This window comes from Enterococcus sp. DIV2453a (assembly GCF_050533535.1).
In the GTDB taxonomy this organism is placed as follows: Bacteria; Bacillota; Bacilli; order Lactobacillales; family Enterococcaceae; genus Enterococcus; species Enterococcus faecalis.
Genome location: NZ_CP172899.1, coordinates 967,672 through 1,025,342 on the forward strand (window position 1 = coordinate 967,672; position 57,671 = coordinate 1,025,342).

Genomic DNA, 57,671 nt, shown 5'->3' on the forward strand with positions numbered 1-57,671 from the left:
GGAAGAGCAAGAAGATGTCGCTACGATGGAAGAAGAGTCAAATGCGATTCGTCAATCGCTTCAACGGCTGTTACCTAGTTACTTTCAAGCAATGATAAGTGCCAAAACTGGTTTGGAAGCAGCGACCGTCTTCTATCACTTTTTACTGCAAAGTGGTGTGGCAACACAATTAAAAATGTGGCGCTTACAAGCTATCGAAGCAGGTCAACTAGAAACAGCTCGTAACCATGAACAGACTTGGGATGCATTGATGTCGTTACTAGATGAATACGTCACTGTTTACGGAGAAAGTTCGTTTGATTTTACAACGTTTCAAGAAATATTTGTTAGTGGCTTGGAAGGTTTGCACTATAGTAAAGTGCCGACAGCGATTGACCAAGTACAAGTTCGCGCAATGGATTTAACTCGACCTGGCGCTGCCAAGGTTACTTTTGCTATTGGGATGACGGAAGAAATTTTTCCACAAAAGATTGAAAATAAAACACTGTTGTCTGATGAAGAACGTCAGACAATCAATGATACGTTAACGGAAAACCAATATTTACGTGGGACAACCGGACGCAAAATTGCGCAAGAACCTTATGTTGCGTATCTTGTCTTTTCTTCAGCGCGAGAACGGTTATATTTAACCTATCCAAGTGTTAAAGACACCGCTCAAGAAGTCAAACCGTCTCCTTATTTTAAAAATATCCAAAAAGATTTAAACTTGCCCGTTTTTGAAAAAAATGAAACAACCATTTTCGATGATGAAACGACCAGTTTAGCCCATATTAGTACGTATCGGACGTTAATCGGTGAATTAACGCGTTTGAAAAGACAACGGAAAGAAACACAAGAAGGATTGTTGCCTTTCTGGTTAAATATGGAAAAAGCGCTAATGAACCAATCAATTGCGCCGCTAGCCAAGCAAGTTTTCGAAAGTTTAACGCATCAAAATATTCCTGAAAAGATTGATGAGGTCTTAGCAGAACCTTTATATGGTAAAGATATTTATACATCCGTTTCTCGGATGGAGAGTTTTTATCGGTGTCAATATCAATACTTTTCTCGCTATGGCTTACGTTTGAAAGAAAGAGATGTCTTTGGGCTTTCGCCAGCAGCTACAGGGGAATTTTTCCATGAAGCATTGGATCAGTTCTTTAAATTATTGATTATGAATCAACGGAACTTATCTGAATTAACCGATCAGGAAGTCAATTTATTGGCGGAGGAAGTACTAAATAGTATTTTAGGGGATGCGCGTTTTTCTGTATTAACGACCTCTAGTCGCATGAACTATATTCGCTATCAATTGAGTCAAACAATTAAAAAAGTCAGTTGGGCGCTGAAACGTCAAAGCCAACGAAGTGGCATGACGACTGTTCAAACGGAAGTGTTATTTGGCCAAATTGCCGCTAAAAAAGGAATTTCTGGTTTGGAATTACCATTAAAAAATCAAGGGAAGATTCATGTTCGGGGAAAAATCGACCGGATTGATCAATTGGTTACCCCCGAATCAACCTATTTAGGTGTGATTGATTATAAATCGAGTCACCGTAAATTTAATATGACAGAAGCGTATTACGGCTTAGCCATGCAAATGCTGACGTACTTGGATGTGGCTTTAATGGATGCTGTGCAATTAGTTGGTCAAGAAGCTAAACCTGCTGGCTCACTTTATCTGCATGTACACAATCCTACGTTATCTTATGAAGGCAAAGACGACATTGAACAACAAATGCTTAAAAAATATCAGTTTGATGGTCTTTTGATGAAAGACCCAGATTTATTGGATCATTTAGACACGAGTCTGCAAGCTAAACAAAGTTCGTTGCTGTTTCCAATTGAAGAATCCGCCAAAGAACAAATTAAACCTGGTCGTCGCCAAGAAGATAAATTTGTGACAGAACCAGAATTAGGCGCGTTGCTTTCCCATAACCGAAATAAATTTATTGAAGCGGGAAATCAAATTATTGGCGGCGAAGTTCAACTTAATCCCGCTTATCAAGGCAAGGAACGGATTGCTTGTCGCTATTGTCCGTTTCGAAGTGTCTGTGATTTTGATGTGATGTTAAAAGAAAATAATTATCATCGTATTGAGAATTTATCCAAAGAGGAAATTATGGCGCGCTTGTTAAACAAAGATGAGGAAGGAGCAACCGAAGATGAGTAAAACAATTCCACTACGTCCAGCCAATGAGCAATTCACCGACAGTCAATGGCAAGCGGTGTTTGATGGCGATGAAAATATCTTAGTTTCTGCTTCGGCTGGCTCAGGAAAAACCACTGTTTTAGTCCGCCGTGTCATTGAAAAAGTCAAAAGCGGCGTCGATATCGATCGTCTCTTGATTGTGACGTACACTGAAGCCGCCGCCCGTGAGATGAAAGAACGTATCCAAGTGGCTTTACAAAAGGCAATGAATGAAGAACAAGATCCAGAAAGAAGACGGCATTTTTCTCGTCAAATTGCTCTTTTGCCAACAGCCAATATCAGCACGTTACATGCCTTTTGTTTAACTGTTATTCGTCGTTTTTATTATTTAATTGACATAGATCCAGTTTTTCGGATGTTAACAGATGAAACAGAAACATTGTTATTAAAAGAAGATGTTTGGGATGCATTACGTGAACAATTTTATGCGGAAAATCAAGAAGAATTTTACCAATTAACAGCGAATTTTTCCAATGACCATAGTGATGACGGACTCACTAACTTAATTTTTTCTTTTTATGAATTTGCCAAAGCCAATCCTGATCCAGAGGCGTGGATTAATGGCTTAACACAAGCCTACGAAGTAGGGAATCAGCTAGGCGAATCAACGTTATTTCAGACGTATTTAAAACCGCTAGCCGTTGAGACGTTACAACGAACTCTTCAGCGTTACGAAGAAATGGTGACCTTAACAGAGGGCGAAGAGAAACTTCAAAAGATTTGGTATTTAGCTCAAAATGAAAAGGAACAAACAAAACAATTTTTACAATTTTTAGAGAGAAATGATTTAGAAAGCGCCTATAATTTGACTGAATTGTTGAGCTTTGACCGCTACCCAACGGTTCGTGCCGAAGAGTTGAAACCAACCGCGGAACAAGCCAAACAGTTACGAGAACAAAATAAAAAAGCGTTAAATGATTTGAAAAAGCAACTGTTTACACTTTCTCCAGATGCCATGAAACAAGTCTTGAAAGAGGCCACACCCATTGTTCAAGAAATGGCTCACGTGGGGAAACAATTTATGGAGGCCTATGGCGCAGAAAAACGGCTTAAAAATTTAGTGGATTTTAACGATTTAGAACATTATACGTTAGCTATTTTAGCGAAAAATCAGGCAGATGGCTGGCAAGCATCAGAAGCCTCTCTTTACTATCGCGAAAAATTTGATGAAGTGTTAGTCGATGAATACCAAGATATCAATCAATTACAAGAATCTATTTTGTATTGGTTGCGCCGTCCGCTTAGCACAGAAGGAAACCTTTTTATGGTAGGGGATGTGAAACAGTCTATTTATTCTTTCCGCTTGGCAGATCCTACATTGTTTATTGAAAAATACAATCAGTATGGGCAAGGCGAAGAGGGTAAACGAATTATTCTAGCTGAAAATTTTCGTTCCCGCAAAGACGTTTTAGACTTTACGAATTTAGTATTTAGTCAATTAATGGATGAGCGAGTGGGCCAAATTGCTTACGATGAGTCAGCCGCTTTGGTTCATGGCTTTGATCAATTTTCGGAGGCGGCTGATTATTCAACTGAATTGCTAATTTATGAAAAAAAAGCAACAGAATCAGTTGAATTTCCAGAATTACAATCCCCTGAGTTGTTGATTGAAGATAAGACAGAAGGGGAACTTTACGTTACTGCTTTGAAAATTCGTGAATTAATTGACCAAAATTTCTTAATTTATGATAAAAAGCTGAAAACGGATCGACCGATTACTTATCAAGATATTGTCTTATTAACGCCTACGAAGAAAAATAATTTAACTATTTTAGATGTTTTTAAATCATTAGAAATTCCAGTTCAAGTCAATGATGCTCAAAATTATTTCCAAGCAACGGAAATTCGTACAATGATTGCCTTGCTTCAATTGATTGATAATCCCTATCAAGACATTCCTTTGGCAGCTGTGTTACGTTCACCAATTGTTGGATTAAAAGAAAACGAATTAGTGCTTATTCGTTTGGCTAATAAGGAAACCAGTTACTACGAAGCATTTTTAACGTTTAATCAAAAGATGGAACCAACCATGGAGGAAGCAGTTGTTCAGGAAAAAACTATACGTTTTGCTGAATCATTAGAAAAATGGCGGGAACAGGCTCGACGCAACCAGATTAGCAACTTGCTGTGGACGATTTATCGTGAAACGGCCTATCTTGATTATGTTGGCGGGTTGCCTGTTGGCAAACAACGCCAAGCCAATTTATATGCGTTGGTGGATCGGGCCGCGGCGTATGAAAAAACAACCTTCCGCGGATTATTTCAATTTGTTCGCTTCATCGAAAAAATGCAAGAAAAAGACAAAGATTTAGCAGAACCAGTCGTTTTAAGTGAAGAGAATGCCGTACGCGTCATGACGATTCACGCTAGTAAAGGGTTAGAATTTCCGGTGGTATTCGTTTTAGATATGACCAAAGAATTTAATGTCAGTGATTTGAATGAACGCTATATCTTTGAAGAAAATTTAGGGGTAGGCATTCGTTATTTACAACCTGAAGAACGAGTTATGTACGATACTTTACCATTTTTGGCGATTAAACAAGTACGATTGAGAAAATTACTATCCGAAGAAATGCGGAAGTTATATGTGGCGTTGACACGTGCAGAACAGAAACTTTTTCTGGTAGGCTCCTATAAAGACCAAGCGGCAATGTGGAAAGAGTGGCTGAAAGTTGGCGATGTAGAAACACTGGTGCTACCAGCTGAAAATCGCTTGCAAAGTAAAAGTAGTTTAATGAATTGGGTTGGGATGACATTGGTACGTCATCAAAAAGCCGCTGAATATCAGCAAGAAGTAGTAGTAAGTAACGTTCCGCAAGTCAAGAAGCACCCAGCTAACTTTCATATTCAGTGGTTCAACCAAGAACAACTACGAGCAGCCATTCAGCAATTACAATTGCCAGAAAGACAAGCAGAGGATTTAGCCGAAAAAGCGCAATTATCTGCTGACAAAATCAATCGTGGTCTTGCACGGTTAAGTTTCAATTATCCGTTTGAAGTGGCTACTCGGACCACCAGTTATCAGTCTGTTTCTGAAATCAAGCGAGTATTTGATGACCCCGATAACAAAGAAATTGGTAAAATTGAGGTTCGGGAAGACAATACTATTCAAGCGCAACCGTTGATTGTCAATCGAATGATTGAAGGAGATTTAAGTAAGCCTAAATTTTTAGATACGGTTCAAGCGCCCTCAGCAGCTGAAATTGGGACAGCAACTCATTATTTATTACAACTAATTGATTTAAGTAAGCAACCTTCTTACGAGGAAGTGCGAGCTGTTCAAGAACGCTTAGTGGAAAATAAATTGATTTTACCAGCAATTGCTGAAAAAATGAATCTGGAACAAATCGTGGCCTTCTTTGACACCGCCTTAGGAAAACAATTGATTCAACACCATCAAACCGTTAGAAGGGAACAACCTTTTTCTATGCTGATTGAAGCAGAAGAGCTCATTCAAAATTATCCAGAAACGACACAAGATGATTTATTAATTCATGGGATTATTGATGGCTATATCGAATTAGACAATCAATGCATTTTGTATGACTATAAAACCGATCATGTAAAAGGCACCTCTCCCCAAGCGATTTCTGAAATTGTCGAACGGTATCGCGGACAGATGAATCTTTATCGTAGAGCGCTACAAGAGGCGACGCATAAAGAGGTGTCGCACGTCTATTTAATTTTATTAAATGGAGGAGTAATTATTGACATGCAGACAGGAAATGTTGTAGATTTTATAAAGTAGAAAAAATTAGAAGCAGAAACACTTACATTTTGTAAGGAATGTGCTATACTCATTGAAGAGGTGAGGAAGATGGAAAAAGTAAAAACAGAATCGTTTGTACTTTGTCCCAAATTTGAAAAATCATTTTCAATACTTGGTAAAAAATGGAATGGTTTAATTATTGATGTTTTATTAGAACGAGGTCCTCAACGTTTTGGCGAATTAAAAGAAAAAATTCCAATGTTAAGTGATCGTGTCTTAGTAGAGCGATTGAAGGAACTAGAAGCTGAAGGAATTATCACCAAAGCTGTTCGTTGCGGTGAAGGAAATCGCTTAGAATATTTCCTGACCGAAAAAGGCGAAGACTTGCAATTAGCAATGGAACAAATTCAACATTGGGCAGAAAAATGGGTAAAAGACGAAGAATGCAGTTGACCGCAAGCAAAACTTCTTGTAAACTAAACGTAATTAAATAACTAAAAAAACAGTGATGGAAACAAGTAGTTTGAATTGACGTGTTTTAGGGAGAGTCAGCCAGAGACTGGAAGCTGATTTACACAGTCACCAAGCGAAATTCACTTCCTGAGTTTGTTTGTTTTCAAGAAGAAAGCAAACCGGTAATTGCCGTTAAATGAAATGAGTGCATGACAACAATTTGTTATGAATTAGGATGGTAACACGATAGCTCGTTCCTTTGAAAGGAATGGGTTATCGTTTTTTTTAGTTTAAATAAAAGATAGAGGGGAACGCATAATGACATTACAAGCGCAATTAGAAGCTCTTAGAGACAATACGCTCAAAGAAATCGCACAAGTTGCTACTTTAAAAGAATTAAACCAAATTCGCGTAGAAACATTAGGAAAAAAAGGGCCAATCACCGAAGTATTAAGAGGCATGAAAAACCTTTCACCAGAAGAACGACCAGTGGTGGGGGGCTTTGCAAATGAAATTCGTGATTTATTAACAGAAGCAATTGAAGCGCGCAAAGTTGTTTTAGAAAACGAAGCGTTAAATGCGGCACTAAAAGAAGAAAGTTTAGATGTAACTTTACCTGGGAAACAAATGCCTCAAGGCACACGTCATATTTTGACACAAGTTATGGAAGAGATTGAAGATATTTTCTTAGGCATGGGTTATCAAGTAGTGGAAGGATACGAAGTAGAATCCGATCATTATAATTTCGAACGCATGAATCTACCAAAAGATCATCCGGCACGCGACATGCAAGATACGTTTTATATTTCAGATGAGATGTTAATTCGTACGCATACTTCACCAGTTCAAGCTCGAACAATGGAAAAACACGATTTTTCAAAAGGTGCATTACGAATGATTTCTCCTGGGAAAGTATTCCGTCGTGATACAGATGATGCGACACATAGTCACCAATTCCATCAGATTGAAGGCCTTGTTGTCGATAAAAATGTCACAATGGGTGATTTAAAAGGGACGTTAGAAGTCATGATGAAAAAAATGTTTGGTGAAGATCGTAAAATTCGTTTACGTCCTAGCTATTTCCCTTTTACAGAACCTTCAGTTGAAGTAGATGTCAGCTGTTTTAAATGTGGCGGCGCAGGTTGTAACGTCTGCAAACATACAGGTTGGATTGAAATTTTAGGTGCGGGGATGGTTCATCCAGATGTGTTACAAATGTCAGGGATTGATCCAACAGAGTACTCAGGCTTTGCCTTTGGCTTAGGACCAGATCGCGTTGCTATGTTACGTTATGGTGTAAATGATATCCGTAATTTTTATCAAAATGATTTACGTTTCTTAAATCAATTCAAGGTAAAGGAGTAGTTGAAAAATGTTAGTTTCTTATAAATGGTTAAATGAATATGTTAATCTTTCAAACGTTACTCCGCAAGAATTAGCGGACAAAATGTCTGTGACAGGTATCGAAGTTGAGGGCGTTGCTGTACCTGAAGAAGGATTAAAGAAAATTGTTGTCGGTGAAGTAAAAGAATGTGTTCCTCACCCAAACTCTGACCACTTATCAATTTGCCAAGTAGACATCGGTGAAGAAGAATTGTCACAAATTGTTTGTGGAGCACCAAATGTAAAAGCAGGAATTAAAGTCATCGTAGCGTTACCTGGTTCAAGAATTGCAGGAAATCAAAAAATTAAAAAAGGTAAAATGCGTGGCGAAGTCTCTAACGGAATGATTTGTTCGTTAGAAGAGCTAGGATATTCAGATAATGTCGTACCAAAAGCCTACGCTGAAGGGATTTATTATTTACCTCAAGAAGCAGTGAATGGAACACCTGTTTTCCCTTATTTAGACATGGATGATGCGATTATTGAATTATCAATTACACCAAACCGTGCAGATGCATTAAGTATGAGAGGGGTAGCCTATGAAGTTGGCGCAATTTATCGTCAAACGCCTCAGTTTAATGATCCCGAACTCAAAGAAGATGCTTCAGATAACGTGGGAAATTACGTAACAGTGACTGTTGAAGATTCACAAGATGCGCCAGCGTATCAAATTCGTGTTATTAAAGATGTGACGATTGCAGAAAGTCCTCAGTGGTTGCAAAATCGATTGATGAATGAAGGAATCCGTCCGATTAACAATGTGGTGGACGTGACAAATTATATTTTATTATTATTTGGTCAACCATTGCATGCATTTGATTACCAAAAATTAGATAGTAAAGAAATCTTGGTTCGTCGAGCAACAGCAGCAGAAGAACTAATTACATTAGATGGTGAAACACGTCAATTAACAGAAGAAAATATCGTCATTACGAATGGAAAAACGCCTGTCGGCTTAGCCGGTGTAATGGGTGGGGCTAATTCTGAAATCAGTCAAGAAACAACAACTGTGGCTTTAGAAGCGGCATTGTTCAATCCATTGTCTATTCGCAAAACGTCTAAACAATTCAATTTACGGAGTGAATCTTCAAGTAGATTTGAAAAAGGTATCAACCAAGCGACAGTTGGGCTAGCTTGTGATGTGGCAGCCGCGATGATTGCAGAGTTAGCCAACGGAACAGTGGTCTCAGGCACTGCAGTTGGTTCTGAAGTGGCCGTTAAAGAAGCACAGGTAGCTGTGACTTTAGAACGAATCAACCAATATTTAGGCACTGCATTAGATGAAGCAACGGTGAATGAAATTTTTGAAGCACTCGGTTTTGCTTATGAAGTAAATCAAGGCGCCTATGAAATTACGATTCCACCAAGACGTTGGGATATTGCGATTGAAGCAGATATTATTGAAGAAGTGGCGCGCATTTATGGATATGATCATTTACCTTCAACATTGCCAAGTGGAGAAACAGTTGCTGGAAGTCTAACCAAAGCACAACATGTTACGCGCCAATTAAAGAGCTTACTGGAAGGTCATGGTACGAGTGAAGCCATCAGCTATGCGTTGACAACAGAAGAAAAATCCCGTCAATTTATGATGAAAGAAAGTCAAACAACACGTTTGCAATGGCCAATGAGTGAAGAGCGTTCTGTGTTACGTATGAACTTAATTTCTGGTTTATTAGATGATGTCGCATACAATGTGGCACGTAAAAATAATAATATCGCCTTCTACGAAGTAGGACGCGTTTTCTACCAAACAGAAGATCCAACAAAAAATTTACCTACAGAAGAAAATCACTTAGCACTTGCTTTAACTGGTAATACAATGGTTAAAGATTGGCAAACAAAAGCAACAGCCGTTGATTTTTATACAGTAAAAGGCTTAGTGGAAAGTATTGTAGCTGTTTTAGGATTAACAGAAAAAATCAGTTATCAAGCGACAACGGCGATTCCAGAAATGCATCCAGGCCGGACAGCATGGATTTATTTAGAAGATGAAGTGGTTGGTTTTGTCGGACAAGTTCACCCAACGACAGCAAAAGCGTACGATATTCCTGAAACATATGTTGCTGAATTAAACTTGCAACAATTAGTAGCTACAGAAGCAGGCGGGGTTACTTATGAAGCAGTGTCTAAATTCCCAGCAGTTTCTCGAGATATTGCTTTATTAGTCGATGAAACAGTTACCAATCAAGAACTAGTTAAAACTATTTCAGATAACGCAGGTAAATATTTGAAAGAGATTCATTTATTTGATGTATATCAAGGTGAAAAACTAGGCGCTGGCAAAAAATCAATGGCATATAGTTTAACTTTCGTTAATGCAGAAGCGACATTAGTGGATGAAGAAATTAACCGTTCAATGGAAAAAGTTGAAAAAGCGCTAATTGAAAAACATCAAGTAGAAGTAAGATAAAATAAAAACAGGAAAGTGGGGCATAAGTCGAAATGACTTATGCCCCACTTTCTAAATCTTAAGATAATCAGCTGAACAAAAGCAGCTCCTTCGGAAATAAGCCGAAATTATCCAAAAATTAAAGAACAATTTTCGGAAATTCCTTCTTATTTCTTGGAGCTAAACACTTTTGTCTCAGCCTCCTGTTTTTAACTACATTAATAACTTTTCGCCCAATTTCGTGAAAGCCAACGTGAAAATTGTGAGATACTAAAGTTAATAATGAAATAAATAAGGGCGACGATTCCGTAAATAGTGAATACTTGTCCTGTTTGTGCGTAGCGCCCCATTAAGATATAAGATTTGCCAAAGAGTTCTTGTAAAGCAATTACGGAATACAAGAAACTTGTATCCTTGATGACAGTAACAAACTGAGAAACGATCGCTGGTAAAACATTGCGAATGGCTTGAGGCAAAACAATATGATAAAGAATTTGCCAATTTGAAAAACCTTGAGAACGCGCCGCTTCAATTTGGCCTTTATCGACCCCATTTAAACCACCACGAATAATTTCCGCTAAAGCAGCGGTAGTAAACACAGTAAAACTCACAATTCCAGCAGGTGTAGATTTGATTTTGAAAATCAAAAAAATAACATAAATCCACAATAAGTTTGGAATATTACGCACCACTTCTACATAAATACTGGCAAGTAACTTCAGTGGTCCATGGGTTTGATTTCGCAAAACGGCTAGAATGGTGCCAAAAATCGTACTCAAAATAATTGAGACGAAGGAAATATAGAGCGTCAATTTTAAGCCGTTAAATAGAAATTGAAAATTATTTGCTGTCAGTAATTGACGCATTTCTTCTGAAAAAGGCATCTGTTTTCCTCCTATCTACTATATGCTTTCTTATTTTTTTCTTCCATTTGTCTAGCCAAATTCGCTAATGGGAAGCAAAGAATGAAATATAAGAAACCAGCAAGCGCAAAGGCGGGAATATAGTTCAAGTTGACAGACGACCAACTATTGGCAGCAAACATTACGTCAGCGCCAGAAATAATGGCAACTGTTGACGTATTTTTAATTAGGTTCACTACTTGATTGGTTAAAGGCGGTAACATAATCCGCCATGCTTGTGGTAAAATCACATACCGCATCGTTTGACCATACGTTAATCCTTGGGAGTAAGCCGCTTCAAATTGCCCTCTTGGGACAGCTCCGATTCCTGAGCGAACCACTTCAGAAATGTAGGCGCCATGATAGAGGCCTACACACAGAATGGCAATCGTAGTAATAGAAAATGAAAGCAGCGGGCTTAGCAGAGGAAAGCCATAATAGACTACGATAAATTGAATCAACAAAGGTGTGTTTTGAAAAAATTCTACATAGACACGACTAATTGCGTGTAAAAGTTTACTTTTGGTCGCTGATAAACTGCCAAAGAAAATGCCTAAAGCAAAGGCAACTAAGATCGCTCCTAAAGAAAGCAGAATAGTATAGAGAAATGCCTGACCAAAAATTCGCCAATCTTGAAATAAAGCTTCCCAACGATATAAGGCAAATGGCCCTTCTTCAAGCCAGGAAATATTGGCTAACAAAAACATAAAAATCCCTCCTAAAATTTTTGATTCTTCAAGTCTTAGGAATGATTAATTTTTTAAGCCCCAGTCTTGATAAATTTTTTCTAGTGTGCCGTCTTTTTCCCATTTTTCAATTAAACCATTTAGATAATCATTTAATTCAGTATTTGCTTTCTTTGTGGTAATTCCATATTCTTGTGGCGAAAAACCATCTTTTAAAATTTCTGTCTTGCCATCCACATAGCCAGATAGGATTGATTTATCCACTGAAAATGCATCAATTCGTTTAGAAGTTAACGCTGTTTTTAATTCTGGATAGGAACCTAATTCTTGATAAGTAAATTTGATTCCTTCCTCTTGCGCTTTTTTCTCTAAGTTTTCTTTTGTCGTAGCAGATTGTGCAACGCCGATTGTTTTTCCGTCTAAATCTTTCATACTGGAGAAGTTATCCTCTTTGCGCACAAGGAAACCAATCTCATCTGTATAATAGGGAGTTGTAAAATTATAAGTCTTTTTACGTTCATCAGTAATTGTAAATGTAGCAATTACCATATCTAGTTCACCATTGTCTAAAAGGGGACCGCGCGTTTTCGCTGTCACGCCCACAAATTCCACATTCTCTTCGCTGCCGGTAATTTCTTTCGCAATCAAGCGTGCAATATCTGGTTCCATCCCTTCATTTTTGTTTGTATCAGGATTCATATAGCCAAAATTAGGAATGTCTTCTTTGACACCTACTTTAATTTTCCCCGCTTTTTTTAATTGTTCTACTGTGACCGTTTTGTTTGATGAAGCACTTTTGGAAGTTGAGTCATTGTTGCCGCTACCACAGCCAACAATGATGCCTGCTAATACAAGTAAGGAGAGTCCAGCTAGCCATTTATTTTGTTTTTTCATTGTTCATTCCTCCAATTTTTTGTTTTTTTATTCATTACCCGTTATGAATAATTTTGCTTAGAAATTCTTTTGCACGAGGGTTTTCAGTGCTTGTAAAGAAATGTTCAGGTGTTCCTTGTTCAATAATCTGTCCTTGGTCCATGAAGATTACACGGTCAGCCACTTGACGAGCAAAGCCCATCTCATGTGTGACACAAACCATGGTAATATTTTGTTTGGAAAGATCGACCATTACATCTAAAACTTCTTGAATCATTTCTGGATCAAGTGCCGAAGTCGGTTCATCAAAAAGGATAATCTCAGGATGCATATTTAAGGCACGAGCAATAGCGACCCGTTGTTGCTGCCCGCCAGAAAGCTGCGAAGGATAAGCAGAAGCTTTATCAGCTAAGCCGACTCGTTCTAAATACTCCATGCCAGTACGAACCGCTTCGTCTTTGGAAACGCCCATCACTTTAATCGGTGCTAACGTTAAATTATCAATAATCGTTTTGTGAGCATATAAGTTAAAATTTTGAAAGACCATGGCAACTTTCTGGCGAACCTTTTGAATCGGTGCCTTCGGTTTGGTGATGTCGATGTTATCAATTACGACGGAACCATCATTGACTTTTTCCAATTGGTTCATACACCGAATTAATGTACTTTTGCCAGAGCCAGAGGGTCCGATAATGACAATTTTTTCTCCTTGTTCTACATTTAAAGTAATATCTTTTAAAACGTGATGCTCCCCAAAATACTTATTTACATGTTCTAAAGAAATCATAGGCAGTCTCCTTTGCAATCATTTGGTAGAAAAGATAACAGAGGATTCGGTGAGAAACGTGTTATTTAAATTAAATTAACCAAATGTATTTCTAATTGTATTCTCAATGTTAGGAATTATAACATACAAAAAAATGAATTACTAGTTTTTTAATCGAAAAAGATTTCCTTCAAAAAAAGAAATAAATGAGAGCAAAACAGGAAAAATTGACAATAGTCCTTAAAAAGTAGAAAATAAAGGCAGTGAATAAAAGGCAAAGGTAGGATGAGAATGAGCAATCAAGAAGCCATTGGATTAATTGATTCTGGCGTTGGTGGATTAACTGTTTTAAAGGAAGCGCTAAAACAATTACCAAATGAACGATTAATTTATTTAGGAGATACAGCCCGTTGCCCATATGGCCCACGACCAGCCGAACAAGTCGTTCAGTTTACTTGGGAAATGGCCGATTTTTTATTGAAAAAACGAATAAAAATGCTAGTAATCGCATGTAATACCGCGACGGCTGTCGCATTAGAAGAAATTAAAGCTGCCTTGCCAATTCCAGTTGTCGGTGTTATTTTACCTGGCGCACGAGCAGCCGTTAAAGTCACAAAAAATAACAAAATTGGTGTCATAGGTACCTTAGGGACAATCAAAAGTGCTTCCTATGAAATCGCCATTAAAAGTAAGGCACCAGCAATTGAGGTGACTAGTTTAGCTTGCCCTAAATTTGTCCCCATTGTTGAAAGTAATCAATATCGTTCTTCCGTAGCAAAAAAAATTGTGGCAGAAACACTTCAAGCATTACAATTAAAAGGACTTGATACGTTGATTTTAGGTTGTACCCATTACCCGTTGTTACGTCCGGTGATTCAAAATGTGATGGGAAGTCATGTGACATTAATTGACTCAGGAGCCGAAACAGTTGGCGAAGTTAGCATGCTTCTCGATTATTTTGACATTGCCCACACGCCTGAAGCGCCTACACAGCCCCATGAATTTTATACAACTGGTTCTGCAAAAATGTTTGAAGAGATTGCAAGCAGTTGGCTTGGTATAGAGAACTTAAAAGCACAACAGATTCACTTAGGAGGAAACGAAAATGATTAGACATGATAGTCGTGCACCAAAAGAATTGCGAAAGATCACTATTGAAACCAATGTTTTTAAACATCCAGAAGGTTCGGTGGTTATTTCGTTTGGCGATACAAAAGTAATTTGCTCAGCCACTGTCGAAGAAAAGGTTCCCCCATTTTTACGAGGCGGGGGAACAGGTTGGGTAGCAGCTGAATATAGCATGCTCCCTCGCGCGACGAACACAAGAAATATTCGGGAAAGTGCGAAAGGAAAATTAACAGGGCGAACAATGGAGATTCAACGTTTGATTGGGCGGTCATTGCGAGCTGTTGTTGACTTAGAAAAGTTAGGGGAACGGAGCATTGTTGTCGATTGTGATGTGATTCAAGCAGATGGTGGAACCCGTACTGCTAGTATTACAGGCGCTTTTGTTGCTCTACGCTTAGCAGTTAATCATTTATTGATGACTGGTGCGCTAGCGGAAGACCCAATTAAAGAGCATTTAGCTGCTGTCAGCGTGGGTATTTTACCCGATGGTTATTGTGTGCTGGACTTAGATTACGCAGAGGACTCGAATGCTGCAGTGGATATGAACATCGTGATGACCGAGTCTGGTGAATTTGTGGAAATTCAAGGAACGGGTGAAGAAGCTACCTTCTCAGGAGATGAGTTAAATGCCATGCTCTTTTATGGAAAAACAGGGATTGAGGAATTAATTGCGTATCAGAAAGAAGCGCTTTATGCTTTAGCCTCTGAAGAAGTCCCTTCGCAAGATTCAGAAGAGAAAGTGATTGTCATTGCAACTAGAAATCCTGGTAAAGCGAAAGAGTTTAGTTCAATTTTTGGTGAAAAAGGATATACAGTTAAGACGTTATTAGATTATCCGAATTTGCCAGATGTAGAAGAAACTGGTCGAACATTTGAAGAAAATGCTCGTCTAAAAGCTGAAACAATTGCAGAAATTTTACAGAAACCAGTATTAGCAGATGATTCAGGATTAATTGTTGATGCGTTAGGGGGAATGCCAGGAATCTATTCTGCTCGTTTTGCTGGTGAACCAACTAACGATGCTTCAAATAATGCGAAACTATTGCATGAGTTAACGGGCGTGCCAAAAGAAAAAAGACAAGCGCGTTTCCATTGTACATTGGTTTTTGCTGAACCAAAGAAAGAAAGTCTGGTGGTCGAAGCTGAATGGCCCGGAGAAGTCGGCACGATTCCTCGTGGTGAAGGAGGCTTTGGGTACGATTCACTTTTCTATGTCCCAGAGCTTGGTAAAACGGCAGCTGAATTGTCTGGAGAAGAGAAAAATAAAGTTAGTCATCGTGGACAAGCAGTGGCAAAATTAAAAGAACAATGGGAAGAATGGCTAAAAAAATAGGAGTTGAAACGTATGAAAATCTTGGTAGTAAGCGATAATCATGGCGACCGTGACTGTTTAGTTGACTTAGTGAATCATTATGAAGGACAAGTCGATGCACTCTTTCACTGTGGTGATTCTGAATTAGAACCGACAGATGAACTTTGGCAGAAATTAATTGTAGTCCAAGGAAATTGTGATTTTTATGATGAATTTCCCAAAACTGTGACTAAAAAAGTGGGAGATCAAGTTATTTATATGACACATGGTCATTTGGCCAATGTTAGAATGGGGCTCACGACACTTGCTTTACAAGCGGAAGAAGCAGGAGCGACAATTGCCTTATTTGGTCACACTCATGTACTCGGCGCAGAGCGACACAATAACATTCTCTTTGTTAATCCGGGAAGTATTCGTTTACCTCGTGGACCAGTTCAAGAGAAAACATATGCCATAATTGAAAGTACACCTGAACAATATCTCGTTCAGTACTATAACAAAGAGCACCAACCGTTGGAACGATTAAAGGCAACGTTTACGAAGTAAAAAAGTCGATTTTTTACCTGATAGTAGAACATAAGCCAGCGAGGGAATGTTCTACTATCAATTTTTTATTTTTTAAGAAAGCGTTCTCTTTTTTTGGGGAGAATAGAACAAAACGTTAATTTTCGTTTGTTAAGTTATGAAGAATTTGCGAATTCCAAGACTTTTTTCGCAGAATTAGGTACAATAAGTTACGTGTTAAAGAATTAGAAATGGAGGCAACCCAATCATGATAGGGACTGCTGTAAAAGAATTATTATTAGAAAAACAAGAAACGTTTTTAGTACCTGCCGAAAATGTCGCCAATGTAATGTGTTTAAATCCTTTAAGTCACGCGGCATTAGTCTTATCGCAAGTTCGCTATTCCAAGATTCCTGTGTTAGATAAGGGAGATCGCTTTGTTGGCTTAATCGGCTTGACAGACGTTGTAGATAAAATGTTTGATTTGACTTCAGTGGATTTTGAAAAATTGAATGAATTTACTGTGGCCGATGTAATGGAAGTCAATGTTCCTGTAATTGGTGAATCGTGGGATTTAGAAGAAGTGTTACATTTATTAGTAGATGCTTCTTTTTTACCAGTGGTTGATGATAATCAACGCTTTAAAGGTATCATTACACGCAAAGAAATTTTAAAAGCGGTCAATCATATGGCGCATGAGTTAGAAAAACATCATCTTGTTCTGCCTAAATCAGAAGAAGAAATGAAAGTAATTTAAATAAAACGCAAGAAACTCTTTACTTTTTTCTCATAAATGCGTTATTCTGTATGATAACACGAAGTAAAGGAGTGCTGTGATTGGACGCATATGAGATTATTCAGTATATTGGCGATGCCAAAAAGCAAACGCCTGTTAAAGTAACACTGAAAGGGCAATTAAAAGAAGTCACGTTTCCGGAAACAATTAAGGTCTTTAATAATTGTAAAACTGGGACACTGTTTGGCGATTGGGCTGACGTAAAACCTTTTTTAGAAGCAAACAAAGAAAAAATTGAGGATTATGTTGTAGAAAACGATGCACGTAACTCTGCAATTCCTTTTCTTGATCTGAAAGACATTAATGCTCGGATTGAACCAGGTGCTTTGATTCGCGAAAAAGTTGAAATTGGCGATCAAGCGGTGATTATGATGGGGGCTATTCTAAATATTGGCGCCGTCGTTGGTGCAGGGACTATGATTGATATGGGCGCTGTTTTAGGCGGTCGTGCAACTGTAGGGAAGCATTGTCATATTGGCGCAGGAACGGTTTTAGCTGGTGTCATTGAACCACCAAGTGCCGCACCTGTGGTTATTGAAAACGAGGTTGTCATTGGAGCGAATGCGGTCGTACTAGAAGGGGTTCGTGTTGGTGAAGGTGCCGTTGTGGCTGCTGGGGCAGTAGTTGTGGAAGACGTTCCAGCGCATACCGTTGTCGCAGGCGTGCCAGCAAAAGTAATTAAACAAATTGATGATAAAACCAAGAGTAAAACAGAGATTTTAGAAGAATTACGTAAACTCTAAAAATAAATTAGTCAGTCGCGATGAAGAAACTTCTTCATGGCGGCTTTCGATTACCCCAAAAATGAAGGAGTGGCTTTTGTGGAGCAAGAAGAATTAATTGCGATTAGACGGCAACTACATCAAATACCTGAAATCGGTTTAGAAGAAAAGGAAACACAAGCCTTTTTACTTAATGAAATTGATAAAATGAAGCAACCTTATCTGCAAGTTCGAACATGGCAAACGGGGATTTTAGTCTTCATAGAAGGCAAAAATCCTCAGAAAACTATCGGCTGGCGTGCTGATATTGATGGTTTACCTATTCAAGAGGAAGTGGTTTCTGCTTTTCAATCAAAACGACCAGGGTTTATGCATGCCTGTGGGCACGATTTTCACATGACAATTGGTTTAGGGGTTTTGAAAGAATTAAGTCAACAGCAACCAGACAATAACTTTTTATTTTTATTTCAACCTGCTGAAGAAAATGAAGCAGGGGGGATGTTGATGTATGAAGACCATGCGTTTGGTGAGTGGTTACCTGATGAATTTTATGCGCTTCATGTTAATCCTGATTTGCCAGTCGGAACTATTAGTACCAGAGTAGGGACATTGTTTGCTGCCACTTGTGAAGTGAACATTACCTTAAAAGGAAAAGGTGGACATGCGGCTTTTCCGCATCAAGCAAATGATATGGTCTTAGCGGCCACAAATTTAATTCAGCAAGCGCAAACGATCGTTAGTCGAAATGTTGATCCTGTGATTGGGGCAGTCGTTACTTTTGGGACTTTTCATGCAGGGACTGCCTGCAATGTGATTGCCGAAGAAGCAACTTTATCTGGTACAATTCGCACATTGACAGCAGAAACGAATGAACAAACGCAGCGAAGAATTCGCGAAATTAGTGAAGGTATTGCGCAATCTTTTCAATGTGAAGTAACTGTTCATCTTGATCAGAAAGGGTATTTACCTGTAGTGAATGAGCCAGCATGTACCACGAATTTGATTGAATACATGAGCAAACAAGCAACAGTTCAATTTCAACAAGCACCGGTTGCAATGACAGGTGAAGATTTTGGCTATCTATTGTCTAAAGTCCCAGGCACGATGTTTTGGTTAGGCGTGGCAAGTCCTTATAGCCTTCATTCTGCCAAGTTTGAACCGAACGAAGAGGCGTTATTGTTTGGAGTGGAGGCAGTTAGTGGGTTTTTAAAATCATTGGACAATTAGAAAAACAGCCACCAGATAACTAATAAATATCTGGTGGCTGTTTTTTATTTTGCAATAATGGGCGTATTGGGAATCGTAAAACCGGCCTCTGTTAATGCTTTGATATATTGAGCTAGAAATTCTTCTTTGACCGCAAATTGTTTGCCGTTTAGTACATACATGGTCGTTCGCACCGCAAAGTTGCCATTGCCTAAATCAACCATACCAAAAATATCTGGCCCAGTTTGAATACTTTCGATATACTTTTCTTTTAACGTTTCATTGACTTCTGTAATCACTTCACAAATTTTTTCATAACCTTCTTCAGGATTGATGCGGACATCAATTAACACTTGCATATTGGCACGAGACAGGTTACTGATTGTGGTGATGTTTCGGTTTGGAATAAAATGAACAGTTCCATCAACCGCTTTAATTTGAGTGGTTCGTAATCCGACAGAAGTAACTGTTCCTTCAATATTTAACGCCAATAAGCGAATATAATCGCCTACATCCATTTGTTGTTCTAAAATAATGAAAAATCCGGTAATTAAGTCATTCATGAATCCTTGAGCCCCTAAACCAATGGCAACACCGGCAATTCCCGCTCCGGCTAATAATGAGCCAACAGGCACACCGACAATGGTCAAAAGAGAATAGATGAAGAAAAAGAACAGCGTATATTGAAATGCATTAATAATTAAAGTGTGTAACGTTTTTAAACGGCTTTCACTAAAATGTTGCTTTTTACTATAATTTGCATAGGTGCGATCAATTAAATATTTCCCGATTCGCTGAATAATAAAAAATAGAAAAATTAAAAATAAAATTGATAAACTTTTTTCAATTAAGGTAGCGACAATGGCATCCCAATTAATATTGTTCCAAAAGCGTTGTAGCGCGCTCACTTTTTTTACGGTCGCTTCTGCTAAATCAGGAGCAGAAGAATCGACTGTTTCAGTACTGGCTAAACCAAGTATCAACATAAAAATCCAACTTTCTCTAAAATTTCTTCTTTTAGTATACTAAATCTCTCGGCGAAAGGGGAAGAAAATAGAAAGTTTTTTTTAAGACTTAACATGTTTTTTTAGGAATGTTATAATTTTGTAAATAAATAATATATTTTATAATTTTGTTAAAGGTTGTGAGTGCTGCGTGAAAGTTTCAATTGAATGGGCAAAAAATGATTTACTTTCTAAATTACCTGTAACAATTTTTATTGATGAACGATGTGCCACTCGCTTGACGGCTGACAAGCGACGAACATTCATCTTCCATAATCCAGTCGCTTTACGATTAGGAAGTCGTTTTTTTAGTAGTCAGATAATCGAAATTGCGGAATCATGTACATTGAAAGTTTCCTTTAATTGGTCCTGTGTTTATCTCTTTTGTATCTGGTTACTTGCAGTTAAACTGTGGATTGGAAGCGTTAGCGGTCGAACAATTGTAGTTGTGGCATTAATCGGAGTGCTGACTTATTGGCGTCGTTATTTATTAAAAATAAAGAAAATGACCTGACAAGTCGTGATTGTTTCGTGAAAGAAGAATGCGTAGTATACTAAAAGTAATGAAAATGAAGGGACTGAAGAAACACATGACTTTGGATAAAACAAAAAAATTAGCAAACGGCAATGAAATGCCACGCCTAGGTTTAGGCGTTTGGCGTGTAGAAGATGGCTCAGAAGCAACAAATTCAGTAAAATGGGCTTTAGAAGCGGGTTATCGCTTGATTGATACGGCAGCCGTTTATAAAAACGAAGCAGGGGTGGGCGAAGGCATTCGTCAATCGGGTATTCCCCGCGAAGAAATTTTCGTGACGACGAAATTATGGAATGAAGATCAAGGCTATGAAAATGCGATTAAAGCATTTGATAAAAGCTTAGAAAAATTAGGGTTAGACTATGTTGATTTATATTTAATTCACTGGCCTGTTGCTGGTAAATATAAAGAATCATGGAAAGCATTAGAAGAAATTTACGCAAGTGGTCGTGCCAAAGCAATTGGCGTTTCCAATTTTCATCAACATCATTTGGAAGATTTATTAACAGAAGCAAATGTTGTGCCAATGGTGGATCAAATTGAATTACATCCTACGTTAACACAAGAACCGCTACGAAAATATTTAGCCGAAAATAAGATTGCCGTGGAGGCTTGGTCTCCTCTAGGACAAGGTAATTTATTATCTGAACCAGTACTAGTGAAAATTGGTGAAAAATATGGTAAATCAGCGGCCCAAGTGATTATTCGTTGGCACTTACAAAATGATATTATCGTGATTCCCAAATCTGTTCACGAAAAAAGAATTCAGGAAAATTTTGCTGTCTTTGATTTTGAATTAACGCCAGAAGAAATAACCGCAATTAATCAGTTAAATAAGGATCATCGTTTTGGTGCAGATCCAGATAATTTTGATTTTTAAGTATGATAGCAAGTAAAAACGGAGGGGCGAAAGACGTCCCTCCGTTTTTGCTATAATTTTTGAACAAAGTAGTTAAAGAGTGCTTGGGATTTGGCATCACGTGCGTACATTAGTTCAGGATGCCATTGAACAGCTAATAAAGGCTGCTGTTCATTTGTTGATTCCACTGCTTCTGCAAGGCCATCAGAGGACCAAGCAGTAACGCGTAAATCTTTTCCTAAAGTATGTAGTGCTTGGTGATGGTACGAGTTGACTTGACCAGTTGTACCATATATGTTTGATAATTGACTGTCTGGTTCAACATCAATACGATGCGTCGCAAAGATTGGTTGAGTGGGTTGTTGTCCGTGCTTAACTGACCATTGAGGATACATCGATAAATCTTGATATAATGTGCCACCTAAAGCAACATTGACTAATTGCATTCCACGGCAAACCGCAAAAATAGGTTTGTTTTGTTTTAAGGCTTCTTCAATTAGGGCTAACTCAAACTCGTCACGATCACGATTCGTTTCTTCTAATTTTATATGGGGTTCTTGTCCGTAAAATTCAGGGGCAACATCTTGACCGCCTGCTAAAAGTAGTTTATCAATTTGTTGTATATACGTAGCGGCTAATTCTTTGGGGCCAATTGGCAAAACGAGAGGAACGCCACCTGCGGCTTGAACAGCGCTAACAAAACCTTGTGGGGTGTAAGTCACTTGGTTACCGTGAAACACTTCAGCTGCCTGCAAAAGTTGATTGCCAGCGATTCCAATAATTTTTTTTGTCATAATAACATCACATCCTCAATAAATTCATACGTTCTATTGTAGCACTTTTTTTGAAAAAAGTGTTTGAGAAGAAGTCGAGACAAGTTTTGTCTCGGACAGCTCTCAAACACAAAAAGCTCAGTAAGTGAACAAGTGAAACTTTTTAACGTTCACGAATGACTTCGATTTTATAACCATCTGGGTCGACAACAAAGTAATAAGATGGTGCAGTTCCAGGTAAGCCTTTTAAGTCAGTGACAGTTAAGCCAGCTGCTTGATGTTTTTCGTGTAATCCTTCTAAATCATCTGTACTGATGGCGATATGACCATAACCGTTGCCTAAATCGTATGCTTCATGATCATAATTATAAGTTAGTTCTAGTTCGTAGTCGTCTCCTGGTAAAGTTAAATAAACCAAAGTAAATTTATTTTCTGGAAAATCACGACGGCGACTTTCTTCAAAATTGAAGGCTTTTTGATAGAAATCTAATGATGCCTCTAAATCTTTTACACGCACACATGTATGAGCCATTTTCATAGTTAAAAACTCCCTTTCAAACTTAATTATATTTCCAACGTTAATAGTAGCATAGATAAACGTGAAATGTAGAGAAAAACGCTTGGTTTCTGACTTGTTCTAAAGGAATTTCTCAGGTAAAATAGATGAAAAGAGAAGAGGTGCGCCAATGAAAACGCCAACGTTTGGAAAAAGAGAAGAGACATTGACCTATCAAACAAGATATGCTGCATACATTATTGTTTCAAAGCCAGAAAATAACACAATGGTTCTGGTACAAGCGCCAAATGGAGCTTATTTTTTACCAGGAGGCGAAATTGAAGGCACCGAAACGAAAGAAGAAGCAATCCATCGAGAAGTGCTAGAAGAATTAGGAATTAGTGTAGAAATTGGCCGTTATTTAGGGGAAGCCGATGAATATTTTTATTCGAATCATCGCCAAACGGCCTATTATAATCCTGGATATTTTTATGTAGCGAATACTTGGCGGCAACTTAGCGAACCCTTAGAAAGGACCAATACTTTACACTGGGTTGCACCAGAAGAAGCAGTCCGTTTATTAAAAAGAGGAAGCCACCGCTGGGCCGTTGAAAAATGGCTAGCGGCAGCATCATAAAATAACGAATAACCCTCAATCTATGTTGATTAGATTGAGGGTTATTGTTATTGAAAAGAATGTTTAAATTAAAACCATTTTTTCAATAATTTGAGCGACACCATCTTCGTCATTACTAGTGGTATGCACATCGGCAATTGTTTTAACATTTTCTGTCGCATTGCCCATCGCAACACCAATCCCAGCGTAATCAATCATGGATAAGTCATTTTCATTGTCACCAATGGCCATCACTTCGTCTTTATTTAAGCCTAAATGGTCTGCCAATTTTGCTAGAGCATTGCCTTTGCTAGCATTTTTATTCATGATTTCATAGTAAAAAGGCGTACTTTTAACAGTCGTATATTTTTCGGTAAAATGTAATGGTAATTTTGCAATGGCAGGATCTAAAACTTCCGGCTCATCAATCATCATCATTTTAATAATGTTCATCTCTGGTGTCATTTCATCCACCGTACGATATTTCAAAGGCATGTTCACTAAAGATGCTTCGTGAATCGTATATTTACCAATATTGCGATTGGCAGTGTAAATAGCGGAATCATCAATTGTATGCAAGTGAGCGCCGACTTTACGAGAATACATTTCAATTTCTAAAAAATCCTCATAACTCAAGGTATAGCGTGAAATAATCGTATTATCTTTGGTTGCTTGGACAAGCGAACCGTTGTAGGTAATCACGAAATCATTTTCACCATATAAGGCTAATTCATCCAATTGTTCTTTCACGCCTGGCAAAGGACGGCCTGTACATAAAACAATACGAACGCCTTGCTCATTTGCTTTTTGGAGCGCTTCTTTGACCCGTGGGGTAATCTTGTGTTGTGAATTTAGCAATGTTCCGTCGATATCAATAGCAACTAACTTAATTGACATAGAATCCTCCTAGAAAACCTATTTTTTTAAAACTAACGCACCATTATGAATGTAACTTGAAAACTCACGATACGTCTCATCAAATAAATCGTAATGTTTTTTATTTCCTTGGTCAAGCATTTCTTTAGGGAAATAGAAACGTTCATCTCCTTGACTCTGACCAGCAAGTGCTGCAACTAGGGGACTGACTGTTGCCAATTCCACTAATGAGCCATCTTTTTGCATCAATTCAATTTGTGTACGATGACGGTCTTTATTTGGACGATAAAAATCGTAAGGTAAATCATAGCTTGAATTAATGGCAGTATAATATTTAGGGTTGAAACCAACTTTTTCAATCAATTCCCTTAAATAAGCAATCGTTGCTGCGCTCTCTTTTTCGTTCGTAAAGGTGGCTGACTTCAGAGGCTTACGCATAAGGAAACGTTTGGCTAAATCACCTAGAATTGAATCAGGCACATCCATCCATTGTGTAAAGTACGTAGAGAGGACGCCATCATCCAATTTTAAATATTCTTGTAAGGTGAAGTCCCCTTTAAAGAATGGTACAAGCAGAGAGGCTTGTAAATCATAGTCAAATTCAGGGTTTTCAAATAATTCTTTCGCCCGATGCAATAAATGATCAAGAATCACTTCCATCCCACGAGAAACAGGATGGAAATAGACTTGGACATACATTTGGTAACGACTAACGATATAGTCTTCCACCGCATGCATCCCATTCATAGCAAAGGCAATGCCTCCTTTGTAGGGTCGAATCACACGTAAAATTCTAGTTAAATCGAAGGTTCCGTATTCAGTCCCTGTAAAGTATGCATCACGTAACAGATAGTCCATGCGATCGGCATCAATTTGACTAGAAATCATTTGCACCACTTGAGGATTTGGGTATTGTTTAGTAATAACGCTGGCGACTTTTTCAGGAAAATCTGCCGAAACACGATTTAAAATTTGATAGACTTCCGTTTCTGGTGAGGTGATGATTTGGACCGTGATTGCTTCATGGTTTGTATCAAAAATATGCTCGAATGTATGTGAATAAGGACCATGACCGACATCATGTAATAAAGCTGCGCAAAGTGTAATCAGGCGCTCGTCGTCATTCCAGCCGTTTTCACCTAATCGTTCCACAGAGTAGTTACGTTGGAAAATTTCACAAATCCGACGTGTAATTTCGTAAACACCCAAAGAATGGGAAAAACGACTATGTTCGGCACCGTGAAACGTAAAAGAAGAAGTACCTAGTTGCTTAATGCGACGTAATCGTTGCACTTCAGCAGAATTAATAAGGTCTAAAATCACTTGATGTTGGACATGAATATAATTATGGACGGGATCACGGAAAACTTTTTCGATTGGTAATCGTTGCTCTTTATACGGAATCGTCATACGATCTCTCCTTTAATTAAGGCGTTTCGTTGCGCCATTTTTTCCAGCTGGACAGTTAAATTTGTTTGGAACCATTCCGAGGTTATAATTGGTTCGGTTAAGTTTGGATCAATAGATTTTTCAAATTGTTGAGGTAATGCTTCGATTAAACGGGTTTTTACGGCGTCTATTGTTAATGGAGTCTCAATCAGGGTTTCTAAATTTGCCATCACTGCTGGATCAACGGGTGGATAGCCATTTTCACCAAATTGTTCTTGTAAGCCAGCAAGGTAAAAGTCTCGCACCACTTCTCCACGAGCAAGTTGATTGCCGTTAACGCTGATGTAAATCATGACAGAAATACCGTCTTTGACGCGTCGTTGGGCAATCCCAGCAAACTTTTGACCGCCAATACTTAAATCATAAGTACCGGGACAATAGGATGTAGTAATTTCAAAGGCGTCAATCTCTTTCTCTGGAAAACTCTGACGGAGCCAAGCCCACATTAATTCATAAGCCGCATCGATACTTAATTTGTGTTCAGAATTATTTGGTAAAATAAGTGAAACATTTAAAATACCCGAATCGGCAATCACCCCTAAACCGCCGGCATTGCGAACGACTACAGAATAATCGTTTTCTTGCAGAGAAGTGATGCCTTCTTTTAGATGAGGTACACGGGTATCTTTCATGCCAAGAATCATAGCTTGATCCAATTGCCAGAAATGAATGATTGGTTGGTGCTGCATTCCTGAAAAAGTGGTTAAAACATCGGTCAAGGCAAAAGGTAAAAAATAGTCACTGTTTGTTAAACAACCTGAATCAAGGAGCATAAATGATTCAGTGTGAAGGGGAAAAGTTGTGCTCATAAAAAACGTCCTGTCTATTTATAATTACGTCATTTAATACGTTTATTTTCTTACTCTCTCTTATATTATATACAAAAAACGCAAAAAAGCATGTTATATAAACGAATTCTGAAGGAATTCTCTAAAATAGTAAACGGTTTTCTTATTAAATAGATGAAACAAATGCTTGCAACCCGTGAAAAGAGCTTATACAATAAGAAAAGGTACATAAGCAAGGAAAAATTGACTTTAGTTGACAAATACATTGAAAAAGTCAACAATAAGAAAGTTATATTTTGGAAAAGGAGTGACCATTATGGATTTATCAACAGGCGTTCCTGTATCGATTCAACTAAAAACGATTGTCCAACAAGGCAACGAACAAAAAGATTTTTTCTTTGACTTAGAAGGTCAATTAGTAAAAATGGGTGATACATTATACATTCGTTACAAAGAAGAATTATTAGAGGATACAGAACCAACCCCCGTAACCATTAAAATTGAACCAGACGGGCATGTTCAGCTGATTCGTGCCGGTGAATTACGGATGCGTTTAAGATTTGGCTATCAGGAAAAATTAGATACAAGTTATCGAACCCCTTATGGCTTGCTACAGATTAGTACGTTTACACATAATTTGCGTGTTAGTTTAAAAGACCAACCAATGTCTGGTAAGATTTTAGTTGATTATGATTTATACTCTCAAACAGAGCGAATCGGAGAATATCATTTAGAATTAGAATTTACTGCATAAATATTGCAGAATAGAATTGATTTTTTTTCAATGTTTTTGTATGATAAGGAGTAGACTGTGAAAGGACGTGTACCTCTTGGAAATTAATGTATTTGAAGGGTTAAACAAAAAAGAATTATCCATGATTGAAGTAGCACACGCTATTTTAGAACAACATGCAGATGTAATGGATTTTTCTGATTTAGTTAACCAAATCCAAAATTATCTTGGCAAGTCTGATAGTGAAATTCGTGACCAATTAGCACAATTTTATACAGATTTAAACATCGACGGTAGCTTTATCTCATTGGGAGACAATCGTTGGGGCTTACGTTCATGGTATCCAATCGATTCAATCGATGAAGAAGTTACACATGGCTTGGAAGAAGACGAAGAAGATGCACCACGTCGTAGAAAACGTAAAAAAGTAAATGCCTTCATCACTAATCCAAACGATGAAGATGTAATTGACTATAACGATGACGATCCAGAAGATGCTGAATTAACAAATGATGATGAAGAAGACATCTTGTACGATGATGAAGAAGATGAAGATGAAGAAATCAAAGCATACAACTCTGACTTACAAGAGATTGGTGCAGATTCAGACGATGATGAAGAAGACATTCCGCAAATCGAAGAAGATTTAACAATCATTGATGACGATGATGTTGAAGATGAAGACGATTTTGATGACGAATATTCTGAAGAGTAAGAAACCAAAAAGCTTGATTCCTAAGAAGGAGTCAAGCTTTTTAGTTGAATGCCCAAGAAAAATGAGAAAATAGAAAAAATTATTTTCTTGAATAGAAGTACTTGACCTGATGTCCGTTTGCTTGTATTATACTACTTGGGCACCTTTAAGAAGGTCAGAAGTTTGAACGAACTTACAAGCTCCCTATTCGTAATGGATAGGGAGCTTTTCTATTTTTGTTTCTTTTTTATTTGGAGAAACGTAAGAGTCTCAAAGTTGTTTTACTTCTCTCTACAAAATATTATCAAAGAAAGGGTTTTTAACTATTATGACAAAATACATCTTTGTTACAGGTGGCGTGGTTTCTTCTATCGGAAAAGGGATTGTCGCAGCATCTTTAGGACGATTATTAAAAAATCGTGGATTAAAAGTAACGATTCAAAAATTCGATCCATATATTAATGTGGATCCGGGGACAATGAGTCCTTACCAACATGGAGAGGTTTTTGTCACAGATGATGGTGCCGAAACAGACTTGGACTTAGGTCACTATGAACGTTTTATTGATATTAACTTAAATAAATACTCAAACGTAACCACTGGGAAAATTTATTCAGAAGTCTTACGTAAAGAACGTAAAGGGGAATACTTAGGTGCAACAGTGCAAGTTATTCCACACATTACCAATGAAATCAAAGAAAAAATCATGCGTGCAGCGAAAATGACGGATGCCGATGTGATTATCACAGAAGTAGGTGGTACTGTCGGCGACATCGAATCATTACCTTTCCTAGAAGCATTGCGTCAAATGAAAGCTGATATGGGTAGTGACAACGTAATGTACATCCATACAACCTTGATTCCTTACTTAAAAGCGGCTGGCGAAATGAAAACTAAACCAACACAACATAGTGTCAAAGAATTAAGAAGTTTAGGGATTCAACCAAATATTTTAGTGGTCCGTACAGAATTACCTGTTTCTCAAAACACTAAAAACAAATTAGCACAATTCTGTGATGTTAATCCAGAAGCGGTAATTGAATCTCGTGATGTTGAAACATTATACTCCATTCCATTAGCACTTCAATCACAAAACATGGATCAAATTGTTTGTGATCATTTAAAATTGGACGCACCGGCTGCAGATATGACTGAGTGGCGTGCATTAGAAGAGAAAGTTCTTAACTTGAAAAAGAAAACAAAAATTGCGCTGGTTGGTAAATATGTTGAATTACCAGATGCTTATATTTCTGTTGTAGAAGCATTAAAACATGCTGGATTTGATTTTGATTCAGATATCGAAATTGATTGGGTTGATTCACAAGAATTAACTGCTGAAAATGTCGCTGAAAGAATTGGTTCAGCAGATGGTATTTTGGTTCCTGGTGGTTTTGGTGATCGTGGAATTGAAGGGAAAATTGAAGCGATTCGTTTTGCTCGCGAAAATGACGTACCATTCCTTGGCATTTGCTTAGGTATGCAAATGGCCTGTGTAGAATTTGGTCGTAACGTTGTGGGCTTAGAAGATGCTGGTTCTGCAGAAACTAATCCTGACGTGACAAATAACATTATTGATTTAATGGCAGATCAAGAAAACATCGAGAATTTAGGTGGCACACTACGTTTAGGTTTATATCCATGTAAATTGAAAAAAGGAACGAAAACTGCGGCAGCATACGGAAATGAAGATGTTGTACAAGAACGTCACCGTCATCGTTATGAATTTAACAACAAATACCGTCAATTATTTGAAGAAAATGGCTTAGTCTTCTCTGGAGTTTCACCAGATAATCGTTTAGTTGAGATTGTTGAAATTCCTGAAAAACAATTCTTTGTGGCTTGTCAATTCCACCCAGAATTAATTTCTCGTCCAAATCGCCCACAACGCTTAATCAAAGGATTCGTTGGTGCAGCTTTGGCAAATAAAGAAAGTAAATAAGTAAAAATGGACGAAGTGATTCAGTTCACTTCGTCCATTTTTAATCTAAAAAAGTACGGGGCTCATGATGAGCCCCGTACTTTTTATGCTGCTTTATTTTCGTCTGGTTTAGAACTACTTTCAGGTGGTTGCGGTGGTTCTTGTGAACTAGAACTTGATGGTTCGGGTGGTTGTTCCGATGTTGCCGGTTGCTCTGCTGAGGAAGAGCTTGCCGGTTGTTCGGTTGATGGTGGCGCTTCAGAGGAAGAAGGCGCACTTTCTGAACTAGAACTTGATGAACTTTCCGCTTCTTTTGTGGAAGAGGATTCCACCGTACTGCTAGATTCCGGCTGTGGTGCTGAAGAGGTAGTACTTGGTAAAACTTGTACATTTGGTACCTCATAGGCATCTTTCACGTATAATTCATTACCTACCCGCACAACACTGTCTGGCTGCACCCAGTCATCGTTTGAAACATTTTGAGACAAGTAACTCATTATTTCACGATAAACATCCGAGGCAATTCCATAGTATTCTTGATAGATTGGTGTATTTCGATCATTGTATCCAGTCCAAACAGAAACGGCATAGTGTGTTGTATAACCAACAAAGGTACTATCCGGGGCAATTCCTTTTTCTGTTGTGCCCATTCGCGCTAAATCTTCATCAGTATAGTTAGAAGTCCCTGTTTTGGCCGCTTGGATTAAGCCTGGAATGGCGCCGTTAAATCCTGTTCCGCCGTTTAAAACATCTTTTAACATATCCGTCATCATATAGGCGGTAGAGTCTTTCATCGCACGTTTGCCATCAGGTTGATAATCAACGCTAGTTCCGTCATTGAAAACGACTTTGTTTACGTAATACGGTTTGTTGTAAATCCCGTTATTGGCGAAAGCCGCATATGCTGCTGCTAATTTCAATGAGGAAATCCCGTATTTATCGCCATCTACGTCGCTTGTGTTACTTGAAATGGCATTCGACGCTTCTAAGTTTTTATAGTCAATTCCTAGTCCTTTAATGAAAGGCATGATGTTTTCTTTACCAACTTCATCAAACGTCTGGACCGCGGTCGTGTTACGAGAACCCATAATCGCACGGCGCATAGTAATGACGCCTTGATATGTTAAATCAGAGTTGAAGACATCAATGTCGGTACCAGGATATTTCGTTGGCTTATCCACCATGAGGCGACCTGTCGAATAATTTAAATTCTCAATTGCGGGACCATAATCCATGATTGGTTTCACGGTTGAACCAACATCACGTTGGGTGTTAACAGCTAAATTGTTTCCTAATTGTACATCATCAGGAATGTGACGACCACCAATCTGTGCTCGGACTTGTCCAGAGGCAACATCAATAACGGTTGAAGCCACTTGCATTTTATCATCTGGAAACGCAACGTATTGATCACTGTTGACAATATCGTAAAGTTGTTTTTGGGCATTCATATCTAAGTTTGTGTAGATATCTAGTCCGTCTGTGTAAACATTTTTACCAGTTTTTGCTTTCACTTCATTGATTACTTCTTTGACGTAATTATCTACGACTTTTCGATTGTCATCACTGGCTTTTAATGGAACTAAGCCTTCATCGATTGGGGTAGCTTTGGCTTTTTCGTACTCTGCTTTCGAGATTTTTTTATTGTCGTACATTGTGTAGAGTACGACATCCCGGCGTTCTTTAGCAGTATCTGGTTTTGTATAGGGATCGTATGAGTTTGGCGCTTGTGGCATTCCTGCCAGTAGGGCCGTTTGTGGTAAATCAAGTTCAGATAAATGTTTACCATAATAATTTTCAGCCGCTGTTTCCATTCCATAAAAACCATTCGCCATGTAGACTTTGTTAATGTAGTAAGTTAAAATTTCTTCTTTTGATTTTTCACGTTCTAAACGAACAGCCATCCATGCTTCTTGTGCTTTCCGTTTCAAGGTTTGGTCAGATTCTTTTGTAGAGAAGTAGGACAATTTAATTAATTGTTGGGTTAAGGTACTTCCGCCTTGTAATCCACCATTTTTGACATTTGAAAGGGCAGAACCGATAATCCGAATCGGATCCACACCAATGTGTTTATAGAAACGACGGTCTTCGACAGAAACAATGGCATCTTTTAATAATTGAGGCACATCATTTGGTTGAATTAATTCACGCTTTTCTGCGCCTAAATCCTCAAAAATTTCATTATTAATATCGTAAAGCTTCGATGAAACTGTCGCATTCAGTTTGTCATCTTCTAATTTTGGGGCTTGTCGTGCATAGAACCAAAAAAGACCAACGCCTGCTAAAAAAGCGACCATCCCAGCGATAAGTAAGCCAAGAAAGATTTTTAAAACAAGCCGTTTTTTCTTTTTCGGCGGTTGTGTCTTTTTCTTGTAACTCGACTTCGATGAGGTGTTGGATGCATGTCTAGCAGCTCGCGAGCCTGAATTTGCGGTTGGCATAAATAGCAACTCCTTTGTTATACTTTCAAAACTTTATGAATCTAGTGTGTCTGAATATATTGTTCCACTGCGTCGAGATAAGGGATTCGCGGTGCGATTCCAAAAGATAATTCAATTCCTTCTTTCTCGATGAGTGCAAGCGGCATAGATTTTTTTCCAGTAACTGCTTGGTTTTTCCAATGCGTTATTAGATTTTCACCACTAAAAAAGAAGCAGCGTTTTAAGCTTGAAAACCATAATAGCACAAAACAAATCCCTTGTTGTGCTATACATTGTTCCATATGATCAATTTGATGTTGATGAAAATTTTTAAAGGGAAAGGACGTGGTATTTTTCGTTTCTTTCGCTTCAAAATCTATGTAACGGCCTTGATATACACCGTTATAATCAGTCGTTGAAGCTTGTCTAAAGTAGGCCTCCTTAATAACAGCCGCACTTCGTTTGGGATAATCTACTTTAACAATTTGAACAGGAGTGGGTTTCTTATGAACGACTGCTTGCTTATTCAATAGATAATATTGATTGCTTTGATTGATCGCTTCTTCGAAATCCATCCCACGATTACCAAATTCAACGGGGCGTTTCTTTTTTACTTGTTTTTTTGGTGATTGTGCTTCATGATGATTATAAGGTATTCCGTTAGGATAATGGAACGTCACGTTTATCACACTCCTAGCCTGTATTATACCAAAAAAAAGACCTGAAAGAAAAGGGATGACTTATGGAAATGATAAAAACCCTCTATGTCACCGGTTATCGCAGCTTTGAATTGGGGATATTTCAAGGAAAAGACCCGAAAATCACAGTTATTAAAAATGTCTTAAAAAAAGAGTTAGCCAGTTATATTGAAGCGGGAGTAGAATGGATTTTGATTTCTGGCAATTTAGGTGTTGAACTTTGGACAGCTGAAGTAGTTGGGGAATTAAAAACGGAATATCCAGAAGTCCAGCTAGGTTTGCTTTATCCATTTAAAGACTTTGGCAATAATTGGAATGAACAAAATCGAGAACTGTTAACGAAAGCGGAAAGTTTGGCTGATTATATCAACTCAGTAAGTCACCAGCCCTATCAATCGCCAGCACAATTAAAAATGCATACAAAATTTCTTTTGGAACATTCTGGGGGCAGCTTACTTATTTATGACAAAGAGTACCCTGGCAAAACGGAGTATTTTTTAAAGGACGCACAACATTTTTCGGAACGAGAACCCTATGATATTCGCTTAATTACAATGGATGATTTACAAAACTCGGTGATTGATTAGAGAATCTGTTTGATTTTCTAGCTATTTTTCGTTACAATAGTATTTGTGGAACTATGAAATTTTCTATCGTAAATAAACAAATGAGGTGTAAACATGGCAAATTTAGTATATAGTCCTAAAGACATTTTACAAAAAGAATTTAAAACGAAAATGATGAACGGGTATGACCCGATTGAAGTAGACGAATTTTTAGACAATGTTATTAAAGACTACGAAGCTTATAATAAAGAATTATTAAGCTTGCAAGAAGAAAACAGCCGCTTAATGGCAAAATTAGACCAATTATCAAAAAACCAACCAACGCCTCGTGTTGCTCAAGAAGTACCAAAAAGTGCAGCAGTGACCAACTTTGATATTTTAAAACGTTTATCAAACTTAGAGCGTGAAGTTTTTGGTAAAAAGTTAGATGAAACACCTTCAACACCTGTAACGCCTTCCGCACCGTCAATGACTGCAGAACCAGCGAACCATGATGTTGATAATGCACAAACACGTCAATTTTAACAAGACAATTTAAGTCAAGTTTTCACGAGGAACAGAAAGCATTTGTTAGAATAGCGGACACTTGTTTTAGTGTATAAATTTTTGCTGTTCGTTTAAACAGATTTGTAATTTTCGGGTGATCGCGGTTTGCTTTTGCAAGCTGAGGAAAGTCCATGCTCGCACAAGCTGAGATGCTTGTAGTGTTCGTGCTTAGCGAAATCATAAGCTAAGGTACTCTTTTAGAGTAACGGCAGGAAAAATGACTAAGGTTTCGACTATGTCAAAGTATCCTTGAAAGTGCCACAGTGACGAAGCGATGTGGGAAACTCCATCGGTGGAACGCGGTAAACCCCTCGAGCGAGCAACCCAAACAATGGTAGGGGCGCTCTTCTAAAGGAAATGAACGAGTAGAAGAGGCAGAGTTTACTCTGCAGATAGATGATGACCGTCACCAATTTTTCCTGAAGAATTGGTGATACAGAACATGGCTTATAGAAAATTACAAGTAATTCAGGAAGACCTTCCAACGTAGTTGTGAAGGCTTTTTTTACGAAAAGAATAAAAAAATGTTAAAATAAAGAAACTGAGATAAAAGTAGTAAGCTATCTGTTCTAAAGAGGCCGAGACAGGACCGTTTAGTTCAGAGAAAGCGGACAATTACAAAAAACAAGCGGAGCAGTAGTCGGCAGGACTGTTAGCTCCAGACAATAAAAAAGAGTCAAGAAGGAGTTTTTATGACGAAAGAAAAAACATTCAAACTTGTTGCGACGGCTGCTAGTGGCTTAGAAGCATTAGTTGGAAAAGAATTGCGTGATTTAGGGATTCCCTGTGAAGTAGAAAATGGCCGGGCCGTCTTTGAAGGCACTGTTGAAACAATTGCCACTGCCAATTTATGGCTACGAACAGCAGATCGGATTAAAATCGTCGTTGGCGAATTTAACGCCTATAGTTTTGATGAATTATTTGAAAAAGTTAAAGCACTTCCTTGGGAAGATTATTTGCCTTTAGATGCAGAATTTCCAGTTGCAGGTAAATCAATTAAGTCAAAATTGTATAGTGTTCCTGATTGCCAAGCCATCACCAAAAAAGCCATTGTTAACCGTTTAAGAGAAGTTTACCATCGTCCAGCGACGGTGCCTTTAACCGAAACAGGAGCTTTGTTTAAATTAGAAGTGGCTCTGCTAAAAGATAAAGTGACGTTGACGTTGGACACGACTGGACCAAGTTTATTTAAACGAGGCTATCGCATTGAAAAGGGGGGCGCACCTCTTAAGGAAAACATGGCAGCTGCTTTAGTGATGTTGACCAATTGGCGCAAAGATCGTCCTTTTTATGATCCAGTTTGTGGTTCTGGAACAATTTGTATTGAAGCAGCATTAATTGGCCATAACATTGCCCCTGGCTTTAATCGTAGTTTCACTTGTGAAACATGGGATTGGGTTGATCCAGCAATTTTTGAAAAAGTACGTAACGAAGCCGAGGCAAAGGCAGACTACGATGTTGAATTAGATATCTGTGGTTCAGATGTTGATGGGCGAATGATTGAAGTCGCACGAGCGAATGCTGAGGAAGTTGGTTTAGGTGATTCAATTACCTTTAAACAATTGGCATTAAAAGATTTTACAACCGAGAAGGAATATGGTGTAATGGTAGCTAACCCGCCTTATGGTGAGCGATTAGGAGAAGAGGAAAGTGTTCGTCGTTTGTATAAAGAAATGGGCCATGTTTTCCGTCCGTTAACTACTTGGAGCAAGTATATACTGACGAGTGATCTTGCTTTTGAAGAATATTATGGTGCCAAAGCTACTAAAAAACGGAAGCTTTACAACGGAGCCTTACGAACAGATTTATTCCAATACTGGGGAACACGTCCACCAAGAAAACCACGGGAAGACTAAGAAAGCTGGTGTAAAAAATGAAGGAAGCTGTATTTTTACAAGAAGTGAAAGAAATTCAATTACTAAAAAATGCCTTGACATTATTAGACTGGGATTCATCAACTGGGATGCCAGAAAAAAGTAGTCCTTTTCGAGGAGAAGTAGAAGGGTATTTAACCGGATTATATTTTGAACGAAGTATTGGTCCAGTTATTCAAGAAGCATTGGCCTATTTTGAGACACGCCCTGAAGAATTATCTGAATTAGGGAAACTGGTTTTTGAAAAAGTAAAAGAAGAATATGCTTTGAATAAAAATGTTCCAGCTGAACGTATGCAAGAATATGTTAAAGTATTAAACCAAGCACATACAGATTGGCTAAAAGCACGCGCTGCACAAGATTTCGGCTTGTTAGAAGAAACCTTAACGAAGGTCGTTGCGTTCCAAAAAGAGTTCATTCCTTATTGGCAAAAAGAAGAAAAAACTCCGTATGATGTGTTATTAAATCAATTTGAACCAGGGATGACGGTTGAGAAACTAGACCAAGTATTCGACCAAGTAAAACAAGGGATTCAAGAGATTCGGACCGTTTTGGCAGAAAAAGGTACGCCGCCTAGAACTGACTTTTTATCTAGAAAAATGACCAAAGAACAACAACGCCGTTTTGTGATTGGTGTGGTTGAACAATTAGGCTATGATTTTTCAAAAGGCCGATTAGATGATACAGTTCATCCATTTATGACAGCTCTAAATCGAAATGATGCGCGGATTACTACGCGCTGGGAAGAAAATAATTTCTCAATGGCAACATTTGGTGTGATTCATGAAGCGGGTCATGGGATGTATGAACAAAATTTTGATCCTAAATTTGACTTTACGCCGCTAAGCGAAGGTGCCTCTATGGGGATTCACGAATCACAATCGCTCTTTAATGAAATTATCATTGGTAGCAACCGGGCTTTTTGGCAAAAACAATACCCGTTTTTCCAAGAATGCGCAGAAGGTACTTTTGATGATATTTCTTTTGAAGATTTCTATGCTTCTTTAAAAGAAACGAAAGCAAGTTTGATTCGGATTGATTCCGATAGTCTCACCTATCCTTTGCATATCATTATTCGTTATGAAATTGAGAAAATGTTGTTTAATGGTTCTTTGGAAGTCGCTGATTTGCCAAAAGTGTGGAACGAAAAATACCAAGAGTACTTAGGCGTCTCACCTGAAAATGATTTAGAAGGTGTCCTTCAAGATGTTCATTGGTCTGGAGGTAGCTTTGGTTATTTCCCATCTTATGCCTTGGGTTATATGTACGCCGCACAACTATTTCACGCAATGAAACAAGAATTATCTGTTGATGAAATTTTAGCTTCGGAGGATTATTCTGATATCCGTAAATGGTTAACACAACATATTCATCAGTACGGCGCTTCACGTAAACCAAATCAATTAATTTATGATGCAACGGGAGAAGAATTGAATCCTAGTTATTTAATTGATTATATGAAAGCTATTTATTTTGATGTTTATCAAGTGCAATAAGTGAAACAAGCAAGGGGAAGTGGACAACAACAATGTTATCAATTCGTGAATATTTAGAAGCTGGTGAAACAACAATCTCAAACTTACTATTTGATCATTACCAAAAAATTGGTTTGAAAGATGATGAATTTCTCTTTTTACTGCAACTTTTTCGTTCGCAAAATGCAGGCGATTTATTTCCAGACTTAATGGCGATTGCAGAGACGATGGGCAAAACGCCAGATACGATTTATAAGTTGTTAAATCAATTGGTTTCTCGCGGATTTATTCGAATTGAAACACAACAAAACCAAAAAGGTCAAATGATGGATACGTATGATTTACTGCCTGTTTTTCAAAAGATTCAATTATTTTTACAAACGAGCAAAGAAAAACAAGTTGTCGCAAACCACGAAGATGAAATTAAACAGCTTTACCAAGGCTTTGAAAAAGAATTCGGACGTCCACTTTCACCCATTGAATTAGAAATGATTGGTCAGTGGTTGAACACGGACCATTATTCCCCTGAGTTAATCCGGTTAGCGTTGCGAGAAGCCGTTTTAAATCAGGCGTATAGTTTAAAATATATTGATCGTATTTTACTTGCGTGGGAGCGTAAAAATATTACCACCAAAGAACAAGTTGCTGCTGATCAGAAAAAACGAAAAGATTCTATGATTCAAAATGAGATTGAACAACAAGGTCAGACACAAGAAGCGTTACCAAAGGTTACATTACACAATTGGTTAAATCCAGAAGACAGTGAATAAAAAGGAGGTGGGCCATGCTATCAAAAGAGAAAACAATGGAAGCTATTGAAATTATGTATGAGATGTTTCCAAATGCAGAATGTGAATTAAAACATAAGAATCCTTTTGAATTATTAATTGCTGTGATTTTAAGTGCGCAAGCAACCGATGTATCGGTAAATAAAGCGACTCCTGGTTTATTCGCAGCTTTTCCAACACCAGAAGCTTTAGCAGCTGCGCCGGTGGAGGAGATTATTGCTAAAATAAAAACCATTGGCTTATATCGCAATAAAGCAAAAAATATTAAAGCGTGCGCACAACAACTTTTAGAACGTTTCAATGGAGAAGTTCCGCAAACCAGAGATGAACTGGTCAGTTTACCTGGCGTGGGGAGAAAAACAGCCAATGTAGTAATGGGAGATGCTTTCGGCGAACCGGCTTTTGCAGTAGATACACATGTGGAACGAGTGTCCAAGCGCCTTAGAATTTGTAAGCTAAATGCGAATGTTACTGAAGTTGAGCAAACCTTAATGCGTAAAGTTCCGAAAGAATTCTGGGTGAAAACGCACCATACCATGATTTTCTTTGGGCGTTATCACTGCCTAGCAAGAGCGCCTAAATGTGAAGCCTGTCCGCTACTCTATATGTGTCAAGAAGGCAAAGAACGGATGAAAGGGAAATAACATATTTTTCCTAAGAAAGCGAGCCACAAGTCCAACCGACTTGTGGCTCGCTTTCTTTTTTGATGTTTAAGAAACGCAACAAATGATTGCGGTTTCTTAAAAATTGATTTAGTATAGACAGTGTGGTATATACTAGGAAATTTATTTTTTTGAAGAAAGATAGGCGATGAAATGACAGAAAATGCACCCAAATTTAAGCAAATTTCTGCAGAAATTGAAAAGAAAATTCGAGACGGTCTGTATGTAAGTGCACAAAAACTACCTTCAGAATACGATTTAGCTAAAGAATATAACTGCAGTCGCTTGACCATCCGTAAAGCGATTGATGATTTGATCCGCAAAAATATTTTGGTAAAACGACATGGTAAAGGTAGTTATGTGATGTCGCAAGCGAAAATTCAAAGTGGTCGCGCTGGCTTACAAGGTTTTACTGAGGCAGCCAAAGCTTACGGGAAAAAAAGCCAGACAGAAGTCATTTCCTTTGAAGAAGTAGTACATCCCGCTGAGAAAATTCGGGAGGCGCTCCAAGTAGGCAAAAATGAGGCGATTTATGAACTGATTCGCCGCCGAATGTTAGACGGCGAACCAATGACAGTTGAAAAAATTTATTTGCCACAGGCATACGTACAAGGCCATACGAAGCAAGACTTCGAGGGCTCTCTTTTCTGCTTAATCGAGAAGAACGTCGAGATTGCTTATTCGCATCAAGAAATTGAAGCAATCTTAGTTGAAGCGGAAATTTCCGAATTATTGAATGTTCCTGTGGGCCAGCCACTTTTACAAGTCCACTCTATCACCTATGCGCTTGATGCAACCCCTATTTTATATGATGTCTCTTTATATCGAGCAGATCGGTACACGTTTAAAAACACACTGACCCGCTATAGCCCGTCTGAAAACAACCAAGTGGAGCTAGGAGGTTCTTGGAACGAATGAAGATCAAAGAAGAAATAGCCGCTCAAAAAGATTTATTTTATGAAGACTTAAACAAAATTATGGCGATTCGAAGTGTGAAAGGGTCGCCTAAAAAAGAGGCCCCTTTTGGCGAAGGACCGAAAAGAGCCTTGGAAGAAACGCTGAAACTGGCAGAGCGTTATGGTTTTCAAACTGGGATTGTCAATGACGCAGTTGGCTATGCGCAATGGGGAACAGCGGAAGAATATCTGGGAATTATTGGTCATTTAGATGTAGTACCAGAAGGTTCTGGCTGGTCAGTGCCGCCCTTTCAATTAACGAAAAAAAATCAACGTTTGTATGGTAGAGGAATTCTAGATAATAAAGGTCCTATCTTGGCTTGCCTGTATGGAATGAAATTACTGAAAGAACTTGGTTACCAACCAAAGAAAACCATTCGCTTAATGTTTGGCACGGATGAAGAAAGTGGGAGTGGAGATATCCCCTTATATTTAGAGAAGGAAAACGCACCTATTTTTGGATTTACTCCAGATTGTAAATATCCAGTAGTTTATGGGGAGCGAGGGATTGTTAATTATGAAATCACAACGACCATCCCAGATGATTCAAGTGAACAAATTGGTCAGATTATGGGTGATCAAGCAAAAGACCACGTACCTGATCAATTAAGTGTGGTGATTGCAGGAAAAACAACAGCAATCACGGGAAAACGTGCTCCTTCCAATGCGCCAGAACTAGGCAAGAACGCGATTACTTTATTGGCACAGAAAATTAGCGAGGAACAGTTAGTCAAAGGAAATTTATTACAGTATTTCGACTGGTTAACCGCTAGTTTTCACGAAAAGCACTATGGCGAAGGAGTAGCTCTGGACTTTAAGGATCAGGATAGCGGGCAATTGATTTTAACGCCCTATGCGTTGGAAAAACGAGGACAGCAATTGGTGTTATCATTGGCCGTGCGTTATCCTGTTTCTATTACAGAAAACGAAGTAACCACGCAGCTAACGAAGGCACTATTTCCAGAAAGTGAAGTGACCGTCATCCGCCGCCTCCCTAGTACGCTGTTTCCAAAAGATGAGCGCAATGTTCAAAAACTAACCAAGGTTTATGAACAAATTACTGGCTTAGATGGGACGCCAGTTACAACTACCGGTGCTACGTATGCTCGCTTTATGCCGAATATCGTTGCTTTTGGTCCATCATTTCCTGGTCAAAAAGGCATTGCGCATAACCAAGATGAATATATGGATGAAAAAGATTTACTGCTTAATCTGGAAATCTATATGCAAGCGATGATTGCATTAACAGAAGCGTAAAACCAATAGAAGATACACGTATGAGAAGGAGCCAATGTGTTTCGTAGAGGTCGCATACGTGTATCTTCTATTTTTCTGTATAAAATTTCATTTTCAGTATATACAAAACAGTATATACTAGTTTATAATGATGGAGAAATGTAAGCGTTAACGAAAGGGCGGATGGAAAATGACTTGGGGTGCAATTGCGACATGGCGGATGGCACATGATGGGTTACTAAAAGCTACAGAAGAATTACAACAAGGAGGTGCTGCAGGCATGGCCGTGGAACAATTAATTAAAGAAGTAGAAGACTATCCTTTTTATAAGTCAGTGGGCTACGGCGGTTTACCTAATGAGGAAGGGATTTTAGAAATGGATGCTGCCTATATGGATGGAGACACATTTGCAATTGGTGCTGTGGCAGGAATTACAGATGTTAAAAATCCGATTTCAGTGGCTAAAGCATTAAGTAAAGAGAAGTTTAATAGTTTTCGTGTTGGCGCAGGTGCAACGAAATATTCAATGTTGCACGGTTTTGAAAGAAAGAATATGTTGACAGAACGCGCTAATCAATGGTGGCAAAAGCGTTTAAAAGAAATTCAGGAAAATCAGTTGAACCCCTATGATGGGCATGATACTGTCGGCGCTATTACGTTAGACCAAACAGGATCAATGGCAGCTGGCACTTCCAGTTCGGGACTCTTCATGAAAAAAGCAGGACGTGTTGGTGATTCACCACTGTCAGGTTCTGGTTTTTATGTTGATAGCGAAATTGGTGGTGCTGCGGCTACAGGATTAGGTGAAGATTTAATGAAAGGCTGTCTTTCTTATGAAATCGTCCGTTTAATGGGGGAAGGGCGCTCGCCACAACAAGCATGTGATCAAGCCGTCTATGCTTTTCATGAAAAATTGACCCAACGTTATGGGAAAGCAGGAGCATTTTCACTAGTGGCCATGAACAAACAGGGAGACTGGGGCGTAGCTACGAATGTGGAATTTACTTTTACGGTTGGTACTGATATGCAGCAACCAGAAATCTATATTGCAAATCCAGGCAAGAATCATACCACAGAGATTCAGCCGATTTCACAAGAATGGTTAGCAGCCTATGAAAAAAGAATCAAAGCACCAATTGAATAAATGAGGAGAGTGAAGGAACATGAGTAAAAAACAAATTTATCTTTTTTGTGATGCAGGAATGTCTACAAGTATTATGGTGAATAAAATGATGGAAGTGGTGGAAAAACATCAAATGCCTTTAATGATTACTGCTTTTCCTATTGCAAGAGCACAAGAAGTGGTTGAAGCAGAGAAGCCTGTTGCTATTTTATTAGGACCACAAGTCCGTTTTTTATTAGAAAAAACAAAAGAACAATTTGCTCCTCAAGGGATTCCTGTCGCTGCAATTGCGCCAGAAATTTATGGCATGATGGATGGCGAAAAAGCATTGAAAGAAGCGCTGCGGTTAATTAAGCAAAATAAAAAATAATAGATAGGAGTGACGACCGTGCAAAAATTTTTGGATTGGTTAGAGCGCGTATTGACCCCTTTGGCAAAAGTGATAGGAGAAAATAAGTATTTAGTAGCGATTCGTGATGGCTTCCTTTTATCAACGCCCTTGTTGATTGTTGGTTCGGTCTTCTTATTAATTGCTAATTTTCCTTTGCCGCAATGGGATACTTGGATGTCTCATTTGCTTGGTAAAGACTGGGCGACAATGATGTCTGTTCCAGCTAGTGCTAGTTTTGATGTAATGACTATTCTGGCCGTTGTCGGTATTGCCTATAGTTTAGGGAAACAATTCAATGTGGATGCAATGCAAGCAGGAATTATCGCATTGGTTTCATTTTTTATTGTAACGCCTTATCAAACATTATTTACACCGGAAAATAGTTCAAAGGTTTATGAAGTTACTAGTTTACCTTTAAAATGGATGGGTTCCAGTGGCTTGTTTTTAGGAATGATTGTCGCATTAATTGCGACTCGTTTATTTGTGGCCATTGTTCGTAAAGGGTGGACAATAAAAATGCCAGAAGGAGTGCCACCAACAGTGGTTAAGTCTTTTGAGGCCCTGATTCCGAGTTTTTTAGTTGTTACTCTCATGTTTTTAGTCAATTGGCTGGCTGCTTTAACTCCTTATGGTAATTTACAAGATGTTATTTTTGAATTTCTACAAACGCCCTTATTGAGTCTTGGTAATACCTTAGGTGCGATGAGCATTGCTTATTTATTTTTACACTTCTTTTGGTTCTTTGGCATTAACGGAGGTAGCGTGGTTGGCGCAGTCTTTAATCCTGTTTTGCGGGCATTGTCTGTTGAAAATTTACAAGCATTTAAAGACGGTCATGAAATTCCCAACATCATCACTGGACAATTTCAAGATATGTTTGCAACATTTGGTGGCGCCGGTTCCACACTCTCATTAATCATTGTGATGGTCTTATTCTGTAAAAGTCAACGAATTAAAAAGCTTTCGCAACTTTCACTAATTCCTGGTGTTTTTGGGATTAACGAACCAATCATTTTTGGGTTACCAATTGTTTTAAATCCAATCCTTTTAATTCCATTTGTCTTAGTACCCGCAATTAATATTATTATTGCCTATTTTGCTATGGATTGGGGCTTAGTTCCATTGACGAACGGTATTCAATTGCCGTGGACGACTCCGCCAATTATCTCAGGATTTTTAGTCAGCGGTTGGCAAGGATCAATTCTGCAAGCTCTCTTATTGGTACTAGGAATGTTCATTTATTATCCTTTTATTCGAGTTATGGATGACCAATATTTACGTGAAGAATGGAAAGCACAAGAAGAAGAGAGTGAAGAAATTGATTTTGATTCCTTTGACTTCGATGATTTATAAAAAAGGAGGAAATAGGCGTGAAAAAAATCCTTTTAGTCTTAAACCACAGTTTAGCAGGATTTGGCAGTGATGAACAAGCTCAGCTGAAACCAAGTGGTAAAAAAGCTCCCTTAGGTCCAGGGGTAACATTGCTACCATTTTTACAGAAGCAAGGAGCGGAAATTGTTGCGACACTTTATTGTGGTGACCAATATTATTTGGAAAACGAGGAAGAGGTAGCAAAGAAATTTATTGGCTTTGCAAAAAAGTTTCATGCCGATGCGGTTCTTTGCGGACCTGCCATGCATTATCCTAATTTTGGAGAAATGGCTGCTCGTCTAGCTTGTAAGTTTAATGCTGCGGGCATTCCTGCAATTGCAGCGATGGCAGAAGAAAATCCAGCAGTTAGTCACTATTATCAGCAAGTACCGATTGTGAAGATGCCCAAAAAGGGCGGCATTGGTTTAAATAATTCGTTTAAACAAATGGCGCAATTGGTCGTGGCAAAAGCAAATGGAAAAGAAACCAAACAGTTAGAAGAAACAAGTTGTTTTTAATTGTTGATAATCTAAAGAGAAATCCAGAATGAACGCATGATTGTGTTCGTTTTGGATTTTTTTCTTTTGTTTAGCGAATGTATGTTCTATAATAGGGAGGCAGATAGGTGGGATTACGTGAAATCAACGAGAAAAATTGCGGTGCGTCAAGTGGTCGAATTTATTTTAAGGCGGGGAAGTATCGATTCTCGCCATGTGAGTGAACATACACCACAAGAAGGTAGTCGCCTTCATCGAATGTTGCAAAAGGAAGCGGGGAGCCTTTATCAAAAGGAAGTATCTTTAAAAATTGAGGTGCCTTTAAATGGCCATAATTATTGTGTAGAAGGTCGTGCAGACGGCATTTTTGTGAAAGAAACTGGGCAAGTGGTCATTGATGAAATTAAAACATCCGAACCAGCGTTTGAAGAATTGCCGCCAGAAAAGGTCGAATTGTTTTGGTATCAAGTGATGTGTTATGGTCACATGTATTGCCAACAAGAACAACTTTCTGAAATAACGCTGCAACTCACTTATTATCAGACCACCACAAAACAAATCACACGACAAGAACGCCATTTTACAGAAGCTGCATTAGCGGAGTTTTTTACTGATTTGATGAGGCGCTATGAACAGTGGGTAATTTTTAAAGAAGAATGGCGTATTTTGAGAAATAAATCATTAAAAAATCTTAGTTTTCCTTACGGGGAGTATCGCAAAGGGCAACGAGAATTGGCGGTAGCCGTCTATAAAACAATTCTTAGTAAACAGCGGCTCTTCGTGGAAGCACCAACTGGAACAGGCAAGACAATGTCCACTCTTTTTCCAGCAATGAAAGCAATTGGTGAAGAAGAAGGTGAACGGATTTTTTATTTAACAGCTAAGACCATCACGCGGCAAGTGGCTGAAGATGCCGTCAAAGCGCTGTCCGAAAAACAAGCGCAAACTAAGAGTATTACGTTAACAGCAAAAGATAAAATTTGTTTTTTAACTGAACGAAATTGTACACCAGAACATTGCCCGTTTGCTGACGGCTATTATGATCGTTTAAATGAGGGACTGTGGGATTTATTGCAACATGAAAATCATTTAACGAGAGAGGTTATTGAACGGTATGCACAAAAGCACCAATTGTGTCCATTCGAGTTGTCGCTAGATGCAAGTCTTTGGTGTGATTTAATTATTGGCGATTACAATTATCTATTTGATCCAACGGTTTATTTACGGCGCTTCTTTGAAGAACCCCAAAGTGCAGAAGAGAATATTTTTTTAGTGGATGAAACCCATAATTTGGTTAATCGTTCACGGGAGATGTATTCGGCCGCTATTTCTAGGAATGCGGTTTCACAAATTCAAAAAAGATTGCAAAAAGAATCTGTTCAATTAAAAAGAGCTTGTCAAAAAGTCTTAACTACGTTTGATGATATTGAAGCAATCTGTGAAGAAAAAGACACGGATTTTTTTGCCCAACGTGCGCCAATTGATTCATTAGTTAAACAGATACATCGATTAACAGAAGTAATTGCAGAATGGTTGCCAGAAAATCAACACATTGAGGAATTGGCGTCGATTCTCAGTTTTTATTTTGATTGTTTAAGTTATCTTCGAATCAGCGAGTATTACGACAACGGCTTTTATACGTCTATTTCTTTGCGAAACTATGACTGCGTTGTGAAACAATTTTGTGTCGATCCGGCTTATTTATTGTCACAACGATTAGATAAAGGGAAAGCGAGTATCTTATTTTCGGCAAGTTTAACACCTCTGAATTATTATCAAGAAGTGCTTGGTGGAGGTGAAGAAAGCCTACGTTATCGGATTCCGTATCCTTTTCCAGAAGAAAATCAATTGTTGATGATCGGTAGTCATCTTCAAACAACCTATAAAAACCGTGAAAAAAGTTATCCACAGATTAGTGAACTTTTAGGGAAGTTAAGTGAAACAAAAACAGGCAACTATTTAATTTTCTTTCCTTCCTACGCCTATATGGATGATGTCTATCAAGTATTTAGCCAACGTTACCCGCAAGTAAAAACTCAAATTCAGGGAACGGACTTAAACGAAAAAGAGCGAGAAGCATTTTTAGCTGAATTTAAAGAGAATCCTCAAGAAACTTTCATCGGTTTTTGTGTTTTAGGTGGTATATTTTCAGAAGGAATTGACTTGAAAGGTACCCGATTGATTGGTACGATAATTGTTAGTGTCGGGCTACCACAAATGAACCCAGAGCAAGAACTGATTCGCACTTTTTATCAAGAAGAGCGAGGGCAAGGGTTTCAATTTGCGTATCAAATTCCTGGCATGAATAAAGTCTTGCAAGCGGCTGGACGTGTCATTAGAGATGCGCAAGATAAAGGCTTTGTGTTGTTATTAGACGAACGATTTGAATTACCAAGTGTCCAGCGTTTCTTTCCGCCGCATTGGTTGGCGCATCGAAAGGCAAACACCAATGAACAACTCATTCAACAAGTGAAACAATTTTGGTTAAAAAATAAAGAAAACAAAGGAGGAAACAAATGAAGACCATTTTAGTCCTTCATACAGGTGGGACCATTTCCATGTCGAAAGTAGCAGGAGGAAGTGTTGCCCCGAATGAAAAAAATCCGTTGATGGAACAAGAAGCATTATTTTCTGGCAAGGTTCATTTAGTTGTCGAAGATATTTTTAATATTCCCTCACCACACATGACCTTAGAACGGATGTTTCAATTAAAAGAACGGATTCAAAAAGCTTATTCTGAACCAATTGATGGCGTGGTTATTACGCATGGAACAGATACATTAGAAGAAACAGCTTATTTTTTAGATATAACCTTAGAGAAAAAAATCCCCATTGTTTTAACAGGAGCAATGCGGTCAAGTAACGAAATCGGTAGTGATGGCTTGTATAATTTCATCAGTGCTATTTGGACTGCTTGTTCAGACGAATCGTACGATAAAGGTGTTTTAGTCGTGATGAATGATGAAATTCATACGGCGCGTTATGTGACAAAAACACATACAACGAACGTCGCAACGTTTCGGACGCCAACTTTTGGACCAATTGGAACCATTGCGAAAGAACGTGCTTTTTTTGCGAAAGAGGTCTTACCGCAAGAAGTCTGCGATGTTTCTTCTGTGAAAGGGAATGTTCACGTAGTGAAGGCCTATGCGGGGATGGGTGAACGGATGTTTGAATTATTAAACACCCCAGAAACGGATGGGTTAGTAATTGAAGCGCTAGGTGCGGGGAATTTACCGCCAGAAACGCTCCCAGCATTACAAAAAATGCTAGATAACGGGATTCCAGTCGTTTTAGTTTCTCGTTGTTCCAATGGCATTGCTGAAGATATCTATGATTATGCTGGTGGTGGCGTTGGCTTGAAAAAAATGGGGGTCGTTTTTGCCCGTGGTTTAAACGGACCGAAAGCGCGGATTCGTTTAATTGTTGGTTTAAACAGCGAAAAAAATCCTGCAGAGTTAAAAGAATTTTTGGAACAGTAACTAATTTTAAGGAGAAAATAAATGAAGCTGTTTGAACGCATTCATCAAGATACTGAAATTCGACAAATTTATGATGCAATTGGTCAAATGGAAGATGAAGAAGCTGGGTGGGCATACCACAATTGGTTTCATGTAACCAATGTCGTGGCCATGACGGAAATGATTTTGAAACAACTTGCTGTTTCAGAGGAGTATTTAGAAGCGGCAAAAATTGCGGCACTGCTCCATGATGTGGGTGCGCTACAAGGAAAAGCAGGACATGCACTTCGGGGAAAACAATTTGCAGAAGCATATTTTCGTAAGCAAAAGATTTGTTTGCCTTATCAAGAAGAAATTTTATCTTCTATAGAAAATCATAGTAACGGCTTTGATTCGGAAGAGCTAATGACGCTAGCGCTAATCATTAGTGATAAATTAGATATTACAACCTCTCGTGTTGCAAAGGCTGGTTATTTCGCGCCGGGAATGCGGCAACTTCAATTTTTAAAGAAAATTGAAATTATGCTTTCAGAACAAGAGGTTTGTGTCTCGTTTACGGCAGAAGAAGAACTGGATTTAGAAGAATTAAATGCGTTTTATTTTATGCCAAAGGTTTTCAAAGCAATTGCCGCTTTTTCAGGGAAAATCCAACGCCGACCAATCGTTTTATTGAATAATCAAGAATGGCCGGTACCAAAACAAAAAAATCCTTCAACTGTTCATTAACAGTTGAAGGATTTTTTTAGCGATAATTATTAAACTCAAGAGCCATTGGTAAATCTAATTCTCGTAAAAGAGCCATGACTTTTTGTAAATCATCCCGACTTTTTCCAGTTACCCGAATTTTGTCTTCTTGGATTTGTGACTTAACTTTAATCCCAGAGTTTTTGATAGCTGTGTTGATTTTTTTCGCATTTTCTTTATCAATACCACTGATTAAATCACCATATTGGCGAGCGGTACCGCCTAAGGCTTTTTCACTTTCTGAGAAATGAATATTTTTAATCGGAACATTGCGTTTGACTAATTTTCCAAATAAAATATCCTTCACTTGCTCGACTTTATAATCATCTTCAGCTACGACTACTAATTTATCGTTTTCCAATTTAATATCAGCAATTGACCCTTTAAAGTCAAAACGATTTTTCAATTCTTTCAAGGCAATTTGAATCGCGTTTTTGACTTCCTCCATATTGACCTCTGAAACTACATCAAAACTTGCTTCTTTTGCAGCCATGTAAAAACCTCCTAAAATATTCTTTGCTTCATCATATCATGAAATAGTAAAAAAGGTTAGGCTAGAATCATTTTGAATAGAGAAATAAGAAGATCAGTTTTTAGGGATATCTTCCCGCATTCTTTCATGGAAACGTTGCAAAAAAATTTTTTTCAATGTTCGCTTTTAGCCCCTTTTCTTTTAGGATAGAACCTGTTATTCTAAGTCAGAAGAATAGCGAAGGAGCGAAGAAAATGAGTCGATTGGTTAGTACTTACCAAAGAAATGAATCGATAAAAAAAATAGCAGTGATGGCGATAACCGCTTTGACTTCTGCGGTCGGTTTGAATTTCTTTTTGATTCCGGCAAAAGTTTTTTCGGCAGGGATGAACGGAATTGCGCAAATCATTGCTACATTATTATATACAAATTTAGGAATCCATATTAATACAGGGATCTTCATTTTATTTTTAAACATTCCCGTCTTCATTCTAGGGTTTGTAAAATTAGGGAAACAATCAACGATTCTTAGTTTCATCAATGTTATTGGTATTTCCGTTGTCACTATGTTTGTGCCAATCGTAACAGTCACTACGAATCCTTTGATGAACGCAATTATGGGTGGTGTCTTAGTCGGCGTTGGCGCAGGGCTTTCATTGAAAATGGGCTTTAACACTGGCGGCATGGACATTATTTCACTGATTCTTTCAAAAACAACAGGGAAAACCGTTGGTAATTTTATGTTCTTATTGAATGGTATTATTGTGCTGTTGGCTGGTTTTGTATTTAACTGGGAAAGTGCGTTGTATACTATTATTTCTATTTACTGTTTGAGTCAGGTGGTCGACATGATTCATACCAGTCACCAAAAAGTCACAGCAATGATTGTCACCACGAGACCAGAAGCCGTTGCCTTAGAAGTTTCTCAACAAATCGCTCGTGGCATGACCTTGTTGCCTTCAATCGGCGGCTATTCAGGTGCAGAAGGTCGGATGATTATGATGGTCATTACTCGCTACGAACTCTATGATTTAGAACAAGCAGTTTACAGTATCGATGAGAATGCCTTTGTAAATATTTTACCAACACAATCGGTTTTAGGGCGTTTTGCCAATGAAGATGAACAACGGATTTTTCATAGTACAGGAACATTTCCTGAGCTTCAATCTTACAAGGTGAAACGTTATCCACCAAAGAAAAAATTAAAATAGCAAGTCGGCCTTCAGATCCCAAAGTTATAACGGGAAAACTGGAGGTTTTTTTATAAAAATGAAGGTTATGTGAAAGAATAGACAAAAATTTTCTGAAAAAGGGAATTTTACTAGAAAAGTGTCAGGAATTCTGCTAAAATAGAACCGTTGGTTAGGGAACACCTAACAAATAAAGTTTTTAAAAACTTAGGAGGAATTTTTTATGCCAGTAGTATCAGGAGCAGAATTCTTAAAAGCAGCACGTAAAGGCGGCTATGCAGTAGGTGGCTATAACACAAATAACTTAGAATGGACACAAGCGATTTTAGAAGCAGCAGAAGCTAAAAAAGCACCAGTTCTAATCCAAACATCAATGGGCGCTGCTAAATACATGGGTGGCTACAAAGTAGCTAAAGACATGATTACTAATTTAGTAGACTCAATGAATATCACAGTTCCAGTAGCAATTCACTTAGACCACGGTGACTACGAAGCTGCTTTAGAATGTATCGAAGTTGGCTATACTTCAATCATGTTTGATGGTTCTCACTTACCATTCGAAGAAAACTTAAAATTAGCAAAAGATGTAGTTGAAAAAGCTCACGCTAAAGGTATTTCTGTCGAATGTGAAGTTGGTTCAATCGGTGGTGAAGAAGACGGAATCATCGGTACTGGCGAATTAGCTGATATCGAAGAATGTAAACAAATGGTTGCTACAGGTATTGACTACTTAGCATGTGGTATCGGTAACATCCACGGTCAATATCCAGAAAACTGGAAAGGTTTAGCATTTGATCACTTACAAGCGATTGCTGAAGCTGTCGGTTCTGATGTACCTCTAGTATTACACGGAGGTTCTGGTATTCCTCAAGAACAAATTGAAAAAGCAATTTCAATGGGTATCTCAAAAGTTAACGTAAATACAGAATTCCAATTATCATTCGCTAAAGCAACGCGCGAATATATTGAAGCTGGTAAAGATTTAGAAGGTAAAGGATTTGACCCTCGTAAATTATTAGCACCAGGTAAAGCTGCAATCATCAAAGATGCAGAAGAACACATTGATTGGTTCGGTTCAGCTAACAAAGCTTAATCAACTAGTTACGTTAAAGACAGCCACAGCACGTGGCTGTCTTTTTTATTTTTTGTTATTTTTTCATTCTATTAAAATACCTGAGAAGTTTTCTTTTTTCTTAAGCTTGATTATGATAGAATGATTGGGTAGTTTATTTAGAAAACGTATATTACAGATAGGTGAGAATATAAATGAAAAAAATTGTAATCAATGGGAATCGTCCATTAAAAGGCGAAGTAACCATTAGCGGCGCTAAAAATAGTGTGGTCGCTTTAATTCCAGCTGCTATTTTAGCAGATTCGCCCGTGACTTTAGATGGCGTTCCTGACATTCAGGATGTTCACTCATTAATTGAAATTTTAGAAATTATGGGTGCTAAAATTACTTTTGAAAATAATACATTAATTATTGACCCAACAGAAGTTGTTTCTGTGCCAATGCCAAAAGGAAAAATCAATAGCTTACGTGCGTCCTATTATTTTATGGGCTCACTTCTTGGTCGATTTGGGGAAGGCGTTGTCGGCTTACCTGGCGGTTGTTACTTAGGCCCTCGTCCAATTGATTTACATATCAAAGGATTTGAAGCATTAGGCGCTCATGTAACCAACGAACATGGGGCGATGTACTTGAGAACAGACGAAGCTGGCTTACAAGGAACACGAATTTTTATGGATATGGTATCTATTGGCGCTACAATCAATGTCATGTTAGCCGCAGTTAAAGCCAAAGGCAAAACGATTATTGAAAATGCTGCGCGTGAGCCAGAAATTATTGATATTGCTACATTATTAAATAACATGGGTGCAAAAGTCCGAGGAGCTGGAACGGACGTTATTCGGATTGAAGGTGTCGAAGAATTACATGGTTGTCGTCACTCGATTATTCCAGATCGAATTGAAGCTGGGACTTATTTAGCTATGGCAGCAGCTATGGGTGAAGGAATCAAAGTTCGAAATGTTATTTATGAGCATTTAGAAAGCTTCATTGCGAAATTGCAAGAAATGGGCGTTAAGATGACAATTGAAGAAGACATGATTGAAGTTCATCCGTCACATGATCTGAAAATGACGACGGTGAAAACCTATCCGTATCCTGGTTTTGCCACAGACTTGCAACAACCGTTAACGCCATTACTTTTAAAAGCGCAAGGAACTGGTGAAATTATTGATACGATTTATGCTCAACGAAATAAGCATATCCCTGAGTTAGTGCGGATGGGGGCTGATGCTTCGGTTGAAGGCAATATGATTATTTTAAATGGCCCAAATCAATTACATGGTGCAGAAGTAGTCGCCTCTGATTTACGGGCAGGTGCGTGCCTAGTCACTGCCGGCTTGATGGCTGAAGGTACGACCACAATTTATAATGTAGAATATATTTTACGTGGGTACGACCACATTATCGAAAAGTTAACTGCTTTAGGCGCTGATATTCAAATGCTAGAAACCGAAGAACAAGAAGGTCCGTTTGAGGTGGATCAATGAGCGACTATTTAACAATGGCTGAATTGGAAAACAGTACGTTAAAAGATATTTATGCGTACGCGAAAGAGTTTAAAATTCCTTATTATAGCCAAATGAACAAAAAAGAATTGTCTTTAGCTGTGATTCGTGCACAAGCTGAGAAGCAAGGGTTTTTCTTCATGGAAGGAATTTTAGATATTGTTTCTCAGGATGGTTATGGCTTTTTGCGGCCAATTAATTATGGACCAAGTGCAGAAGACATTTATATTTCTTCTTCTCAAATTCGTCGTTTCGGATTGAGAAATGGGGACAAAGTAGCTGGCAAGGCGCGTCCGCCAAAGGAATCAGAACGTTACTATGGACTCATGCATGTTGAAAGTGTCAATGGGAAAGATCCTGAAGAAGCGAAAGAGCGGCCACATTTTCCAGCGCTAACACCGTTGTATCCTGAAAAACAATTAACGTTAGAAACAACGGCTGGCAGATTATCAACACGAATGATTGATGTATTTGCCCCAATTGGTTTTGGGCAACGTGGTTTAATTGTAGCGCCGCCAAAAGCGGGAAAAACAAGTGTTTTAAAGGAAATTGCTAATGGGATTACAGAAAATCATCCTGATGTGGAATTGATTCTGTTGTTAATTGACGAGCGTCCTGAAGAAGTGACTGATTTAGAGCGAAGCGTTAAAGGCGATGTGGTTTCTTCAACTTTTGATCAACAACCACAAAATCATACGCGAGTTGCTGAATTGGTTCTGGATCGAGCAATGCGCTTAGTTGAAGACAAACGGGACGTAGTTATTTTAATGGACAGCATCACTCGTTTAGCAAGGGCCTATAATTTAGTGGTCCCGCCTAGTGGTCGAACCTTAAGTGGCGGAATAGATCCAGCTGCGTTTTTCAAACCTAAACGATTTTTTGGTGCTGCTAGAAATATCGAAGAAGGGGGCAGTCTAACTATTTTAGCCACAGCATTGGTGGATACAGGTAGCCGAATGGATGATGTCATCTATGAAGAATTCAAAGGCACAGGCAATATGGAGCTCCATTTATCTCGTGAATTAGCAGAGCGCCGTATTTTCCCAGCAATTGATATTAAAAAATCAAGTACGCGAAAAGAAGAGTTGTTAATGACACCAGAACAACTAGAAGAAACGTGGAAATTGAGAAATAATATGTCAGGAGACTCGCTGGAATATACGGATCAATTCATAAAAATGTTAAAACGGACCCAAAATAATCAACAATTATTTGAAGTTTTCCATGATGTTTCGTTTGGCAAACAAATTAAAAGAAATCCAAAAAGATAATTGCATACCAACTGAAAACATGGTAAGATAGCATTGTTGTATACCGACAAAATAACTCTGATACAGCAAATGGATCAGGGCAAAGGAGCGAAAAAACGTATGAAACAAGATATCCATCCAAATTACCAACCAGTAGTATTCATGGATTCAACAACAGGTTTCAAATTCCTTTCAGGTTCAACTAAAGGATCTTCAGAAACTGTTGAATGGGAAGATGGCAACACTTATCCATTATTACGTGTTGAGGTTACTTCAGACTCACACCCATTCTACACTGGTCGTCAAAAATTCACACAAGCCGACGGACGTGTGGACCGTTTCAACAAAAAATACGGTCTCAAAGACGAAAACGCAAATCCAGACGCATAGTCTTTCAAAACATTGTTATGACAAGGTTTATAGAGGTTTTCCACTGTGGTGGGAAACCTCTATTTTTGTTGGATAGGCAGTTTTAAATTCAGAGAAATTATTTAAATATTATTTTATTTAACTGAAAGTATAGCTAGTCCGTATACCGTATAATTTAAATTATTTGGATAGTATACATATTGTAAAGTGCAATTGTCTTTTTAGAATCTTTAAGGTATAATTTGTTTTAATGAGTTTATATGTAAGCTTTTTCTTTTTAAAGACTTTGATCATATCTTTTTTATAAGAAAACTATTGGTTGTGAAAGGATATAAAAGTGCTAAAACAATTGTACTTAACAGTATTAAGACGGAGACCATACAAACATAAAAAAGTAAAAATTGTGTACATAATGAGTTTCCCAAGAAATGATGGACATTTAATTGAACAATTAGAACAACAATATCACGGAATGATAATAGTACTTTATACAAAAAATTGTCAATCATACGCAGCATCCTTAAATCAAAAAGGCATAAAGACGATACTTTTTGATAAGAAAACTTTGTTGATTACAACGGCGATTTCATACTTGAAGTCAGCGCCGTTAATTTTTGTAGATAATTATTTTCCAGAATTGGCAATTTTAAAAAAAAAGCAAGTAGTTATCCAATTATGGCATGCTAATGGGGCTTTAAAACAGTTTGGCTGGGGTGCTTATCACACGAAACATAGAAGTAGCAAGGATCAAATCAGGTTTCAAAAAGTTTACGATAAAATGAATTATTTTATCGTTAATTCACTAAAAATGGAAGCAATTTTTAGAAACAATTATCGTCTCGAGAATGCTCAATTTTGTCATTTTGGTTCGCCGCGTCTTGCTTATCTTGAAAAATTAGAGGTAGGAGAAACAAATCAGAATAATAAAGTTTTATATGCACCAACTTACCGAGAGGGAATGAATGAAATGATGCTTGTGATAAATCAAGCAATAAAGGCTTTTTCTGCTATGCCAAATTTTCATTTTTATATGAAATTACATCCATCAATCCAGTTAGATGCCATTGAACTACCGAGAAATGTTTCTATTTGGGAAAAGCATATTTTTGAAAGCTTTAGTGAAATAGGCTACTTGATTACTGATTATTCGAGTGTGGTCTTTGAATACATGCATGTTAAAGAGCAACCGAATATTTTATTTTTTTGTCCAGATTTAGAAAAATATGCATTAAATCCTGGAATTGAGCCTGATTTTTTTGAATATTTACCAGGACCGTTAGTTGAAAATGAAAAACAGTTGATTGTGGCATTGTCAAATTTTTCAATAAATAGTTATAAAGATAATATTGCTAGAATTAACGAAGAATGGAATCAATATCAGTCAAAAGAGACCATTAATAAAATAGTAGAGTTGGTAGAGAGAATCTTGGGGGGATTTTGTGAAAAGTAAGGTACGCACTGAATATATTGGGGGATTACCAGTTGACGTATTAACACATCAAGAAATTATGGATGACTTAGAAAGTTATCTCAAAGCTAAAGAGAAAATGATTGTAACTAGCGTTAATCCGCAGATTTCATTGTTAGCATTTGAACATCCAGAAGTTAAGTTATATTTGAAAAGAGCAACTCATCGGATTGCAGATGGGATAGGTGTGGTCAAGGCATCGAAGCTAATGGGTGGGTCTATTCGTGAAAGAGTTACAGGAATTGATGTCATGGATAATTTTTTAGAGTATGCAAATCAACATAAGGAACGAATCTTCTTGTATGGTGCAAAGCAAGAAGTAGTTGAAGCAGCAGCTAAAAATATTCAACGACAATATCCAGGGATTGTTATTAGCGGTATTTTACATGGCTATACAAAGAAAAAACAGCAAGAAATTGTGGAACAAATTAACAAAGCTGAACCAAGGTTTGTCTTTGTAGCATTAGGTTCACCGAAACAAGAGATTTTTTTGGAACAAACAATTGATCACCTGACAGCTAATGTATTTTTAGACGTAGGCGGTACTTTTGACGTATTAGCTGGATCAGTAAAAAGAGCGCCAGAATTTTATATAAATCACAATTTGGAATGGTTATATCGTTGTTTGACAATGAAGAGATACGATCGGTTAATGCAAATTCCTAAATATATTTATTTGACTATTAAGTATCGGAACAACAAGTCTAGGGGGCAGTAAATGATTATTTTGTTTATTTGGGAAAATGACGTAGACACAACTTTTTATATCGTGAAAATAGAGAAAGATGAGAAGTTCATTTTACGAGTACCACCTATTCACAAACTAAGTAAATTTGTTCAAAATAATCAATGGAATAGTTTGATAGAAGAATTAAGAAAATTGTCTTCATATGAAGTAACTGAGTACATAATTATAAAAAAAGCAATGCTTTTTTCGTATCTTTTTGAAGACGATAAAGAAATTGTTATTTCAAATCAAAGCGAGCGGCATCTAATAGATCAAAATGGCAAAGAATGGTTTTTACCAAAAGGAAAAGTTGCTGTAAATCAAGAGGTGCTTTCAGAATATCTTCGTTTTAGTCATTCAGATGCTGAACGTTCATTTGAGCATCAGGAACACATTTTTCGTTTAACGAAAATTAAATTATTAAAAGATAAAAATCCGTTAAAATTGCAAAAGCAGTTAAAGCAATTAAAAAAAGCTACAACAACGTCTTTCTCTATAAAATCTCTGAGTAAGTTATTACTAATCTATACTGCTACAGAAAATAAAAAATTTGATCGAAAAACCATCAAAGTCAATCAAGAGTAGCCTTTTTTCTATTCACAAAAATTGATAATTAACGAAGAAATATCAAAGTACAATGGAGGTTTTTATGAAAAAAATACTTACTTACGGCACATTTGACCTCCTGCACTATGGTCATATTAATTTGTTGAAAAAAGCGAAACAACAAGGGGACTACCTGATTGTTGGACTTTCAACAGATGCTTTTAATTTAGAAAAAAAGAAACAAAGTTATTTTTCATATGAAAAACGTAAACAATTATTAGAGGCAATTCGTTATGTTGATTTAGTTATTCCTGAAACTAGTTGGAAACAAAAAGTTTCCGATATTGCTGAATTTAAAATTGATACTTTAGTCATGGGCGATGATTGGCAAGGGGCTTTTGATTTTCTAGAAGTTGAAACAACCGCAAAGGTTCTTTATTTGCCACGAACGCCAGAAGTATCAACCACACAGATAAAAAAAGAATTATATTATAGTGAAT

At 37.9% G+C, this 57,671-nt stretch carries 54 protein-coding genes, 1 other RNA gene and 1 other annotated feature (2 of these 56 only partly in view); of the genes, 42 read left to right on the top strand and 13 right to left on the bottom strand.

All coding sequences use genetic code 11. The annotated features are described in order from the left end of the window. The 5 genes from IGK03_RS04900 to pheT form a co-directional block, all read left to right on the top strand. Positions 1 to 2,152, top strand: the 3' portion of a protein-coding gene (locus IGK03_RS04900; RefSeq protein ID WP_430602530.1) for a PD-(D/E)XK nuclease family protein. 1,439 nt of this gene lie to the left of the window's left edge; the window shows 2,152 of its 3,591 coding nt (coding positions 1,440–3,591); its start codon lies off the left edge, out of view; it ends in the stop codon at positions 2,150 to 2,152. After that, the gene (gene addA, locus IGK03_RS04905; protein ID WP_430602531.1) at positions 2,145 to 5,939 is read left to right on the top strand and encodes a helicase-exonuclease AddAB subunit AddA; all 3,795 of its coding nucleotides are present in this window, start codon (positions 2,145 to 2,147) and stop codon (positions 5,937 to 5,939) included. The genes IGK03_RS04900 and addA overlap by 8 nt, the downstream gene beginning before the upstream one ends. A 69-nt stretch (positions 5,940 to 6,008) precedes the next feature. Then, positions 6,009 to 6,353, top strand: a complete 345-nt coding sequence (locus IGK03_RS04910) for a winged helix-turn-helix transcriptional regulator (protein ID WP_002358035.1) — start codon at positions 6,009 to 6,011, stop codon at positions 6,351 to 6,353. Between the two features lie 43 nt (positions 6,354 to 6,396). Continuing rightward, positions 6,397 to 6,615, top strand: a binding site (T-box leader). Between the two features lie 56 nt (positions 6,616 to 6,671). Further along, the gene (pheS, locus tag IGK03_RS04915; RefSeq protein ID WP_002358034.1) at positions 6,672 to 7,718 is read left to right on the top strand and encodes a phenylalanine--tRNA ligase subunit alpha; all 1,047 of its coding nucleotides are present in this window, start codon (positions 6,672 to 6,674) and stop codon (positions 7,716 to 7,718) included. A gap of 7 nt (positions 7,719 to 7,725) precedes the next feature. After that, positions 7,726 to 10,149 (top strand): phenylalanine--tRNA ligase subunit beta, encoded by a 2,424-nt coding sequence (gene pheT, locus IGK03_RS04920; protein ID WP_002378183.1) that lies wholly within the window; start codon positions 7,726 to 7,728, stop codon positions 10,147 to 10,149. Between the two features lie 197 nt (positions 10,150 to 10,346). Here the strand turns inward: pheT and IGK03_RS04925 are convergent, their stop codons facing one another. Genes IGK03_RS04925 through IGK03_RS04940 form a run of 4 tightly spaced genes read right to left on the bottom strand, consistent with a single transcriptional unit; the run spans position 10,347 to position 13,376 of the window. Beyond that, entirely contained in the window at positions 10,347 to 11,012 is a 666-nt protein-coding gene (locus tag IGK03_RS04925; RefSeq protein ID WP_002382114.1) for an amino acid ABC transporter permease, read from the bottom strand. Positions 11,013 to 11,023: 11 nt separating this feature from the next. After that, entirely contained in the window at positions 11,024 to 11,737 is a 714-nt protein-coding gene (locus tag IGK03_RS04930) for an amino acid ABC transporter permease (RefSeq protein ID WP_430602533.1), read from the bottom strand. A 45-nt stretch (positions 11,738 to 11,782) separates the two neighbouring features. Next, positions 11,783 to 12,610, bottom strand: a complete 828-nt coding sequence (locus IGK03_RS04935; RefSeq protein WP_002360586.1) for a transporter substrate-binding domain-containing protein — start codon at positions 12,608 to 12,610, stop codon at positions 11,783 to 11,785. A gap of 34 nt (positions 12,611 to 12,644) precedes the next feature. Then, a complete protein-coding gene (locus tag IGK03_RS04940; protein WP_002360585.1) occupies positions 12,645 to 13,376 on the bottom strand; it encodes an amino acid ABC transporter ATP-binding protein in 732 nt (243 codons plus the stop codon). Positions 13,377 to 13,640: 264 nt separating this feature from the next. Between IGK03_RS04940 and racE the strand changes: the two genes are divergently transcribed. The 6 genes from racE (at position 13,641) to IGK03_RS04970 (ending at position 19,044) form a co-directional block, all read left to right on the top strand. After that, complete coding sequence (racE, locus tag IGK03_RS04945; protein WP_002358027.1) at positions 13,641 to 14,468, top strand: glutamate racemase; 828 nt, start codon at positions 13,641 to 13,643, stop codon at positions 14,466 to 14,468. After that, positions 14,461 to 15,816 (top strand): ribonuclease PH, encoded by a 1,356-nt coding sequence (gene rph / locus IGK03_RS04950; RefSeq protein ID WP_002369622.1) that lies wholly within the window; start codon positions 14,461 to 14,463, stop codon positions 15,814 to 15,816. Before racE ends, rph begins: the two co-directional genes overlap by 8 nt. Before the next feature lie 12 nt (positions 15,817 to 15,828). Further along, a complete protein-coding gene (locus IGK03_RS04955) occupies positions 15,829 to 16,341 on the top strand; it encodes a metallophosphoesterase (protein ID WP_002381991.1) in 513 nt (170 codons plus the stop codon). A 226-nt stretch (positions 16,342 to 16,567) separates the two neighbouring features. Next, positions 16,568 to 17,056, top strand: coding sequence for a cyclic-di-AMP-binding protein CbpB (gene cbpB / locus IGK03_RS04960; RefSeq protein ID WP_002358013.1), 489 nt, complete (start codon positions 16,568 to 16,570; stop codon positions 17,054 to 17,056). Positions 17,057 to 17,136: 80 nt separating this feature from the next. Next, positions 17,137 to 17,838 carry a 2,3,4,5-tetrahydropyridine-2,6-dicarboxylate N-acetyltransferase gene (dapD, locus tag IGK03_RS04965; RefSeq protein WP_002358012.1) on the top strand — a complete coding sequence of 234 codons (702 nt, stop codon included), beginning with the start codon at positions 17,137 to 17,139 and terminating at the stop codon, positions 17,836 to 17,838. Between the two features lie 36 nt (positions 17,839 to 17,874). After that, positions 17,875 to 19,044 carry an N-acetyldiaminopimelate deacetylase gene (locus IGK03_RS04970; protein ID WP_016617864.1) on the top strand — a complete coding sequence of 390 codons (1,170 nt, stop codon included), beginning with the start codon at positions 17,875 to 17,877 and terminating at the stop codon, positions 19,042 to 19,044. A 44-nt stretch (positions 19,045 to 19,088) separates the two neighbouring features. Here the strand turns inward: IGK03_RS04970 and IGK03_RS04975 are convergent, their stop codons facing one another. Beyond that, complete coding sequence (locus IGK03_RS04975) at positions 19,089 to 20,009, bottom strand: mechanosensitive ion channel family protein (protein WP_002382128.1); 921 nt, start codon at positions 20,007 to 20,009, stop codon at positions 19,089 to 19,091. A 169-nt stretch (positions 20,010 to 20,178) separates the two neighbouring features. Here IGK03_RS04975 and IGK03_RS04980 point away from each other — a divergent pair, with 169 nt between their 5' ends. After that, positions 20,179 to 20,541, top strand: coding sequence for a hypothetical protein (locus tag IGK03_RS04980; protein WP_002358008.1), 363 nt, complete (start codon positions 20,179 to 20,181; stop codon positions 20,539 to 20,541). 28 nt (positions 20,542 to 20,569) lie between these two features. Then, entirely contained in the window at positions 20,570 to 21,442 is an 873-nt protein-coding gene (locus IGK03_RS04985; RefSeq protein WP_002382129.1) for an aldo/keto reductase, read from the top strand. Positions 21,443 to 21,492: 50 nt separating this feature from the next. On the opposite strand, the gene IGK03_RS04990 is transcribed toward IGK03_RS04985, so the two are convergent. After that, complete coding sequence (locus tag IGK03_RS04990; RefSeq protein ID WP_002358005.1) at positions 21,493 to 22,215, bottom strand: gamma-glutamyl-gamma-aminobutyrate hydrolase family protein; 723 nt, start codon at positions 22,213 to 22,215, stop codon at positions 21,493 to 21,495. Between the two features lie 142 nt (positions 22,216 to 22,357). After that, positions 22,358 to 22,732 carry a lactoylglutathione lyase gene (gene gloA / locus IGK03_RS04995; RefSeq protein ID WP_002358003.1) on the bottom strand — a complete coding sequence of 125 codons (375 nt, stop codon included), beginning with the start codon at positions 22,730 to 22,732 and terminating at the stop codon, positions 22,358 to 22,360. 148 nt (positions 22,733 to 22,880) lie between these two features. Between gloA and IGK03_RS05000 the strand changes: the two genes are divergently transcribed. Beyond that, positions 22,881 to 23,327: an NUDIX hydrolase gene (locus IGK03_RS05000; protein WP_002363716.1), complete on the top strand. Its 447-nt coding sequence runs from the start codon at positions 22,881 to 22,883 to the stop codon at positions 23,325 to 23,327. Between the two features lie 63 nt (positions 23,328 to 23,390). Here IGK03_RS05000 and yidA read toward each other — a convergent pair whose 3' ends face one another. The 3 genes from yidA to IGK03_RS05015 are packed head-to-tail and all read right to left on the bottom strand — an operon-like array spanning position 23,391 to position 26,404. Next, entirely contained in the window at positions 23,391 to 24,203 is an 813-nt protein-coding gene (gene yidA, locus IGK03_RS05005) for a sugar-phosphatase (RefSeq protein WP_002377829.1), read from the bottom strand. Positions 24,204 to 24,221: 18 nt separating this feature from the next. Beyond that, complete coding sequence (locus IGK03_RS05010) at positions 24,222 to 25,592, bottom strand: dNTPase (protein WP_002357999.1); 1,371 nt, start codon at positions 25,590 to 25,592, stop codon at positions 24,222 to 24,224. Then, positions 25,589 to 26,404, bottom strand: coding sequence for a lipoate--protein ligase family protein (locus tag IGK03_RS05015; protein WP_016629983.1), 816 nt, complete (start codon positions 26,402 to 26,404; stop codon positions 25,589 to 25,591). The genes IGK03_RS05010 and IGK03_RS05015 overlap by 4 nt, the downstream gene beginning before the upstream one ends. A gap of 331 nt (positions 26,405 to 26,735) precedes the next feature. Between IGK03_RS05015 and IGK03_RS05020 the strand changes: the two genes are divergently transcribed. From IGK03_RS05020 to IGK03_RS05030, 3 genes are all read left to right on the top strand, one after another. Then, complete coding sequence (locus IGK03_RS05020; protein ID WP_002382132.1) at positions 26,736 to 27,173, top strand: DUF1934 domain-containing protein; 438 nt, start codon at positions 26,736 to 26,738, stop codon at positions 27,171 to 27,173. Positions 27,174 to 27,249: 76 nt separating this feature from the next. After that, a complete protein-coding gene (gene rpoE / locus IGK03_RS05025) occupies positions 27,250 to 27,867 on the top strand; it encodes a DNA-directed RNA polymerase subunit delta (RefSeq protein WP_002357996.1) in 618 nt (205 codons plus the stop codon). Between the two features lie 307 nt (positions 27,868 to 28,174). After that, positions 28,175 to 29,785: a CTP synthase gene (locus IGK03_RS05030; protein ID WP_010713519.1), complete on the top strand. Its 1,611-nt coding sequence runs from the start codon at positions 28,175 to 28,177 to the stop codon at positions 29,783 to 29,785. Between the two features lie 83 nt (positions 29,786 to 29,868). On the opposite strand, the gene IGK03_RS05035 is transcribed toward IGK03_RS05030, so the two are convergent. Both IGK03_RS05035 and recU read right to left on the bottom strand, forming a co-directional pair. Then, positions 29,869 to 32,205: a PBP1A family penicillin-binding protein gene (locus IGK03_RS05035; protein WP_002360569.1), complete on the bottom strand. Its 2,337-nt coding sequence runs from the start codon at positions 32,203 to 32,205 to the stop codon at positions 29,869 to 29,871. Positions 32,206 to 32,246: 41 nt separating this feature from the next. Further along, on the bottom strand, positions 32,247 to 32,864 hold the full coding sequence (gene recU, locus IGK03_RS05040; protein ID WP_002388848.1) for a Holliday junction resolvase RecU: 618 nt from the start codon (positions 32,862 to 32,864) through the stop codon (positions 32,247 to 32,249). A 62-nt stretch (positions 32,865 to 32,926) separates the two neighbouring features. Here recU and IGK03_RS05045 point away from each other — a divergent pair, with 62 nt between their 5' ends. The 16 genes from IGK03_RS05045 (at position 32,927) to IGK03_RS05120 (ending at position 48,554) form a co-directional block, all read left to right on the top strand. After that, positions 32,927 to 33,469 (top strand): DUF1273 domain-containing protein, encoded by a 543-nt coding sequence (locus IGK03_RS05045; protein WP_002360568.1) that lies wholly within the window; start codon positions 32,927 to 32,929, stop codon positions 33,467 to 33,469. Between the two features lie 93 nt (positions 33,470 to 33,562). Further along, positions 33,563 to 33,973, top strand: a complete 411-nt coding sequence (gene gpsB, locus IGK03_RS05050) for a cell division regulator GpsB (RefSeq protein WP_010775738.1) — start codon at positions 33,563 to 33,565, stop codon at positions 33,971 to 33,973. A 107-nt stretch (positions 33,974 to 34,080) separates the two neighbouring features. Beyond that, positions 34,081 to 34,449, top strand: an RNA gene (gene rnpB, locus IGK03_RS05055) — RNase P RNA component class B. 237 nt (positions 34,450 to 34,686) lie between these two features. Then, a complete protein-coding gene (locus IGK03_RS05060; RefSeq protein WP_002357989.1) occupies positions 34,687 to 35,850 on the top strand; it encodes a THUMP domain-containing class I SAM-dependent RNA methyltransferase in 1,164 nt (387 codons plus the stop codon). 17 nt (positions 35,851 to 35,867) lie between these two features. Next, a complete protein-coding gene (locus IGK03_RS05065; protein WP_010707698.1) occupies positions 35,868 to 37,364 on the top strand; it encodes a carboxypeptidase M32 in 1,497 nt (498 codons plus the stop codon). Positions 37,365 to 37,396: 32 nt separating this feature from the next. Next, positions 37,397 to 38,113, top strand: a complete 717-nt coding sequence (locus IGK03_RS05070) for a DnaD domain protein (protein WP_002361632.1) — start codon at positions 37,397 to 37,399, stop codon at positions 38,111 to 38,113. Between the two features lie 14 nt (positions 38,114 to 38,127). Further along, positions 38,128 to 38,775 (top strand): endonuclease III, encoded by a 648-nt coding sequence (gene nth, locus IGK03_RS05075; protein ID WP_202334799.1) that lies wholly within the window; start codon positions 38,128 to 38,130, stop codon positions 38,773 to 38,775. Positions 38,776 to 38,946: 171 nt separating this feature from the next. After that, a complete protein-coding gene (locus tag IGK03_RS05080; RefSeq protein WP_002357984.1) occupies positions 38,947 to 39,711 on the top strand; it encodes a GntR family transcriptional regulator, LSA1692 subfamily in 765 nt (254 codons plus the stop codon). Next, on the top strand, positions 39,708 to 41,006 hold the full coding sequence (locus tag IGK03_RS05085) for a Sapep family Mn(2+)-dependent dipeptidase (protein WP_010713515.1): 1,299 nt from the start codon (positions 39,708 to 39,710) through the stop codon (positions 41,004 to 41,006). The genes IGK03_RS05080 and IGK03_RS05085 overlap by 4 nt, the downstream gene beginning before the upstream one ends. Positions 41,007 to 41,175: 169 nt before the next feature. Next, entirely contained in the window at positions 41,176 to 42,129 is a 954-nt protein-coding gene (locus IGK03_RS05090) for a N(4)-(beta-N-acetylglucosaminyl)-L-asparaginase (RefSeq protein WP_010713514.1), read from the top strand. A gap of 19 nt (positions 42,130 to 42,148) precedes the next feature. After that, on the top strand, positions 42,149 to 42,478 hold the full coding sequence (locus IGK03_RS05095) for a PTS sugar transporter subunit IIB (RefSeq protein ID WP_002357981.1): 330 nt from the start codon (positions 42,149 to 42,151) through the stop codon (positions 42,476 to 42,478). A gap of 18 nt (positions 42,479 to 42,496) precedes the next feature. Then, complete coding sequence (gene celB, locus IGK03_RS05100) at positions 42,497 to 43,852, top strand: PTS cellobiose transporter subunit IIC (protein WP_002384702.1); 1,356 nt, start codon at positions 42,497 to 42,499, stop codon at positions 43,850 to 43,852. Positions 43,853 to 43,869: 17 nt separating this feature from the next. Then, the gene (locus IGK03_RS05105) at positions 43,870 to 44,388 is read left to right on the top strand and encodes a GrdB-related putative oxidoreductase (protein WP_002361637.1); all 519 of its coding nucleotides are present in this window, start codon (positions 43,870 to 43,872) and stop codon (positions 44,386 to 44,388) included. 36 nt (positions 44,389 to 44,424) lie between these two features. Beyond that, positions 44,425 to 46,887, top strand: coding sequence for an ATP-dependent DNA helicase (locus tag IGK03_RS05110; RefSeq protein WP_025192062.1), 2,463 nt, complete (start codon positions 44,425 to 44,427; stop codon positions 46,885 to 46,887). After that, positions 46,884 to 47,849, top strand: coding sequence for an asparaginase (locus IGK03_RS05115; RefSeq protein ID WP_002357976.1), 966 nt, complete (start codon positions 46,884 to 46,886; stop codon positions 47,847 to 47,849). Before IGK03_RS05110 ends, IGK03_RS05115 begins: the two co-directional genes overlap by 4 nt. Positions 47,850 to 47,870: 21 nt before the next feature. Beyond that, positions 47,871 to 48,554 carry an HD domain-containing protein gene (locus IGK03_RS05120; protein ID WP_016634686.1) on the top strand — a complete coding sequence of 228 codons (684 nt, stop codon included), beginning with the start codon at positions 47,871 to 47,873 and terminating at the stop codon, positions 48,552 to 48,554. A 16-nt stretch (positions 48,555 to 48,570) separates the two neighbouring features. On the opposite strand, the gene IGK03_RS05125 is transcribed toward IGK03_RS05120, so the two are convergent. Beyond that, on the bottom strand, positions 48,571 to 49,065 hold the full coding sequence (locus tag IGK03_RS05125; RefSeq protein ID WP_002357974.1) for a YajQ family cyclic di-GMP-binding protein: 495 nt from the start codon (positions 49,063 to 49,065) through the stop codon (positions 48,571 to 48,573). A 233-nt stretch (positions 49,066 to 49,298) separates the two neighbouring features. Between IGK03_RS05125 and IGK03_RS05130 the strand changes: the two genes are divergently transcribed. From IGK03_RS05130 to tagD, 9 genes are all read left to right on the top strand, one after another. Continuing rightward, positions 49,299 to 50,255, top strand: a complete 957-nt coding sequence (locus tag IGK03_RS05130; RefSeq protein WP_002381974.1) for a YitT family protein — start codon at positions 49,299 to 49,301, stop codon at positions 50,253 to 50,255. 202 nt (positions 50,256 to 50,457) lie between these two features. Then, positions 50,458 to 51,327, top strand: coding sequence for a class II fructose-bisphosphate aldolase (locus IGK03_RS05135; RefSeq protein WP_002357972.1), 870 nt, complete (start codon positions 50,458 to 50,460; stop codon positions 51,325 to 51,327). Between the two features lie 173 nt (positions 51,328 to 51,500). Further along, a complete protein-coding gene (locus IGK03_RS05140) occupies positions 51,501 to 52,793 on the top strand; it encodes a UDP-N-acetylglucosamine 1-carboxyvinyltransferase (RefSeq protein WP_002357969.1) in 1,293 nt (430 codons plus the stop codon). Next, positions 52,790 to 54,082: a transcription termination factor Rho gene (gene rho, locus IGK03_RS05145; protein WP_002357968.1), complete on the top strand. Its 1,293-nt coding sequence runs from the start codon at positions 52,790 to 52,792 to the stop codon at positions 54,080 to 54,082. The genes IGK03_RS05140 and rho overlap by 4 nt, the downstream gene beginning before the upstream one ends. Before the next feature lie 99 nt (positions 54,083 to 54,181). Next, positions 54,182 to 54,451, top strand: coding sequence for a type B 50S ribosomal protein L31 (locus tag IGK03_RS05150; RefSeq protein WP_002357967.1), 270 nt, complete (start codon positions 54,182 to 54,184; stop codon positions 54,449 to 54,451). Positions 54,452 to 54,767: 316 nt separating this feature from the next. Beyond that, positions 54,768 to 55,880, top strand: coding sequence for a teichoic acid biosynthesis protein TagB (tagB, locus tag IGK03_RS05155; protein WP_430602537.1), 1,113 nt, complete (start codon positions 54,768 to 54,770; stop codon positions 55,878 to 55,880). Next, complete coding sequence (locus tag IGK03_RS05160) at positions 55,870 to 56,616, top strand: WecB/TagA/CpsF family glycosyltransferase (RefSeq protein ID WP_002360559.1); 747 nt, start codon at positions 55,870 to 55,872, stop codon at positions 56,614 to 56,616. The genes tagB and IGK03_RS05160 overlap by 11 nt, the downstream gene beginning before the upstream one ends. Then, positions 56,617 to 57,210 carry a hypothetical protein gene (locus tag IGK03_RS05165; RefSeq protein ID WP_002378200.1) on the top strand — a complete coding sequence of 198 codons (594 nt, stop codon included), beginning with the start codon at positions 56,617 to 56,619 and terminating at the stop codon, positions 57,208 to 57,210. A gap of 52 nt (positions 57,211 to 57,262) precedes the next feature. Further along, positions 57,263 to 57,671, top strand: the 5' portion of a protein-coding gene (gene tagD, locus IGK03_RS05170) for a glycerol-3-phosphate cytidylyltransferase (protein WP_002384695.1). The gene runs 2 nt beyond the window's last position; only the first 409 of its 411 coding nucleotides appear in the window; its start codon is at positions 57,263 to 57,265; the stop codon is cut by the window's right edge — 1 of its three bases falls inside, at position 57,671.

Coding starts and splice junctions, on each gene's coding strand:
- pheS (WP_002358034.1), top strand. CDS start 6,672: ATGACATTACAAGCGCAATTAGAAGCTCTTAGAGACAATACGCTCAAA.
- addA (WP_430602531.1), top strand. CDS start 2,145: ATGAGTAAAACAATTCCACTACGTCCAGCCAATGAGCAATTCACCGAC.
- IGK03_RS04985 (WP_002382129.1), top strand. CDS start 20,570: ATGCGTAGTATACTAAAAGTAATGAAAATGAAGGGACTGAAGAAACAC.
- IGK03_RS04940 (WP_002360585.1), bottom strand. CDS start 13,376: ATGATTTCTTTAGAACATGTAAATAAGTATTTTGGGGAGCATCACGTT.
- IGK03_RS04910 (WP_002358035.1), top strand. CDS start 6,009: ATGGAAAAAGTAAAAACAGAATCGTTTGTACTTTGTCCCAAATTTGAA.
- nth (WP_202334799.1), top strand. CDS start 38,128: ATGCTATCAAAAGAGAAAACAATGGAAGCTATTGAAATTATGTATGAG.
- IGK03_RS05045 (WP_002360568.1), top strand. CDS start 32,927: ATGGAAATGATAAAAACCCTCTATGTCACCGGTTATCGCAGCTTTGAA.
- IGK03_RS05030 (WP_010713519.1), top strand. CDS start 28,175: ATGACAAAATACATCTTTGTTACAGGTGGCGTGGTTTCTTCTATCGGA.
- yidA (WP_002377829.1), bottom strand. CDS start 24,203: ATGTCAATTAAGTTAGTTGCTATTGATATCGACGGAACATTGCTAAAT.
- IGK03_RS05140 (WP_002357969.1), top strand. CDS start 51,501: ATGAAAAAAATTGTAATCAATGGGAATCGTCCATTAAAAGGCGAAGTA.
- IGK03_RS05150 (WP_002357967.1), top strand. CDS start 54,182: ATGAAACAAGATATCCATCCAAATTACCAACCAGTAGTATTCATGGAT.
- IGK03_RS04990 (WP_002358005.1), bottom strand. CDS start 22,215: ATGACAAAAAAAATTATTGGAATCGCTGGCAATCAACTTTTGCAGGCA.
- IGK03_RS04935 (WP_002360586.1), bottom strand. CDS start 12,610: ATGAAAAAACAAAATAAATGGCTAGCTGGACTCTCCTTACTTGTATTA.
- IGK03_RS05085 (WP_010713515.1), top strand. CDS start 39,708: ATGAAGATCAAAGAAGAAATAGCCGCTCAAAAAGATTTATTTTATGAA.
- IGK03_RS05080 (WP_002357984.1), top strand. CDS start 38,947: ATGACAGAAAATGCACCCAAATTTAAGCAAATTTCTGCAGAAATTGAA.
- IGK03_RS04955 (WP_002381991.1), top strand. CDS start 15,829: ATGAAAATCTTGGTAGTAAGCGATAATCATGGCGACCGTGACTGTTTA.
- pheT (WP_002378183.1), top strand. CDS start 7,726: ATGTTAGTTTCTTATAAATGGTTAAATGAATATGTTAATCTTTCAAAC.
- IGK03_RS05120 (WP_016634686.1), top strand. CDS start 47,871: ATGAAGCTGTTTGAACGCATTCATCAAGATACTGAAATTCGACAAATT.
- IGK03_RS05015 (WP_016629983.1), bottom strand. CDS start 26,404: ATGCTCCTTGATTCAGGTTGTTTAACAAACAGTGACTATTTTTTACCT.
- gpsB (WP_010775738.1), top strand. CDS start 33,563: ATGGCAAATTTAGTATATAGTCCTAAAGACATTTTACAAAAAGAATTT.
- racE (WP_002358027.1), top strand. CDS start 13,641: ATGAGAATGAGCAATCAAGAAGCCATTGGATTAATTGATTCTGGCGTT.
- IGK03_RS05165 (WP_002378200.1), top strand. CDS start 56,617: ATGATTATTTTGTTTATTTGGGAAAATGACGTAGACACAACTTTTTAT.
- IGK03_RS05060 (WP_002357989.1), top strand. CDS start 34,687: ATGACGAAAGAAAAAACATTCAAACTTGTTGCGACGGCTGCTAGTGGC.
- IGK03_RS04975 (WP_002382128.1), bottom strand. CDS start 20,009: ATGTTGATACTTGGTTTAGCCAGTACTGAAACAGTCGATTCTTCTGCT.
- IGK03_RS05020 (WP_002382132.1), top strand. CDS start 26,736: ATGGATTTATCAACAGGCGTTCCTGTATCGATTCAACTAAAAACGATT.
- IGK03_RS05010 (WP_002357999.1), bottom strand. CDS start 25,592: ATGACGATTCCGTATAAAGAGCAACGATTACCAATCGAAAAAGTTTTC.
- IGK03_RS05125 (WP_002357974.1), bottom strand. CDS start 49,065: ATGGCTGCAAAAGAAGCAAGTTTTGATGTAGTTTCAGAGGTCAATATG.
- IGK03_RS05035 (WP_002360569.1), bottom strand. CDS start 32,205: ATGCCAACCGCAAATTCAGGCTCGCGAGCTGCTAGACATGCATCCAAC.
- IGK03_RS05000 (WP_002363716.1), top strand. CDS start 22,881: ATGAAAACGCCAACGTTTGGAAAAAGAGAAGAGACATTGACCTATCAA.
- IGK03_RS05115 (WP_002357976.1), top strand. CDS start 46,884: ATGAAGACCATTTTAGTCCTTCATACAGGTGGGACCATTTCCATGTCG.
- IGK03_RS05110 (WP_025192062.1), top strand. CDS start 44,425: ATGATTGTGTTCGTTTTGGATTTTTTTCTTTTGTTTAGCGAATGTATG.
- IGK03_RS05135 (WP_002357972.1), top strand. CDS start 50,458: ATGCCAGTAGTATCAGGAGCAGAATTCTTAAAAGCAGCACGTAAAGGC.
- IGK03_RS05090 (WP_010713514.1), top strand. CDS start 41,176: ATGACTTGGGGTGCAATTGCGACATGGCGGATGGCACATGATGGGTTA.
- cbpB (WP_002358013.1), top strand. CDS start 16,568: ATGATAGGGACTGCTGTAAAAGAATTATTATTAGAAAAACAAGAAACG.
- IGK03_RS05065 (WP_010707698.1), top strand. CDS start 35,868: ATGAAGGAAGCTGTATTTTTACAAGAAGTGAAAGAAATTCAATTACTA.
- IGK03_RS04925 (WP_002382114.1), bottom strand. CDS start 11,012: ATGCCTTTTTCAGAAGAAATGCGTCAATTACTGACAGCAAATAATTTT.
- IGK03_RS04930 (WP_430602533.1), bottom strand. CDS start 11,737: ATGTTTTTGTTAGCCAATATTTCCTGGCTTGAAGAAGGGCCATTTGCC.
- IGK03_RS05130 (WP_002381974.1), top strand. CDS start 49,299: ATGAGTCGATTGGTTAGTACTTACCAAAGAAATGAATCGATAAAAAAA.
- IGK03_RS05095 (WP_002357981.1), top strand. CDS start 42,149: ATGAGTAAAAAACAAATTTATCTTTTTTGTGATGCAGGAATGTCTACA.
- rho (WP_002357968.1), top strand. CDS start 52,790: ATGAGCGACTATTTAACAATGGCTGAATTGGAAAACAGTACGTTAAAA.
- gloA (WP_002358003.1), bottom strand. CDS start 22,732: ATGAAAATGGCTCATACATGTGTGCGTGTAAAAGATTTAGAGGCATCA.
- IGK03_RS04970 (WP_016617864.1), top strand. CDS start 17,875: ATGGCGGCTTTCGATTACCCCAAAAATGAAGGAGTGGCTTTTGTGGAG.
- IGK03_RS05070 (WP_002361632.1), top strand. CDS start 37,397: ATGTTATCAATTCGTGAATATTTAGAAGCTGGTGAAACAACAATCTCA.
- rph (WP_002369622.1), top strand. CDS start 14,461: ATGATTAGACATGATAGTCGTGCACCAAAAGAATTGCGAAAGATCACT.